The 55,254-nt window shown below is 69.0% G+C and carries 54 protein-coding genes and 1 pseudogene (1 of these 55 cut by a window edge); 26 read left to right on the forward strand and 29 right to left on the reverse strand.

Going from position 1 to position 55,254, the window contains the following annotated elements:
• Positions 1-475, forward strand: partial view of an aspartate aminotransferase family protein gene (locus DL991_RS09180; protein WP_125782943.1) — the end only. The gene continues 890 nt to the left of window position 1, outside the view; only the last 475 of its 1,365 coding nucleotides appear in the window; its start codon lies off the left edge, out of view; the stop codon is at positions 473-475.
• Between the two features lie 70 nt (positions 476-545).
• Entirely contained in the window at positions 546-1,535 is a 990-nt protein-coding gene (locus DL991_RS09185) for a phosphotransacetylase (RefSeq protein WP_125782945.1), read from the forward strand.
• Here the strand turns inward: DL991_RS09185 and DL991_RS09190 are convergent.
• Positions 1,532-2,527 (reverse strand): YeiH family protein, encoded by a 996-nt coding sequence (locus DL991_RS09190; RefSeq protein ID WP_125782947.1) that lies wholly within the window; start codon positions 2,525-2,527, stop codon positions 1,532-1,534. The two genes, DL991_RS09185 and DL991_RS09190, sit on opposite strands and share 4 nt — an antisense overlap.
• Positions 2,528-2,599: 72 nt before the next feature.
• Between DL991_RS09190 and DL991_RS09195 the strand changes: the two genes are divergently transcribed.
• The 4 genes from DL991_RS09195 to DL991_RS09210 all read left to right on the forward strand — a co-directional run bounded on the left by DL991_RS09195 (position 2,600) and on the right by DL991_RS09210 (position 8,582).
• The gene (locus DL991_RS09195; protein WP_125782949.1) at positions 2,600-3,487 is read left to right on the forward strand and encodes a LysR family transcriptional regulator; all 888 of its coding nucleotides are present in this window, start codon (positions 2,600-2,602) and stop codon (positions 3,485-3,487) included.
• A gap of 194 nt (positions 3,488-3,681) precedes the next feature.
• The gene (locus DL991_RS09200; RefSeq protein ID WP_125783113.1) at positions 3,682-5,070 is read left to right on the forward strand and encodes an amino acid permease; all 1,389 of its coding nucleotides are present in this window, start codon (positions 3,682-3,684) and stop codon (positions 5,068-5,070) included.
• Between the two features lie 196 nt (positions 5,071-5,266).
• Complete coding sequence (locus DL991_RS09205) at positions 5,267-6,007, forward strand: ABC transporter ATP-binding protein (RefSeq protein WP_125782951.1); 741 nt, start codon at positions 5,267-5,269, stop codon at positions 6,005-6,007.
• A gap of 4 nt (positions 6,008-6,011) precedes the next feature.
• The gene (locus tag DL991_RS09210) at positions 6,012-8,582 is read left to right on the forward strand and encodes an FtsX-like permease family protein (RefSeq protein ID WP_125782953.1); all 2,571 of its coding nucleotides are present in this window, start codon (positions 6,012-6,014) and stop codon (positions 8,580-8,582) included.
• Positions 8,583-8,600: 18 nt separating this feature from the next.
• Here DL991_RS09210 and DL991_RS09215 read toward each other — a convergent pair whose 3' ends face one another.
• Positions 8,601-9,950, reverse strand: a complete 1,350-nt coding sequence (locus tag DL991_RS09215; protein ID WP_125782955.1) for a DUF2252 domain-containing protein — start codon at positions 9,948-9,950, stop codon at positions 8,601-8,603.
• A 51-nt stretch (positions 9,951-10,001) separates the two neighbouring features.
• Positions 10,002-10,859: a DUF1206 domain-containing protein gene (locus DL991_RS09220; protein ID WP_125782957.1), complete on the reverse strand. Its 858-nt coding sequence runs from the start codon at positions 10,857-10,859 to the stop codon at positions 10,002-10,004.
• A gap of 50 nt (positions 10,860-10,909) precedes the next feature.
• Between DL991_RS09220 and DL991_RS09225 the strand changes: the two genes are divergently transcribed.
• On the forward strand, positions 10,910-11,263 hold the full coding sequence (locus DL991_RS09225) for an antibiotic biosynthesis monooxygenase (protein WP_125782959.1): 354 nt from the start codon (positions 10,910-10,912) through the stop codon (positions 11,261-11,263).
• Here the strand turns inward: DL991_RS09225 and DL991_RS09230 are convergent.
• The 5 genes from DL991_RS09230 to DL991_RS09250 all read right to left on the reverse strand — a co-directional run bounded on the left by DL991_RS09230 (position 11,221) and on the right by DL991_RS09250 (position 15,894).
• Positions 11,221-12,567: a DJ-1/PfpI family protein gene (locus tag DL991_RS09230; protein ID WP_125782961.1), complete on the reverse strand. Its 1,347-nt coding sequence runs from the start codon at positions 12,565-12,567 to the stop codon at positions 11,221-11,223. The two genes, DL991_RS09225 and DL991_RS09230, sit on opposite strands and share 43 nt — an antisense overlap.
• Before the next feature lie 2 nt (positions 12,568-12,569).
• The gene (locus DL991_RS09235; RefSeq protein ID WP_125782963.1) at positions 12,570-12,968 is read right to left on the reverse strand and encodes a hypothetical protein; all 399 of its coding nucleotides are present in this window, start codon (positions 12,966-12,968) and stop codon (positions 12,570-12,572) included.
• Positions 12,969-13,067: 99 nt separating this feature from the next.
• The gene (locus DL991_RS09240) at positions 13,068-13,715 is read right to left on the reverse strand and encodes a response regulator transcription factor (RefSeq protein WP_125782965.1); all 648 of its coding nucleotides are present in this window, start codon (positions 13,713-13,715) and stop codon (positions 13,068-13,070) included.
• Positions 13,712-14,815: a sensor histidine kinase gene (locus tag DL991_RS09245; protein WP_233598744.1), complete on the reverse strand. Its 1,104-nt coding sequence runs from the start codon at positions 14,813-14,815 to the stop codon at positions 13,712-13,714. Before DL991_RS09245 ends, DL991_RS09240 begins: the two co-directional genes overlap by 4 nt.
• Positions 14,816-14,895: 80 nt before the next feature.
• Positions 14,896-15,894 carry a LacI family DNA-binding transcriptional regulator gene (locus DL991_RS09250; RefSeq protein WP_125782969.1) on the reverse strand — a complete coding sequence of 333 codons (999 nt, stop codon included), beginning with the start codon at positions 15,892-15,894 and terminating at the stop codon, positions 14,896-14,898.
• Positions 15,895-16,055: 161 nt separating this feature from the next.
• On the opposite strand from DL991_RS09250, the gene DL991_RS09255 reads away from it, so the two are divergent.
• The 6 genes from DL991_RS09255 to DL991_RS09280 all read left to right on the forward strand — a co-directional run bounded on the left by DL991_RS09255 (position 16,056) and on the right by DL991_RS09280 (position 24,143).
• Positions 16,056-17,123 (forward strand): ABC transporter substrate-binding protein, encoded by a 1,068-nt coding sequence (locus DL991_RS09255; protein ID WP_125782971.1) that lies wholly within the window; start codon positions 16,056-16,058, stop codon positions 17,121-17,123.
• 2 nt (positions 17,124-17,125) lie between these two features.
• Positions 17,126-18,601, forward strand: a complete 1,476-nt coding sequence (locus DL991_RS09260) for a sugar ABC transporter ATP-binding protein (protein WP_125782973.1) — start codon at positions 17,126-17,128, stop codon at positions 18,599-18,601.
• 38 nt (positions 18,602-18,639) lie between these two features.
• Positions 18,640-19,596, forward strand: coding sequence for an ABC transporter permease (locus tag DL991_RS09265; protein WP_125783117.1), 957 nt, complete (start codon positions 18,640-18,642; stop codon positions 19,594-19,596).
• A complete protein-coding gene (locus tag DL991_RS09270) occupies positions 19,593-20,585 on the forward strand; it encodes an ABC transporter permease (protein WP_199746791.1) in 993 nt (330 codons plus the stop codon). Before DL991_RS09265 ends, DL991_RS09270 begins: the two co-directional genes overlap by 4 nt.
• 9 nt (positions 20,586-20,594) lie before the next feature.
• Positions 20,595-23,318 (forward strand): AbfB domain-containing protein, encoded by a 2,724-nt coding sequence (locus tag DL991_RS09275; RefSeq protein WP_125782975.1) that lies wholly within the window; start codon positions 20,595-20,597, stop codon positions 23,316-23,318.
• A gap of 81 nt (positions 23,319-23,399) precedes the next feature.
• Positions 23,400-24,143, forward strand: coding sequence for a LysR family transcriptional regulator substrate-binding protein (locus tag DL991_RS09280; protein WP_125782977.1), 744 nt, complete (start codon positions 23,400-23,402; stop codon positions 24,141-24,143).
• Here the strand turns inward: DL991_RS09280 and DL991_RS09285 are convergent.
• Genes DL991_RS09285 through DL991_RS09295 form a run of 3 tightly spaced genes read right to left on the reverse strand, consistent with a single transcriptional unit; the run spans position 24,140 to position 25,958 of the window.
• Positions 24,140-24,517: a DUF5997 family protein gene (locus DL991_RS09285; protein ID WP_233598746.1), complete on the reverse strand. Its 378-nt coding sequence runs from the start codon at positions 24,515-24,517 to the stop codon at positions 24,140-24,142. The two genes, DL991_RS09280 and DL991_RS09285, sit on opposite strands and share 4 nt — an antisense overlap.
• A gap of 23 nt (positions 24,518-24,540) precedes the next feature.
• Positions 24,541-25,566 (reverse strand): DUF1648 domain-containing protein, encoded by a 1,026-nt coding sequence (locus DL991_RS09290; RefSeq protein ID WP_125782979.1) that lies wholly within the window; start codon positions 25,564-25,566, stop codon positions 24,541-24,543.
• Positions 25,563-25,958, reverse strand: coding sequence for a GntR family transcriptional regulator (locus tag DL991_RS09295; protein ID WP_125782981.1), 396 nt, complete (start codon positions 25,956-25,958; stop codon positions 25,563-25,565). Before DL991_RS09295 ends, DL991_RS09290 begins: the two co-directional genes overlap by 4 nt.
• 70 nt (positions 25,959-26,028) lie before the next feature.
• On the opposite strand from DL991_RS09295, the gene DL991_RS09300 reads away from it, so the two are divergent.
• Positions 26,029-26,391, forward strand: coding sequence for a hypothetical protein (locus tag DL991_RS09300; protein WP_125782983.1), 363 nt, complete (start codon positions 26,029-26,031; stop codon positions 26,389-26,391).
• On the opposite strand, the gene DL991_RS09305 is transcribed toward DL991_RS09300, so the two are convergent.
• A complete protein-coding gene (locus DL991_RS09305; protein ID WP_125782985.1) occupies positions 26,388-26,882 on the reverse strand; it encodes a hypothetical protein in 495 nt (164 codons plus the stop codon). The genes DL991_RS09300 and DL991_RS09305 overlap by 4 nt on opposite strands.
• Positions 26,883-27,103: 221 nt before the next feature.
• Between DL991_RS09305 and DL991_RS09310 the strand changes: the two genes are divergently transcribed.
• Entirely contained in the window at positions 27,104-28,240 is a 1,137-nt protein-coding gene (locus DL991_RS09310) for a serine hydrolase (protein ID WP_125782987.1), read from the forward strand.
• A 225-nt stretch (positions 28,241-28,465) separates the two neighbouring features.
• Here DL991_RS09310 and DL991_RS09315 read toward each other — a convergent pair whose 3' ends face one another.
• Entirely contained in the window at positions 28,466-29,209 is a 744-nt protein-coding gene (locus DL991_RS09315) for an isocitrate lyase/phosphoenolpyruvate mutase family protein (protein ID WP_125782989.1), read from the reverse strand.
• A 43-nt stretch (positions 29,210-29,252) separates the two neighbouring features.
• Entirely contained in the window at positions 29,253-30,272 is a 1,020-nt protein-coding gene (locus DL991_RS09320; protein WP_125782991.1) for a sigma-70 family RNA polymerase sigma factor, read from the reverse strand.
• A 382-nt stretch (positions 30,273-30,654) separates the two neighbouring features.
• On the opposite strand from DL991_RS09320, the gene fusA reads away from it, so the two are divergent.
• A complete protein-coding gene (gene fusA, locus DL991_RS09325; protein ID WP_125782993.1) occupies positions 30,655-32,694 on the forward strand; it encodes an elongation factor G in 2,040 nt (679 codons plus the stop codon).
• Positions 32,695-32,790: 96 nt separating this feature from the next.
• Here the strand turns inward: fusA and DL991_RS09330 are convergent, their stop codons facing one another.
• The 6 genes and pseudogenes from DL991_RS09330 to pdhA all read right to left on the reverse strand — a co-directional run bounded on the left by DL991_RS09330 (position 32,791) and on the right by pdhA (position 38,553).
• The gene (locus DL991_RS09330; RefSeq protein WP_125782995.1) at positions 32,791-33,564 is read right to left on the reverse strand and encodes a PE-PPE domain-containing protein; all 774 of its coding nucleotides are present in this window, start codon (positions 33,562-33,564) and stop codon (positions 32,791-32,793) included.
• 72 nt (positions 33,565-33,636) lie between these two features.
• Positions 33,637-33,915 (reverse strand): VOC family protein, encoded by a 279-nt coding sequence (locus tag DL991_RS09335; protein WP_370305939.1) that lies wholly within the window; start codon positions 33,913-33,915, stop codon positions 33,637-33,639.
• A pseudogene (locus tag DL991_RS09340) lies at positions 33,824-35,209 on the reverse strand (MFS transporter); the annotation flags it as partial. The gene DL991_RS09335 and the pseudogene DL991_RS09340, both read right to left, overlap by 92 nt.
• An 80-nt stretch (positions 35,210-35,289) precedes the next feature.
• The gene (locus DL991_RS09345) at positions 35,290-36,474 is read right to left on the reverse strand and encodes a dihydrolipoamide acetyltransferase family protein (protein ID WP_125782999.1); all 1,185 of its coding nucleotides are present in this window, start codon (positions 36,472-36,474) and stop codon (positions 35,290-35,292) included.
• A complete protein-coding gene (locus DL991_RS09350) occupies positions 36,467-37,465 on the reverse strand; it encodes an alpha-ketoacid dehydrogenase subunit beta (protein WP_125783001.1) in 999 nt (332 codons plus the stop codon). The genes DL991_RS09345 and DL991_RS09350 overlap by 8 nt, the downstream gene beginning before the upstream one ends.
• On the reverse strand, positions 37,465-38,553 hold the full coding sequence (gene pdhA, locus DL991_RS09355) for a pyruvate dehydrogenase (acetyl-transferring) E1 component subunit alpha (RefSeq protein WP_125783003.1): 1,089 nt from the start codon (positions 38,551-38,553) through the stop codon (positions 37,465-37,467). Before pdhA ends, DL991_RS09350 begins: the two co-directional genes overlap by 1 nt.
• A gap of 135 nt (positions 38,554-38,688) precedes the next feature.
• On the opposite strand from pdhA, the gene DL991_RS09360 reads away from it, so the two are divergent.
• Positions 38,689-39,171, forward strand: coding sequence for an Lrp/AsnC family transcriptional regulator (locus DL991_RS09360; RefSeq protein WP_125783005.1), 483 nt, complete (start codon positions 38,689-38,691; stop codon positions 39,169-39,171).
• A 769-nt stretch (positions 39,172-39,940) separates the two neighbouring features.
• Positions 39,941-40,402: a hypothetical protein gene (locus DL991_RS09365; RefSeq protein WP_125783007.1), complete on the forward strand. Its 462-nt coding sequence runs from the start codon at positions 39,941-39,943 to the stop codon at positions 40,400-40,402.
• On the opposite strand, the gene DL991_RS09370 is transcribed toward DL991_RS09365, so the two are convergent.
• Positions 40,359-41,534 carry an ROK family transcriptional regulator gene (locus DL991_RS09370; protein WP_125783009.1) on the reverse strand — a complete coding sequence of 392 codons (1,176 nt, stop codon included), beginning with the start codon at positions 41,532-41,534 and terminating at the stop codon, positions 40,359-40,361. The two genes, DL991_RS09365 and DL991_RS09370, sit on opposite strands and share 44 nt — an antisense overlap.
• A gap of 95 nt (positions 41,535-41,629) precedes the next feature.
• On the opposite strand from DL991_RS09370, the gene xylA reads away from it, so the two are divergent.
• Complete coding sequence (gene xylA, locus DL991_RS09375; protein WP_125783011.1) at positions 41,630-42,799, forward strand: xylose isomerase; 1,170 nt, start codon at positions 41,630-41,632, stop codon at positions 42,797-42,799.
• Between the two features lie 16 nt (positions 42,800-42,815).
• Here xylA and DL991_RS09380 read toward each other — a convergent pair whose 3' ends face one another.
• Positions 42,816-43,571 (reverse strand): thioesterase II family protein, encoded by a 756-nt coding sequence (locus DL991_RS09380; RefSeq protein ID WP_125783013.1) that lies wholly within the window; start codon positions 43,569-43,571, stop codon positions 42,816-42,818.
• A 162-nt stretch (positions 43,572-43,733) separates the two neighbouring features.
• On the opposite strand from DL991_RS09380, the gene DL991_RS09385 reads away from it, so the two are divergent.
• Positions 43,734-44,111: a hypothetical protein gene (locus DL991_RS09385; RefSeq protein WP_125783015.1), complete on the forward strand. Its 378-nt coding sequence runs from the start codon at positions 43,734-43,736 to the stop codon at positions 44,109-44,111.
• On the opposite strand, the gene DL991_RS09390 is transcribed toward DL991_RS09385, so the two are convergent.
• Positions 44,087-44,971, reverse strand: coding sequence for an alpha/beta fold hydrolase (locus DL991_RS09390; RefSeq protein ID WP_125783017.1), 885 nt, complete (start codon positions 44,969-44,971; stop codon positions 44,087-44,089). The genes DL991_RS09385 and DL991_RS09390 overlap by 25 nt on opposite strands.
• A 58-nt stretch (positions 44,972-45,029) precedes the next feature.
• Here DL991_RS09390 and DL991_RS09395 point away from each other — a divergent pair, with 58 nt between their 5' ends.
• Together DL991_RS09395 and DL991_RS09400 are read left to right on the forward strand one after the other, a co-directional pair.
• Entirely contained in the window at positions 45,030-45,866 is an 837-nt protein-coding gene (locus DL991_RS09395) for an AraC family transcriptional regulator (RefSeq protein WP_125783019.1), read from the forward strand.
• Between the two features lie 75 nt (positions 45,867-45,941).
• A complete protein-coding gene (locus tag DL991_RS09400; protein ID WP_125783021.1) occupies positions 45,942-46,799 on the forward strand; it encodes a fructosamine kinase family protein in 858 nt (285 codons plus the stop codon).
• A 36-nt stretch (positions 46,800-46,835) separates the two neighbouring features.
• Here DL991_RS09400 and DL991_RS09405 read toward each other — a convergent pair whose 3' ends face one another.
• On the reverse strand, positions 46,836-47,519 hold the full coding sequence (locus DL991_RS09405; RefSeq protein ID WP_125783023.1) for a TetR/AcrR family transcriptional regulator: 684 nt from the start codon (positions 47,517-47,519) through the stop codon (positions 46,836-46,838).
• Positions 47,520-47,610: 91 nt separating this feature from the next.
• Here DL991_RS09405 and DL991_RS09410 point away from each other — a divergent pair, with 91 nt between their 5' ends.
• Positions 47,611-48,336 (forward strand): SDR family oxidoreductase, encoded by a 726-nt coding sequence (locus tag DL991_RS09410; protein WP_125783025.1) that lies wholly within the window; start codon positions 47,611-47,613, stop codon positions 48,334-48,336.
• Positions 48,337-48,361: 25 nt separating this feature from the next.
• On the opposite strand, the gene DL991_RS09415 is transcribed toward DL991_RS09410, so the two are convergent.
• The 3 genes from DL991_RS09415 to DL991_RS09425 all read right to left on the reverse strand — a co-directional run bounded on the left by DL991_RS09415 (position 48,362) and on the right by DL991_RS09425 (position 49,744).
• Entirely contained in the window at positions 48,362-48,577 is a 216-nt protein-coding gene (locus DL991_RS09415) for a hypothetical protein (RefSeq protein WP_125783027.1), read from the reverse strand.
• 225 nt (positions 48,578-48,802) lie between these two features.
• Positions 48,803-49,066 carry an amphi-Trp domain-containing protein gene (locus tag DL991_RS09420; RefSeq protein WP_125677397.1) on the reverse strand — a complete coding sequence of 88 codons (264 nt, stop codon included), beginning with the start codon at positions 49,064-49,066 and terminating at the stop codon, positions 48,803-48,805.
• An 81-nt stretch (positions 49,067-49,147) separates the two neighbouring features.
• A complete protein-coding gene (locus DL991_RS09425; protein WP_125783121.1) occupies positions 49,148-49,744 on the reverse strand; it encodes an SUMF1/EgtB/PvdO family nonheme iron enzyme in 597 nt (198 codons plus the stop codon).
• 52 nt (positions 49,745-49,796) lie between these two features.
• On the opposite strand from DL991_RS09425, the gene DL991_RS09430 reads away from it, so the two are divergent.
• On the forward strand, positions 49,797-50,432 hold the full coding sequence (locus DL991_RS09430; protein ID WP_125783029.1) for a GNAT family N-acetyltransferase: 636 nt from the start codon (positions 49,797-49,799) through the stop codon (positions 50,430-50,432).
• Here DL991_RS09430 and DL991_RS09435 read toward each other — a convergent pair.
• A complete protein-coding gene (locus DL991_RS09435; RefSeq protein WP_125783031.1) occupies positions 50,365-51,510 on the reverse strand; it encodes a Cmx/CmrA family chloramphenicol efflux MFS transporter in 1,146 nt (381 codons plus the stop codon). The genes DL991_RS09430 and DL991_RS09435 overlap by 68 nt on opposite strands.
• A 381-nt stretch (positions 51,511-51,891) precedes the next feature.
• On the opposite strand from DL991_RS09435, the gene DL991_RS09440 reads away from it, so the two are divergent.
• Together DL991_RS09440 and DL991_RS09445 are read left to right on the forward strand one after the other, a co-directional pair.
• Complete coding sequence (locus DL991_RS09440) at positions 51,892-52,971, forward strand: dihydrodipicolinate reductase (protein WP_125783033.1); 1,080 nt, start codon at positions 51,892-51,894, stop codon at positions 52,969-52,971.
• Positions 52,968-53,447, forward strand: coding sequence for a carboxymuconolactone decarboxylase family protein (locus DL991_RS09445; RefSeq protein ID WP_125783035.1), 480 nt, complete (start codon positions 52,968-52,970; stop codon positions 53,445-53,447). Before DL991_RS09440 ends, DL991_RS09445 begins: the two co-directional genes overlap by 4 nt.
• 122 nt (positions 53,448-53,569) lie before the next feature.
• On the opposite strand, the gene DL991_RS09450 is transcribed toward DL991_RS09445, so the two are convergent.
• A complete protein-coding gene (locus DL991_RS09450; RefSeq protein WP_125783037.1) occupies positions 53,570-55,111 on the reverse strand; it encodes a GMC oxidoreductase in 1,542 nt (513 codons plus the stop codon).
• Positions 55,112-55,254: the final 143 nt, after the last annotated feature.

The raw sequence follows: 55,254 nt of genomic DNA on the forward strand, positions 1-55,254 counted from the left end.
GGTCACCGAGCTGTACGACTCGCCGAAGGGCGGGGTCTTCACCCACGGCGCCACCTGGGGTGGGCACCCGGTCGCGACCGCCGTCGCCGTCGCGAACCTCACCGCGATGCGGGACGAGAAGGTGCTCGACAACGTGCTCGCCGAGGGCCCGGAACTGTTCGCCGCGCTGAACTCGCTGAAGTCGGCGCACCGGTGCGTCAAGGATGTCCGCGGGACCGGGTTCTTCTACGCCATCGAGCTGATGGCCGATCGCGACAGCGGTCGTGCGCTCACCGAGGCCGAATCGCTGAAGGTGCTCCGCGAGGTGCTCCCGGAGGCGTTCCGCCGCACGGGCGTCATCCTCCGCGGCGACGATCGCGGCGCGACGATGCTGATGATCTCGCCACCGCTCGTCGCCGATCGCGAGGTGTTGACCGAGCTGCTTCACGGCGTCGACGCGATGCTCAACGACGTCGAAAAGGCCATCCAGCCCTGAACCATTCCTTTCCGCCCGGTGGGGGTCGCCGTCTTCCGGCGGCCCCCGCTTCGTATGTGGAGGTACTTCGATGAGCCTGAGCACCGAGGCCACGCCGGACGCGACGCTCGGCAGATGGCGGAAGGCGTTGCGCGGCAGGAATCTCCGTGTCGCCCTGCCGGACGGCGGCGACGATCGCGCCGTCCGTGCCGCGTTGGCCCTCCGCGCGGAGGGTGTCGTGCGGCCGCTCCTGTTCGGCGTCGGGCCGCGTCTCCGTGCCGCCGGCGTCCCGGAAGACGTGATCATGGACGTCGCGGACGCCCTTGCCGACGGCCGGACCACGGATGCGTTGACGGCGGGATTCACCAGTCGCCCGGAAAAGCTCGCCGCCGCCCGGCGTGATCCGGTGTTCGTGGCGGCCGCCGCCTTGCGGGCGGGCCGGGTGGACGCCTGTGTCGCCGGGGCGACCCGGCCGACCGCCGACGTGTTGCGCGCGGGATTGCGGGTCGTTGGCCTGGCACCGGGAGTGTCCACTTTGAGCAGTTGCTTCCTGTTGCTGCTCCCGGACGGGCGGCGGCTGACCTTTTCGGACTGCGCGGTGGTGCCAGAGCCGGGGGCCGCGCAACTGGCGGACATCGCTCTCGCCGCCGCGGCCACCCACCGCGGTCTCACGGGCGAGGATCCCGCGGTCGCGATGCTGTCGTTCAGCACGCAGGGGAGTGCCGCCCACCAGCGCGTCGAGGTCGTCCGCGAGGCGACTTCCCTGGTGCGGCAACGGGAACCCGGCCTCCCCGTGGACGGCGAGTTGCAGTTCGACGCCGCGCTGGTGGCCTCCATCGCGGCGGCGAAGGCGCCCGGATCCGCGGTCGCCGGACGCGCGAACGTTCTGGTGTTCCCGAATCTGGACGCCGGCAACATCGGCTACAAGATCGCCGAACGGCTCGGGGGCGCCGTCGCGCTCGGCCCGATCCTCCAGGGCCTCGCGGCCCCGCTCAACGATCTTTCCCGCGGCTGCTCGGCCTCCGACATCGAGACGCTCGCGCTCCTGACCGCCGGTCAGGCCCTGGACGTTCCGTGCTAACCGAGCAGCGCCAGTGCGACGTAGGCGATGGTGCCGACCAGCAGCGTGGAGAGCAGGCCGAGCAGCAGCGCCCGGCCACCGGTGCGGACCAGCGTGCCGATCCGGACCGCGCAACCGAGTCCGAACAGCGCACCCGCCAGCAGCAGCGTGCAGACCACCTTGGCGACGTCGAGCGCCACGCCGGGCAGGATCCCGGTGCTCCGCACCACGACCATCGCCAGGAAACCGAGGACGAACAGCGGGACCAGCGGGGTGCGCTTCCCGGCCGCGGACGGGCGGCGACGGCCTTCGTGCACGCTGACCGCGGCGACCATGGGAGCCAGCAGGACGACGCGGCTCAGCTTCACCACCACGGCGACCGCGACGGCGGCGGTCCCGGCGGGGGTGGCGGCCGCGACCACCTGGGCGACCTCGTGCACGCTCAGTCCGGCCCAGCCGCCGATGCGCAGCGCGTCCATCCCGAGCCAGCCGCCGAGGAGCGGGACGGCCGCGATCGCCAGTCCGCCGTAGAAGGTGACCAGTGCGACGGCGGTCGCGACGTCGGAGTCTTCGCGTTCGACGACTCCTTCCATCGCCGCGATGGCCGACGCGCCGCAGATCGAGAACCCGGTCGCGACCAGCATCGCGAGTCCACGTGGAACACCGATCAGCCTGCCGAGGCCGATCGTGCCGAGGAACGTGAGGCCGACCGTCAGCACGACCGCGAGCAGCGTGCCGGGGCCGAGGGAGAGCACCGCCGGGAGCGCGAGTTGAAGGCCGAGCAGGACGACACCGGCGCGCAGCAGCTTCTTGGTCACCTTCGCGATCGCCTGCCGGGTGCCGTCCGAGAGCACCGGGAGCGAGCCGGCGAGCACTCCGAGCACGACCGCGAGGGTGAGCGCGCTGAGTACGGGGACGGCGGTGCTCAGCAGGTACGCGACAGCCACCCCGAGGGCGGTGACGGCCAGACCGGTCAGATGCGGCTTCGTTCGCCGCGCGGACGTGGTGCTCATGGTGACGAGCGTCGTCCGGTGACGGCCGCGTCGGTAGCCGGGAGAACACCGGGTAGGTCATGCAGTTTGGCTATGACAGCTCCGGAACTGGACGCCTTGCGCCTGCTCGTGCTCGTCGACGAACTGGGCAGCATCGGGCAGGCCGCGGCCACCCTCGGGATCGCGCAGCCGTCGGCGAGCAACCGACTGTCCTCAGTGGAACGACGGCTCGGGCTGGTGCTGGTCGACCGGACCCGCCGCGGTTCCGCGCTCACCCCGGACGGCCGTGTGATCGCCGGCTGGGCGTACCGCGTGCTCGCCGAACTCGACGGACTGCTCGACGGTGCCGAGGCCCTGCGGACCCGGCACGCGGGCGCACTTCGCGTCGCGGCCAGCATGACTCTGGCCGAGCACTTGGTCCCTGGCTGGATCGGCGAGCTCAACCGCGCGAACCCTCGCCTTCACCTCGGTCTCGAGGTCACGAATTCGGACCAGGTCGCCGAACTGGCGCGTGCGGGCAAGGTCGACATCGGCTTCGTCGAGTCGCCACGGACACCGGCCGGGCTCGCGTCACGGCAGGTCGCCGTGGACCATCTCGTGGTGGTCGTCCCCGGCGCGCATCCCTGGACACGGAAACGCCGTCCGCTGACGCCGTCGGAACTGGCGCAAACGCCGCTCGTGGTGCGGGAACACGGCTCCGGAACCAGGGATACCGTCGACGCCGCGTTGCGCAAGGCCGGGGTGGGGCCGGTGAAACCGTTGCTGGAACTGGGTTCCGCGTCCGCCGTCCGCAACGCGGTTGTCGCGGGCGCCGGCCCCGCGGTGATCAGCGCGCTGGACGTCACGGACCGCGAACTCGTGCCCGTCGCGGTGGAGGGCGTCGACTTCTCCCGGGTGCTGCGCGCGGTGTGGCCCGAAGGACGGCGGCTCACCGGACCGGCGGCGGAACTGCTGGCCTTGGCGGTGCGCCGACCGTCCTGAGTGGTATCTGGACCCCTTTCCCACATCGTAACTGGCACTCGCAAAGGGCCGGACTTGTTCCTACGGTGACCGGAACCACAATGGAGCTCCCAGCGCGACCGCTCCGGCGGTGCGTGCGAGAAGGAGGAGACGTGACTTCAGCGTCGGACCCGGCACAGACCAGCGGCCTGAAACCAGGGCTCAAGCAGCGACATATGAACTTGATCGCCCTCGGCGGCGTCATCGGAGCGGGGCTGTTCGTCGGCAGCGGCGTGGTCATCCAGTCGGCGGGACCGGCCGCGGTGGTCTCGTTCCTCATCGCGGGCCTGATCACCGTGCTCATCATGCGCATGCTCGCGGAGATGACGATCGCCAAACCCGCGCTCGGCTCGTTCTACGTCTACGCCAGGGAAGCGCTCGGCAACCGCGCCGGTTTCGCCGTCGGCTGGATGTACTGGTACTTCTTCGTCATCGTCGTGGCGGTCGAAGCCGTCGCGGGCGGCCGGATCCTGCAGCTGTGGGTACCGGATGTGCCACTGTGGGTGCTCAGTCTCGGCCTGCTCCTGATCCTGACCGGTACCAACATGGTCTCGGCGCGGTCCTACGGCGAGTTCGAGTACTGGTTCTCCTCGATCAAGGTCGTCGCGATCGTCGTGTTCCTCGTCGTCGGCGGCCTGTACCTGTTCGGCTTCTGGCCGGGCGCCCAAGGCGGCGTGACGAACCTGGTCTCCCACGGTGGATTCGCGCCACTCGGTATCGGCGCCGTGCTCGCGGCGGTGGTCCCGTGCATCGGTTTCTACACCGGCGCGGAGATCGTCACCATCGCCGCCGCCGAATCCGCGGAGCCGAAGCGGGCGGTCGCGAAGGCCATGCGGTCGATCATCCTGCGAGTGGTGCTGTTCTACGTCGGTTCCGTGTTCATCGTCGTCGCGATCAAGTCCTGGGACGATCCGGCGACGGCGGTCAGCCCGTACGCGGCCGTGCTGGAGGTGCTCGGCATCCCGGCGGTGGCGACGATCATGAACGCGATCGTCCTGACGGCGGTGCTGTCCTGCCTGAACTCGGCCCTGTACACCTCGTCGCGGATGCTGTTCGCGCTCACCAGCAAAGGCGACGCCCCGAAGGCGTTCACGCGGCTCTCCCGCAGCGGTGTGCCGAGGCGCGCGATCCTCGCCGGGACGGCCATCGGGTACGTGTCCGTCATCGCCGCCTACACGTCACCGGACCTGATCTTCCAGTTCCTGGTCAACTCCTACGGCGCCGTCGCGCTGTTCGTGTACCTCTCGATCGCGCTCGCGCAGGTACGGCTCCGCCGACGCCTGGAACGCGAGGACCCGGAGAAGCTCACGCTCAAGATGTGGCTGTTCCCTTGGCTGAGCTACGCGACCATCGCGCTGATGGGCGGGGTGATCCTGGCGATGGCTCTGCTGCCGTCGACCCGCTCGCAGTTCTGGCTCAGCGCGGTGACGCTCGTGCTGATCCTCCTCGGGTTCGAGATCCGCAGGCGGCGCGGCAAACCGGTCGCCCAGGTTCCGGCTGCCCCCGTCGACCCCGTGCCCGATGAGTCCAAACGGGACGCTGCCTCGGCCGCCGTCCGGGATTGACAAGCCCCGCAACGACTGTGTCGCGAAAGCCACTTTCAGGACGTCAGACGTCCTGAAAGTGGCTTTCGCGATACAGCGTCGGTCCGCCGCATGGTGGTGCCAGCGCTACCACGAGTCTTCCCTCACGCGGGATCGTTTCCGCCCCTTGACGCCCGTAGGTTCAGACGGGAGAGATCACCACCGTTAAGGGGAAACAATGAATGCAGGGGGCGCGTGCGCCTTGAAGCTGGAATCCGTGAGCAAGGTCTACGGATCCGGTGACGGCGCGGTCACGGCGTTGAACGGGGTGACCGTCGAGGTGCGCAGAGGCACGTTCACCGCGGTGATGGGGCCGTCGGGTTCGGGCAAGAGCACCTTCCTGCACTGCGCGGCAGGGCTGGACAAGCCGAGCTCGGGCCGGGTCCTGCTGGGGGACACGGAGCTGAGCCGGATGCGTGAGAAAGCGCTCACCGAGCTGCGGAGGACCCGCGTCGGGTTCATCTTCCAGGCCTACAACCTGTTGCCGTCGCTGAACGTGCTGCAGAACATCACCCTGCCGACCAGGCTGGCCGGGCAGAAGCCCGACCCGCAGTGGCTGCGTCAGATCGTCGAGAGTGTCGGCATCGCGAAGAAGCTCGAACACCGCCCGTCGGAACTGTCCGGCGGCCAGCAGCAGCGGGTGGCGATCGCCCGCGCGCTGATCACCCGGCCCGAGGTCGTTCTCGCCGACGAACCGACCGGGGCGCTGGACACGCGTACCGCGCGCCAGGTGCTCGACCTGCTCCGGTCCATTGTGGACGAAATGGGGCAGACCGTGCTGATGGTCACCCACGATCCGGTGGCGGCGTCGGCCGCGCACGGTGTGCTGTTCCTGGCCGACGGCAAGCTGGCGGGCCACCTCCAGGGGCCGACGCCGGAGCGGGTCGCCGAGCGCATGACCCACCTCGGGGAGTGGTGACGGCATGTGGGATTTGGCATGGCAGACGACGAAGACCCGGCTGAGCGGTTTCATCGGCGCGTTCATCGCGATCCTCTGCGGGACGGCGCTGGTCGCCGGATGCGGCATCCTGATGGAATCCGGTCTGCGGGCCGGTGTCCCGACCCAGCGGTACGCCGACGCGGCGGTCGTCGTCGGAGGTCAGCAGACGGTCGACCCGCCCGGGGCGGGCCCGCTCGAAAGGAACCAGGTCGCCGAGCAGGCTTCGGTGCCGGTGACGCTCGCTGGGGCGATCACCGCGGTGCCAGGGGTCCGCGGTGTGGTGGCGGAGCAGAGCTTCCCGGCCAACGTGGTGACGGCCGACGGCCGGGCGCTGAACGGTCCCGAAGGTGGCCAGTCCTTGGGGCACAACTGGGACGCCGCCGTGCTGGCCCCGTTCTCGCTGCGTGACGGCCACGCGCCCGCCGGCGCCGACGAAGTGGTCCTGGACGCGGAACTGGCGTCACGGAGCGGCGCGGCGGTCGGTCAGCGGGTGAAGATCGCCATCCGCTCGACCCCGGTGGAGTTCCGGGTCTCCGGTATCGCCGCCCCGAAGTCGGGTGACGGCCTCACCCGGCAGTCCGCGGTGTTCTTCTCGCAGGAGAAGGCCGCAGAACTCGCCGGGGCACCCGGTCAGGCGCACGCGATCGGCGTGCTGGCGGACCCGGGCGTCGCACCGGGCGACCTCGCCGACCGGATCCGCGACGCGGCCGGCACCGACAAGGTGACGGTGACGACCGGGGTCGAGCGCAGCACGGTCGAGTTCCTCGACGTCAGCCAGACCCGGATGCTGCTGATGGCGCTCGCGGGTTCGTTCGGCGGCTTCGCGCTCCTCATCGCGGTGTTCGTCGTGGCCAGCACCCTCGCGCTGGTCATCAACCAGCGACGCCGGGAGTTCGCGTTGCTGCGGGCGATCGCGGCGACACCGCAGCAGATCCGCAAGCTCATCGGCGCCGAGACGATGCTCGTCGCGGTGGTCGCCGGGGTGCTGGGCAGCGGCCTCGGCGTGGCGGTCGGGTTCGGGCTGAGGAACGCGTTCGGGGCCGTCGGGGTGATCCCGCCGGACTTCGAACTGGCGATCAGCCCGATCCCGCTCGTCGCCGCGCTGGCGCTCGGTCTCGGCACGGCGCGGCTGGCCGCCTGGTCGGCCTCGCGGCGTCCGTCGTCGATCCGCCCGGTGGAGGCGCTCGGCGAGGCCGCGGTGGAGCGGCGTGAACTCGGGCGCGTGCGCGTCATCATCGGCTGCGCGCTGGTGGTGGCCGGTCTCGGTGGATCGATGGTCCCGATCTTCCTCCGCGGTGACGCGGGGCTCGCGGCCTCGGGGAGTTCGTCGCTGATCATCGTGATCGGACTGGCCGTGGTCAGCCCGAAGGTGGTCGCCGTCATGACGCGGCTGATCGCCCCGGTGCTCAACCGGACGTCGCGGGTCAGCGGCTACCTGGCCGCCGCGAACAGCCAGGCCAACTCGCGCCGCCTCGCCGCCGCGGTGACGCCGGTGATGCTGGCGGTCTCGTTCGCGCTGACGATGTTCTACAGCCAGACCTCCGCGGCCGCCGCGCGGCAGGAGGAGACCGTCGAGTCGACCGCCGCGGACCACGTGCTCGCCAGTGGCACGGGCGGGCTCTCGCCGGAGGTCGCCGAGGCGGCACGGCGGATCCCCGGCGTCGCCGCCGCGACCCCGGTCGTCCGCACCGAGGTGATCAACACGGTGCAGGAGCAGGACAGCGTCCGGGTCGAGCGGTACGCGGCGCAAGGACTGGACGGCGCGCAGGTCCGCGGGAACCTCGAACTGGGCGTCGTGTCGGGCAAGATCACCGACCTGACCGGGAACACCGTGGCGATGAGCGAATCGGAAGCCGACTGGTACGAGAAGAAGATCGGCGACGAGGTCGAGTTCTACTTCGGTGACGGTGCTCCGGCGAAGCTGCGGCTGGTCGCCACCTACACCCGCGACCAGGCTTTCGGCCGCTATGTGCTGCCCGCGGAGCTGGCCAGGGCGCACACCGGCGACCGGATGGACGATTCGGTGCTGGTGCGGGAGCAGCCCGACGCGGATTCCGCGACCGTGACGGCCGCCCTGAACGACCTCGCGAGCCGCTATCCGGGTCTGGCCGTGACGCCGGGATCGGCGGTGGCCGCGCCCGCCGTCGGGCAGCAGCAGGCCCAGTTCTACGTGAACCTGGTCGCGGTCGGCGTGATCCTCGGCTACGTCGTGATCTCGGTGGCCAACACGCTGGTGATGAGCACGGCGCAGCGCTCGCGGGAGTTCGCGCTCCTGCGCCTCATCGGCACCACGAAGCGACAGGTCATCCGGATGATGCGGTTCGAGGCACTGGCGACGGTGGGGGTCGCGACACTTCTGGGGACCGTGGTGGCGGGGGTTCCCTTGGTGCTGTTGAACCTCGGCCTGCGCGGGACACCGCTGCCGTCCGGGACGGCGACCGTCTTCGGCGGGGTCGTCGCCGGGGCGATCCTGCTCGGCCTGGTCTCGCTCGGCCTCGCCACCCGCGTGACGCTGCGGTCGAAGCCGATCGAGGCGATCGGCCTTCGCGAATAACGGGTCCTCGCCGTCCGGTCAGCCCTCCGCGGCGGGCCGGACGGCGGGGATCTTCCCGCCGCGGAAGGCGTTCACGAACAACCGGTGGTCCTCTCGCGACTGCTCGGCGTAGGCCATCCCGAATTCGGTCAGCGCGCGGACGAACTCGTCCTCGCGGTCGCCGATGACCCCGGCGATGGCCTCTTCGCTCTGGAAGCCGACCAGCGTCTGCTCGGAGTCCGAATCGGAGACACAGTGCATCTTCGCGGTGGCCCTGCCGAGATAGTCGAGCACCGGCCCCATCTCCGACGGTTCGGTCAGATCCGACCAGTCGAGGTCATTGACGTAGGGCGACAACTCCGAGACGACGAATCCGGTCCCGTCGATCTCCGTGTACCCGAGCCAAGGATCGGCGTGCGCCTGCAACGCGCGCTGGGACACGGCAGTGCGGTGACCCTCGTTGGTGAAGTAGTCGCGGATGCTCTCCTCGGCCACGATCCGGCTCGGCGCCGCCACGTTCCCTTGTTTCATCGACAGGACGACGTCGTTCTCGAGTGCCTGTGTCCGGCCCTCGACGAGGATGTTGTACGCGGGCAGCCCGGCCGAGCCGATGCCGAAACCGGTCCGGCCGACGATGTCCTTGACCCGGTAGGTGATGCTGCCGAACCGCTTGTTCTCCGGGATCGTGTCCAAGTAGGACTCGAAGGCCTTGGTCGCGATCTCGCGTTCGGCCTTCTCCAGCACCCGGACCCCCGGCCCGTGCCGGAACCTGCGGTCGAAGTCCTCCACCATGGTCAGCTCGTCGAGCAGGTCGATCCGCGTCTTGAGGCGCGCCCGGAGCAGGATGTCGTGAAGGACGCCTTCGGTGCTGTCCAGCTCGAGCCGGACGAGTTCGTCGCCGGGACGCTCGGCGTACTCCCGGACCTGCTTGACGTAGGCGCGCAGATAGGTGCCGATCAGCATCTCGATGTCGTCGTCGGAGATCGCCTTGCTCCACGCCAGCAGCGCGACACTGGCGGCCAGCCGTTTGAGGTCCCAGGTGAAGCATCCGAGGTACGCCTCGTCGAAATCGTTGACGTCGAACACCAGCGTCCCGGACGAATCCATGTAGCTGCCGAAGTTCTCGGCGTGCAGGTCGCCCTGGATCCACACCCGGCTGGTCTTCTCGTTCGCCCACGGATCGTTCTCGTGCGCCATGTCCGCGTAGAACAGGCACGCCGAACCCCGGTAGAAGGCGAACGGAGCGGCGGCCATCTTGCGGAACTTGCGGCGGAACGCGTCGGCGTCCGCGCGCATGAGGTCTTCGAAGGCCTCCACCAGCACTTCGACGATCCGCACCTGCCGATCGTCCTCGCCGCGCTCGCGGATCCGCTCGACCACACCTGTCATCACGACCTCCAGACGTCTGTCACGGTGCCACAGGTCGGTTCGCCGGGCAGATCAGATCTTGCGGAAACGAGCGTCCAGCAGCGCGAAGGCGCCGAACGCGGCGATCCCGGCCGCGAGCACGAGGAGCATCGGACCGCCGTACGGCTGGGCGGAGAGGGTCTTCAGCGCGGCGTCGAGGCCGCTGGCCTTGGCCGGGTCGAAGGTGACCGCGGCGACGACCGTCAGCACGCCGATCGTGCCGTACGCGGCGGAGAGCGCGATCCAGCCGATCTGCCCGAGCCGGATCGTCGTGGTCCGGGCGCGCCCGGAGGCGCCGCCGAAGTCGAGCTCCCGTACAAAGGTCTTCCGGAATCCGCGCTGGGCGAGGAAAACCGCCACCGCGACCACGGTGACCCCGGCGGCGGTGACCAGAACCTGTCCGTACGACTTCGCGAGGATCCCGGCGACGAAAGACCCTTGCCCGTCGTCGGCGCCCGCGATGGCGATCTTCACCGCGCTGTAGGACACGAGCCCGTACAGCACGACTTCGATCCCGCTGACGATCCGGCGCACCGTCCGCCGCCGCGTCTTCACCTGCCGATGGCCCGTGATCGCCTCGCTGAGCTGCCACAACGCCAGCACGGCCAGCCCGGCCGCGATCAGCCAGAGCAGCCACGCGCCGCCCTCGGCGACCACCATCTGCAGGGCGCCCGCCTTGTCCGCCTTCGCCTTGTCGCCGAGCGCGACCTGTGCCGCGAGCCACGCGACGAGCAGGTGCACGATCGCGTAGCAGACGAGCCCGCCTCGGGCGAGCAGGCCGAACGTCTTGCTGTCGCGCATCGGGCGATCCTTGCCGAGCCGTCCGCTTTCCACCAGGTCCGGCCGGAGCAATATGTCCGTCGTGTCGGGCAGGTCACTCTTGATCTCCACCGAGGTCGAGGGTGAATCCTGGGTTTCACCGACAGTTTCGAGGAGTGAACATGAACGAGGACAAGGGTTTCTACTCGATCATCGAGTACGCCGTGGACGGACCGGAGACCCAGGCGGCGCTGGTGGAGGCCTTCGCCGGGATCCAGGACCGCTGGGTCCGGTTCTACCCGGGCTACGTCTCGGCGCGGTTCCACGCGAGCGTGGACGGGACCCGGGTCGTCAACGTCGTCAGCTGGGCGAGCGAGGCGGACTACCGGCATTTCGAGGAGACCTCGGACACCGCGGGCAGACTCGCGGCCATCCAAGCGGCACTCGACGGCCTACCCGGCGAGGTCGAGTCACTGGTGACCGCGAATCCACGCTACCGCGTCGTCCGGGAGACCGGCCCCGGTCCGCGGCGATAGAGGGCGCGGATCCCGAAGGCGGCGAGCAGCCCGAGGACGGCCAGCCCGATCGGCCGGAACGCGACCGTCCAAGGCCATGCCGGGCCACCGAGCGCGAGGTGCTCGGTCCGGTACTCCAACGTCCTGGCCGTCCACCGCGTGGTCGCGGTGTCCGTGGTGCGCGCCAGGTCTTCGAGCACGGCGTCGAACGGGAACCCGGGCCCGGCGTGCAGGTACACCGGTGAGAGCCCGGCGTACCGATCGGCCGCGTGCGTCGCCGCCGCGTCGGCGCCGGGCACGATCAGCCGGTCGAAGTCGCCCGCCATCGGCGTGCCGCGCGGGGCGAAGGTCAGTCCGTGCCGGGACCGGATCGGCGCCCCGCCGAGACCGACCGCCGTCGTCTCGACCGCCAGGGACTGGCCGTAGGTGTCGAACACGGCGGCGAGCTCCAGTTCCCGGATCCCACTGGTCAGCAGGACACCCAGCGTCGGCTTGTCCCAGCGGAAGGCGGTGTTGAACCCGACGACGGTGTCCGCCGCTTCGAAGGTGTTCTGTGCCATCGGCGGGCTGGAGCCGGGGGAGTAGTGGGGCCAGCCGACGGCTCGGGCCGTCTTCCGCGCGGTTTCGGTGCCGGCGAACCGCTCGGCGATCCGCAGCGCCCCGTCGATCCCGGAGAGGATCCCGGCCGTGGTCACGATGTTCCCGTCGTCGACGTAGCGGGTGCCGCGAATCCAGCCCACGGCGGGGAATTCGTCGTCGAAGCCGCCGATGCGGAGCCAATGCGCGGTAGCCTTCCGCCCGTCGAGGAGCCCGGCCGAGGCGAGGACGCCCGAACCGTTGCAGACGCTCATGAGCAGCGCGCCCCGCGACGACTGCCGCTTCAGCCAGTCGGTCACCGGTCGCGTGGTCGGCTCGCCGAGGTCCGGCAACGCGGGCACCACCACGACGTCCGGGGCGGCAGGGAGCAGCTTGTCGAGCTCGGCGAAACCCAGGTCGGGGATCAGGTCGAGGCCGCCGGTCAGGGTGACCGGCCTGGCCACCGGCGCGACGGTGTAGACGTTGAACGCGCCGGTCGCGGCCAAGATCTCGTACGGGACGAGCGTGTCGGAGACGACCGCGCCTTCGTTCCCGACGACGACCACCGCGGTGGGTTTGGCGGGATCGTGTGCCCGGCGTACCGGCTGCGGCGAGATCCCGTCGGTTCTCTGTGCGTAGCGGTTTTCGAAGCTGGCGCCGAGTGTGACGGCGCCGAGGGTGAGCGGCAGGGCCAGCGCGGCGACGGTGAACGCCAGCACGGTCAGCGTGACACGGACGACGGTGCGCATGGTCAGGCTCCGTACTCGGCGCGACGGCGGACCATGGCGGCGAGCATCGCGGGCACCATCAGCACGTGCCCGGCCGTCATCATCGTCGACCCGGACACCAGGCCGGTCCAGTAGAACGGCATGAACAGCAGGTACGGCACATACATCGCGGCCGACATCTCCGCGATCGAGGCCCAGCGGTGGCGCCGGATCCGCATCCAGAGCGCCATGCCGAGCGACATGTTCGTCGCCATCACCAGCGCGCTCGCGGTCACGTTCCCGGCGAGGCCGGGCCACAGGAACGACCAGACCGGTTCGAGGACGATCATCCCGGCCACCATCGCGAGAAGCATCTCCACCGCGTGGCGGGTGAAGTGCAGGATGGTCTGCTTGCGGGTCTTGGGTTCTGTCGTGTGGTTCATTTCCGGCTCCCTCGATCGGTGCGACGGGAGCAATGTTCGGCCGGGGCGGGGCACGAGGGCAGGTGCCGGAAGTCATGCGCGAGGTCATGTGACCCGCGCTCAGAACAGGCCGAGTTCCCTCGCGCGCAGGGCGGCCTGGGTCCGGTCCCGCACCTGGAGCTTGGACAGGACACTCGTCACGAGGTTCTTCACCGTTCCCTCGGCGAGGAACAGCGTCTTGGCGATCTCCCGGTTGCTGCGGCCGTCGGCGAGGAGCCGGACCACCTCCAGCTCCCGTTCGGAAAGCGGGGTCGCCAACGGCTGAGCCCGCGGTGTTTCGGCGGGCAGCCGCGCGACCCTGGCGACGAGTTTCGCCGCGACCGACGGCTGCAGCACCGACTCGCCCCGTTCGGCCGCGACCAGTGCTTCGACCAGCCGCGTCGACGAGACGTCCTTGAGCAGATAGCCGACGGCGCCTGCTCGGAGCGCGGCGAACACGTCCTCGTCGTCATCGAAGGTGGTCAGCGCCAGAACACGGACGCCGGGCTGCTCGGCCCGAAGCCGGGCGGTGGCCGCGATCCCGTCCAGGACCGGCATCCGCAGATCCATCAGCGCGACGTCGGGGTGGAGTTCGGCGCACAGCCGGACAGCCTGCTCGCCGTCGGCCGCCTCGCCGACGACCTCGATTCCCGGCTGGACTTCCAGCAGGGTCGCCAACGCCTCGCGGAACAACGCCTGGTCGTCGACGATCAGTACGCGGACGCTCATCCCGGCACCTCCACGGTGAGCGTCAGGCCATGGCCTTCCGCGGAGTCGACCGAGACCCGGCCGCCGAGCCCGGCGACCCGCTCGCGGAGTCCCATGAGCCCAAATCCCTTGTCCGGCGGGGAATCCCCGGCGAATCCGAGACCGTCGTCGCGGACCTCGAGCCGGACTCGATCGGCCTCGGTGTAGTCGAGCACCACGTTCGCGGCCTTGGCGCGCGCGTGCTTGTGCACGTTGGTCAATCCCTCCTGGGCCGCCCGGAACAGCGATTCCTCCACCTCGGCACGGGTTTCCCGCGCCGTGCCCTTGACTTCGAACCCGGTCGGCACGCCGGCCGCGGAAGCCTCGTCCGTCAAGGCCCGCAACACTTCCGCGAGCGGCTCGGAGCGCGGTTCCCGCAGCGCGGAGACCGACCGGCGGACCTCCGCCAACGCCTCCCGCGACTGGTCCTGTGCCTTGGCGAGCATCCCGTCGACCCGTTCGGTGTCGCCGGTGCCGATCACCGCCCGGGCGGCCTGCAGCATCATCTGCACGACCGTGAGGTGATGGCCGAGCCCGTCGTGGATGTCGCGCGCGAGCCGGTTGCGTTCCTGGATCGTGGCGAGCTGCTCGGCCTGCGCGGCGTGGTCACGAAGACGTTCGTGCGCCTCGGCCAGCTCCTCTCGCGCCCGCTTCTCCCGGACGACGAGTTCGGTGACCACGGCCGCGAAGATCATGACCGCCAGCGTCCCGAGCCCTTCACGGAGCCCGTCCATCGGCGCCATCGGCAGATGGATCAGCGGGATCAGCACCGCGACCCCGAAGGCCACGGGCAGCGGCAGCAGCAACACGGTGTGGCTGACAAGGACCACGAGAAGCAGGACGGACCCGACAGCGGCACCCGAAAGCGAGAACAGGGTGAAGCCGAGCGGTAACTGAACGCAGACATACGCGATCGCCCACGCACGTCCGTGCTTCTGGACCCAGGGAAAGCCGATGACCGCGATCGCCGTGTAGACCAGCCCGGCGACGAGCGTCGGGAGCACGAGCGTCTCGTACTTGGCCGAGCCGAGGGGCAACGTCACGTATGCGACGAGAGTCAGCACGGCCAGGGCCCGGTTCACGGACACACAATGCCACGTACGGGGGCGAGATAGGCGAACTCGCGTGCGACGCCCCCGCAATTGGTCACCTACTTGCGGGGTCAGGTGATCGTGCTGTTCCGGATCTCCAGCGAGAACGGCGTCTGGACGTCTTCCGGTTCGAGGTCGGTCCCGCCCGCGATACGCCGCCGCAGCAGATCGACCGCCGCCCGCGCGATCGCCGCTTTGTCCGGCGCGATCGTCGTGAGCGAGGGCAGGCTGTACGCGCTTTCCTCGTTGTTGTCGAAGCCGACGATCGCCATGTCCGACGGCACCTGGACGCCGCGTTCGGCCGCGGCGCGAAGGGCGCCGATGGCGAGAAGGTCGTTGAAGCAGAAGACGGCGTCGGGCGGTTCGGGCAGGGCGAGGAGATGGGCCATCGCCTCGGCGCCGTTGGCACGGTGGTAGCGCAGAGCGGGCAGGACCAGTTCCGGAATCGGCGCGAGCCCGGCTTCTTCGAGCGCGGAGTGGTAGCCCTCCAGTCGTTGCGCGGCCGTGTGACGCTGCGGATGCGCGCCGATCGCGGCGATCCGGCGGCGGCCGAGCGAGATCAGGTGCCGCACGGCGATCCGGGCGGCCTGGACGTTGTCGATGCCGACGTGGTCTATCGGGACGTCGACGACATGCTCGCCGAGCATCACCAGCGGGACGCCGGGCGCCAGGTCTTCGAAGTCGTTGGTGTGCAACGCTTCCGGGCTGATGATCGCGCCGTCGATCAGATGCGGTCCCAGCGCGGAGAGGGCGTTGCGCTCCCGGTCCCTGGTGCCGAGGGTCTGTTCGATGAGGACGTTCCACTCGTGTTCCTGCGCCGCCTGCAGCACCAGCCCCGCCAGTTCGCCGAAGTACGGGATGCTCAACTCGGGCAGCATCAGCCCGAGGAATCCGGTGCGGCCGCGACGGAGGTTGCGGGCACCGAGGTTGGGCCGGTAGCCGGTCGACGCCAGTGCCTCCTCGACCCGTTTGCGGTTCTCCGGCTTTACGAAGTCGTAGCCGTTGACCACGTTCGACACGGTCTTGACCGAGACGCCCGCCAGCTTGGCGACGTCCTTGAGCGTGGCCACTCTCGCTCCCCTCTGAAGTGCTCCGGCACAGATCCGGCACAGCCTAGCCGCGCGAACGGCGGATTTACAACGTTGTACCAACGATGTAAATCTGGCATCGTCCTAATGAGTGACATGGGTCACCGCAGACCCTTGTGCTCGACTTCCCCGAGGAGCGATCGATGTCCCTGCCCATCCGCCGCACCCTGCTCCTGGTGACCGGCCTCGCGCTCGCGCTGACGGCCTGCACCAGCCGCGAGATCCAGCAATCCGCCCCGTCGGGGGCGGGACCGGCCGCTTCGGCGGCGCCGAACCAGGCCGCGGGGCCGGGATGCGCCCGCGAGAAGATCGGCTATCCGCAGGTGGACGTGAAGAACGCGGTCATCGGCTTCTCCCAGTCGGAGAAGGAGGCGAACCCGTTCCGCATCGCCGAGACGCAGTCCATCAAGGACGAAGCGACGAAACTCGGTGTCCCGGCGGACAAACTCCTGGTCACCAACGCGCAGAGCGATCTCAACAAACAGGTCAGCGACATCAAGTCGTTGCTGGACCGGGGCGCGCAGCTGCTCATCGTCGCCCCGCTGAACTCCGACGGCCTACAGCCCGCCCTCGACGCGGCGAAGGCCAAGAAGGTCCCGGTCATCACGATCGACCGCAAGGTGACCTCGCAGCCGTGCTCCGACTACCTGACCTTCATCGGCTCCAACTTCGTCGAACAGGGCAAGCGCGCGGCGCAGGAGATGGTGAAGGCGACCGGCGGCACCGGCAAGGTCGCGATCCTGCTCGGCGCGTCCGGGAACAACGTGACCACCGACCGCACCAAGGGTTTCAAGGACGAGATCGCCTCGACCACGGGCATCCAGATCGTCGCCGAGCAGACCGGCGAGTTCGACCGCTCCAAGGGCCAGGCGGTCATGGAGCAGCTCATCCAGAGCAACCCCGAGATCACCGCCGTCTACGCCGAGAACGACGAGATGGGCATCGGCGCGGTCACCGCGCTCAAGGCCGCGGGCAAGACGCCGGGCAAGGACGTCAAGATCGTCTCGATCGACGGCACCCGCAACGCCGTCCAGCTCATCGCCGACGGCAGCTACAACGCGGTGATCGAGTCCAACCCGCGCTTCGGCCCGCTCGCTTTCTCGACGCTGCAGGACTTCGCCGCGGGCAAGGAGATCCCGCCGACCGTGGTGATCTCCGACGACCAGTACGACTCGGCGAACGCCGCGCAGAAGCTCGGGAACGCGTACTGACGATGGAACCGGTTCTCGAGGTCGAAGGCGTGACGAAGACGTTCGCCGGGGTGCGCGCGCTCGACGACGTGTCGTTCGCGCTGCGGCCGGGCGAGGTGCACGCGCTGGTGGGCGAGAACGGCGCCGGCAAATCCACGCTGATCAAGGTGCTCACCGGCGTGCACCGGCCGGACTCCGGCACGATCCACGCGCGGGGCGCGATCTCCACGATCTACCAGGAGGTCAACCTCATCCCGCTGATGAGCGTGGCGAGCAACGTGTATCTCGGCCGCGAGCCGAGGAAGCGGTTCGGGCTGGTGGACTGGGCGCGGATGAACGCGGACGCGGCGGCACTGCTGAAGGACTACGGCATCGACGCGGACGTCCGCCGTCCACTCGGGACACTCGGCGTCGGTGCCCAGCAGATGGTCGCGCTGGCCCGTGCGGTGTCGGTCGACGCCGACGTCGTGATCATGGACGAGCCGACATCTTCGCTGGAGCCGCGCGAGGTCGAGACGCTGTTCGAGGTCATCGGCAGGCTGCACGAACGCGGGATCGCGATCGTGTACGTCAGTCACCGGATGGACGAGCTCTACCGGATCTGCGACCGCGTCACGGTGCTGCGGGACGGCAAGCGGGTCCACACCGGACCGCTCGCGGAGCTGCCGCGACTGGAACTGGTGTCGATGATGCTCGGCCGCAGTGTCGGCGACATCCGCTCGCACGGTGCGACGGCCTTCGAAGGCGACCACGAGGCGGGCCGGGAACCGGTGCTGCGCGCGGAGAACCTCACCAGCGGCAACCGGCTCGGCGGGGTCTCGGTGGAGATCAAACCCGGCGAGATCGTCGGCCTCGCCGGGCTGCTCGGCTCCGGAAGGACCGAGACCGCGCGGGCGATCGTCGGTGACCTGCCGTTGTCCGGTGGCACCGTCCTCGTCGGGGGAAAGCAGGTCCCGCTGGGGAGTGTGGCCGCCGCGATGCGCGCGGGTGTCAGCATGCTCGCCGAGGACCGCAAGACCGAGGGGATCATCCCGCATCTTTCGGTGCGGGAGAACATCGTGCTCGCCGCGTTGCCGAAGCTGTCCCGCTTCGGCATGGTCAGCCGTGCCCGGCAGGACAGGATCGTCGACACGTTCGTGAAACGCCTGCGGATCAAGGTGTCCAGCCCCGAGCAGAAGGTCGCCGAACTCTCCGGCGGCAATCAGCAGAAGGTGCTGCTGGCTCGCTGGCTGTGCACCGAACCGAAAGTGCTGCTGCTCGACGAGCCGACCCGGGGCATCGACGTCGGCGCGAAGGCCGAGGTGCAGGCGCTGATCGACGAACTCGCGAAGGACGGGCTCGCCGTCTTGCTGATCTCGTCGGAGATGGAGGAGCTCCTCGACGGCGCCGACCGGCTGATCGTGCTGAAGGACGGTGCGGTGGTCGGGGAACTGGCGGGGGACCGGCTGACCCAGGACCACGTGCTCGCCGCGATCGCTTCGGGCGGGGACACGGAATGACCAGCACCCAGCAGAGAACAGAGGATCCGGGAAGCACCATGACGGATACGGCGAAAACGGTGGACCGGACCCGGGTGGCGCGGTGGTTGCAGGAGTACGGCGTGTACGTCGCCGTCGTCGCGCTGGTGTTGTTCAACATCGCGTTCACGGCGAACTTCCTGACCGTCGGCAACTTCCGCACGCAGCTCATCCAGGCCGCGCCAGTGCTGGTGGTCGCGCTCGGGATGGCGCTGGTGATCGGCACCGAGGGCGTCGACCTGTCGGTGGGCGCGGTGATGGCGCTGTCGGCCGCGCTCGTCCCGCTGTACCTCGGGTACGGGACGTTGCCCGCCGTCGCCATCGCGCTGGCGGCGGGGTTGGCGGCCGGGGCGTTCAACGGCGTTCTGGTGGCCAGAGTCGGGATCCAGCCGATCGTGGCGACACTCGCCTTACTGGTCGGCGGGCGCGGTCTCGCGCTCGTGCTCGCCGACGGCCAGCTCATCCAGCTGCACGACGAGACGTTCCTCGCGCTCGGCAACGGCGAGGTGCTCGGGATCCCGGTGAGTGTGCTCATCGCGGCGGTCCTGGCGGTGCTGATGGCGGCGCTGGTCGGGAAAACGGCGTTCGGCAGGCGGCTGGTCGCGATCGGCGGCAACCGCCGGGCCAGCGTGCTTGCCGGGCTGCCGGTCACTCGGGTCCTCATCGGCGTCTACGCGATCTGCGGGCTGCTCGCGGCGCTGGCCGGGGTGCTCTCCACCGCCCGGCTCGGCGCGGGCGACCCCGCGGACGCCGGCCTGCTGATGGAACTGTCCGCGATCACCGCGGTCGTGGTCGGCGGTACCCCGCTGACCGGCGGCCGTGTCCGCATCCTCGGCACGGTGATGGGGGTGCTGCTCATGCAGCTCGTCCGCGCCACGCTCATCAAGCACAACCTGCCGGATTCGACCGCGCAGATGATCCAGGCCGCGATCATCGTCGGCGCGGTGTACGTCGCACGGGAACGGAGCAGCCGATGACCGCGGCGCCCACGATGGCCGCTCAGGACTCCACCCGGCGCGAGCTGATGACCGGAGTGCTGCAGAAACAAGGCGCGGCGATCGCGCTGGTGCTCATGGTCGCCGTCGCGTGGCTGCTGTTCCCGCGCTTCGGCAGCTTGGACAACCTGCGTGACATCGCGTTGCAGAGCTCGTTCCTCGCGATCATCGCGCTCGGCATGACGTTCGTGATCATCACCGGCGGGATCGACCTGTCGGTGGGCTCGGTCTACGCGCTCGGCGGGGTCCTCGCCGCCTACGGGTCGCAATGGGGTTTCCTCGTGGCGCTGCTGCTGCCGCTGGCGGTGTGCGGGCTGATCGGGTTGATCAACGGGCTGCTCGTCGCGAAGACCGGGATGGCGCCGTTCATCGTCACATTGGCGTCACTGCTGTTCGCCCGCGGGCTGCTGCTCGCGATCACCAGCGAGGGCGCGACGACGTACAAGATCCCGGAGGGCGAGGCGTTCGTCGAACTGGGCCGCGGCACGATGTTCGGCTTCGGCTACCCGGTGTTCATCGCGGCGGCGCTGTGCCTGATCGGCGGGCTCGTGCTGCGGCGGACCCGGTTCGGGCAGTCGGTGTTCGCCACCGGCGGCTCGGAGCAGTCCGCGAAGCTGATGGGACTGCCGGTGGCGCGCACCAAGGTCACCGTCTACGTGATGAGCGGCGTCCTGTCCGGGCTCGCGGGCGCGCTCACCGCGGCGTACCTGCAGTCCGGTGTCACGGTGATCGGGGTCGGCCTCGAACTGGACGCCATCTCCGTCGTCGTCATCGGGGGCACCCTGCTGACCGGCGGAATGGGCACGATTCTCGGAACTGTCATCGGCGTAGGCATCCGAACGGTCATCCAGAACGTAATCAACCAGATAGGAACTCTCGACAGCAACTACCAATCGGTGGTCAGCGGCGCGTTCCTGCTGGTGGTCGTTGTTCTGCAGCGGTCGCTGGCCCGCACGACCGCCCGGAGATAGGGAGATCGCATGCACCGAAGAACCGCGCGCGTCCTCAGCGTCGTGGCCGGTCTGCTGGCCGCCGCGACGACACTCGTGCCCGTCGCCCAAGCCGCCCCCGTCCCACTTCCCACCCCGTGGACGGATCAGGTCTCGCCGTCGAACGCGCTGCCCGAGTACCCGCGTCCGCAACTGGTGCGCTCCGAATGGCTCAACCTCAACGGGACCTGGGGTTTCACCGGCGCGCCGAATCTGAACTCGCCGCCGATCGGCAGGCCGCTGAGCGAGAACGTCCTGGTGCCCTACCCGATCGAGTCGATGCTTTCGGGGATCAAACGGCATGAGGACAACATGTTCTACCGCCGGACATTCACCGTTCCGTCCACTTGGGACGGCCGACGGGTGAAGCTCAACTTCGGCGCGGTCACCTGGGAGACCAGGGTCTGGGTCAACGGGACTTCGATCGGAAGCCACACCGGCGGTTTCGACGCGTTCTCGTTCGACATCACCCCGGCGCTCAGGGCGGGGGAGAACGAGATCGTCGTCGGCGTCGCGTCCCCTGTGGACGGTAGCCGGTACCCGATCGGGAAGCAGCGCAAGACCCCCGGCGGCATCTTCTACACGGCGGCGTCCGGCATCTGGCAGACCGTCTGGCTGGAACCGGTCCGGGCCGAGCACGTCACCCGGCTCGACACCACTCCCGACGTGCCCGGTGGCGCGCTCGACCTCGTCGTCCAGGGCACTCCCGGGCAGCAGGCGACCGCCGAAGTCCTTTCGGGCGGTCAAGTGGTCGGTACCGCGAGCGGGGCGGTGGGCTCGCACATCCGGGTCCCCGTGCCGAACGCGCGGTTGTGGTCACCGGACGACCCGTTCCTCTACGACCTGCGCGTGCGGCTGCCGGGAGGCGACGCCGTCACCGGGTACTTCGGGATGCGCTCGCTGGGCAAGGCGATGGTCGGCGGCGTGATGCGGCCCCTGCTCAACGGCAAGTTCGTCTTCCAGCTCGGCACGCTGGACCAGGGATACTGGCCGGACGGCATCTACACCGCGCCGACCGACGAGGCGCTGCGGTTCGACCTCGAACGCCAGAAGGCGCTGGGCTTCAACATGGTCCGCAAGCACATCAAGGTCGAACCCGCGCGGTGGTTCTACCACGCGGACCGGCTCGGGCTGATGGTCTGGCAGGACATGCCATCGCTCGACTCGATCGACGAAGTCCCGAACGGGCACACGAACTTCGAGTCCGAACTACGGCGCATGATCGAGCAGCACAAGAGCATCACCTCGATCGTGCAGTGGGTGCCGTTCAACGAAGGCTGGGGAGAATACGACGCCGGGCGCATCGTGGACCTGGTCCGCTCGATCGACGACACCCGGCTGATCAACCACAACTCCGGCTCGAACTGCTGCGTGTCCGATCCGGATCCTGGCAACGGTGACGTGATCGACGACCACGCGTACCAGATGTCGACCGGGACGAGACAGCCGGACGCGCGGCGGATAGCGGTGCTGGGGGAGTACGGCGGCCTCGGCAGACAGGTGGCCGGCCACGAATGGGAGCCGGGCAAGGGTTTCGCGTACGGCGCGCTGTACCCGGACGAGACGTCGCTGACGAACCGGTACGTGGAGATCACCAAGCAGGTCGGGCGGTTCGTACACGGCCGCGGGCTTTCCGCGTCGGTCTACACCGAACCGTACGATGTCGAGAACGAGGTCAACGGCTTCTACACCTACGACCGCCGCGTGCTGAAGATGACCGAGGCGCGGGTGCGCGAGATCAACCAGAAGGTGCTCGCCATCGCCAAGGGCACGGAGGTGGGCCGGGGCGAACTCGTGTCGTTGCGGGTCACCTCGGCCGGGTACACGGATCGCTATCTGCGGCACCAGGACGACTTCGTCCGGACCGATGTGCTGGGCGAGGGCAGCGCGGACCTGGCCAAGAAGGACGCGACGTTCTGGGCCCGGCCGGGGCTGGCCGACGCGTCGTGCCTGTCGTTCGAGTCGCGGAACTACCCCGGGCACTTCCTGCGGCATTCGGCTTCGCGGATCCGCAAGGACGCGAACGACGGCTCGGCCCTGTTCGCCGGGGACGCGACCTTCTGCGCGCGGGAAGGCGCAGGCGGCACGGCACTGGAGTCGTTCAATCAGCGTGGCGCGTACCTCCGGCACTACGCCGCGACCGTCTATCTCGCGCGCAGCGGCGGGGCGAACCCTTGGGACACGCCGTCGAGCTTCGCGGCGGACACGACGTGGGCGGCTTCGGTCCCGCTCTGGCGCAGCGGCGCGGATCTGCCGCTGGACCAGGCGCGATCGTTCAAGGTGACCACACCCGGCTACACCGACCGCTTCCTGCGGCACCGTGACGGTCTCGCCCGGACGGACGTGGTGAACGCGTCGAGTCCGGCACTGCTGAAGGCGGACGCGACATTCGTCGTGCGGCGCGGGCTCGCCGATCCGTCGTGCTACTCGCTGGAGGCGCGCAACTATCCGGGCCAGTTCCTGCGGCACGCGGACTTCCGGGTGCGGCTGGCCGGAAACGACAACACCGACCTGTTCGGGAAGGACGCGACGTTCTGCGCCCAGCCCGGGAGCGGTGGTGTCCGGCTGGCGTCGGTCAACGAACTCGGCACGAACATGCGGCACTACGCCGAGTACGTCTACGTCGCGGCCAGCGGCGGTGGCCACCCGTTCGACAACCCGGTCTCGTACGACCAGGACGTGAGCTGGGCGATCTCCGCGCCCTGGGCTCCGTAACAGACCTCGTGAGTGGCAAGGACGGTTAGAACCGTCCTTGCCACTCACGAGCGCGATGACCACTCCCGGTAACCTTGCCCCATGACCGGCCCGGAAACACCCGCCTCCTTCAAGCTCGCGTACGTCCCCGGCGTGACGCCCTCGAAGTGGGTCCGGATCTGGACCGAGCGGTCGCCCGGCGTGCCACTCGAACTCGTCCAGACGACCGCGGCCGAGGCCGCCGGACTGGTCCGGGAGCGCGAGGTGGACGCCGTCCTGCTGAGGCTCCCGATCGATCGCGAGGGTCTGCACGCGATCCAGCTCTACACCGAGACGACCGTCGTGATCGTCCCCAAGGACCACCTGGTCGCCGCCGCGGACGAGGTCTCCGTCGAAGACATCGCCGACGACGTCGTGCTGCACCCGCTCGACGACCCACTGGACTGGGAGCGGCCGCCGGGGAAACCCGCACTGGAACGCCCCGCCACCACGGCGGACGCCATCGAGCTGGTCGCCGCCGGTGTCGGGCTCCTGGTCGTCCCGCAGTCCGTCGCGCGGCTGCACCATCGGCGTGACCTGACCTACCGCCCGATCTCCGGCACGCCCGAATCCGGCGTCGCGTTGTCCTGGCCGGACGAAGAGACCTCCGACCTGATGGAACAGTTCATCGGGATCGTGCGCGGCCGGACCGTCAACAGCACTCGGGGGCGGCAGCAGGCCCCGGAAAAGCAGACGCCCGAGAAGAAGGCGCCGTCGAAGAGCAAACGCCCCCAGCCAGCCGGCCGGAAGCCGCAGCCTGGGCAACGCGGGGCTCCCAAGGGCGGGAAGCGCCGCCGCCGGGGCTAGCTCTCGCTACGGGCGGCCTTGACCCGCGCCTCTTCCTTGCGGACCTCGGCGTGGGTCTCGCGCTCCCGCGTCAGCCAATCCGGGGCGGCGGTCTTGATCTCCTCGATCTGCTCGGTGGTGAGGGCCTCGGTGATCCCGCCGCGCGCCAGGCCACTGATGGAGATGCCCAGCTTCGCCGCGATGACCGGACGCGGGTGCGGCCCGTTGCGGCGAAGCTCCCGCAGCCACTCGGGCGGTTCGGCCTGCAGCGCGTTCAGCTCGTCGCGGGAGACGACACCCTCCTGGAACTCCGCCGGGGTGGCCTCCAGGTACACACCCAGCTTCTTCGCCGCTGTCGCGGGCTTCATCGTTTGAGGGGTTTTCTGCGACGTCATTGCCTCAGGGTAACGCCCTGTGATCAGGCGCCCTTCTCGGGCAGCGTGACGATGCCGAGCCCGGCGAGCACTCCGAGCAAGGCGACCGCGGCGAGGACGATCCAGGCGATCGGATGCCCGAGGTTGAGCGTCCAGTAGGTGCCGACCCGCCGGTGCACCAAAAGCGCGGGGTCGTTCCGGTTCAGGTACACCATTCCGGCGGCGTGCCAGTAGCGGTCGTCGTCGCGTTGTTCGTACCGGGTCTCCGGATCGTCGCCGGTGGGTGACAACCGGTGCCCGGCGTCGCCCGCCCGGACGGAGAAGACGACCCAGGCGATGAAGGCGGCGGCGAGCGGCAGGTAGCCCACGATCGTCGTCGGCACCGTCGTCTCGACGATCTCCCAGAGTTGGAGCGAAACGACGAGCATCGTCGCATTGACGCAGCCCGCGGAGAGCAGCAGCAGGCTGAGCACCCCGTGCAGGTACTCCCGGTAGCGCGACGCCGATGCCGACGGCTGTACGGCGTCGATTTCGGGCCGGGCTCGTGAGATCGCGATGGTCAGGGGCGGGATCAGCACCACGACCAGGATCTGCGTGAGGACCGTCGAGAAGTTCGTCGCGCCCTCGAACAGGCCGATGACCGCCGTGACGACGAGCAGCAGCAGCGCCGGTGCCAGCAAAATCCACTGTGGACGGACCGGGTCCGAGCGCAGCGAGGTGTCGGCGGTGACTGCCTGCCGTGTCCCGGCGTACCAGCCCTCCTCGCGTTTCGCGGCGACGATCGAACGACTGGCCAGGCCGCCGAGCAGCGAATAGGCCACGACGAGACCGACAAGGACGACCTCGGGTGCGAGCCCGTCGATGAGGACGACGGCGCAGGCGACAACCGCACCCGCCGCGATTCCCCGGTTGTAGCGGCGCCGCGCGAGGAGGATGACGGCCTCTCCGGTGCGCCGGGTCGGGACCCGGACGCCGAAGGGGAGGGTCGGCCGCGCCAGCGCGGGTGCCGAGGCGAAGGCGGCCGCGGTGAACGCGACGAGGGCCAGGTTCAGCCAGAGCGGTCCGGTCATCGCCGGGCGCTCACGGCGAAGGAGTCCAGCACGGACCCGCACCGGCTGGTCACCTCGCGCGGGCCCAGGCCAAGAGCGACGGCTTCGGCGAGCAAGGTGCGCAGGCGTTCCTGCCATTCGTCCGCGTAGCCGTCGTCCGCCGGCCCGGAGGACGCGTCCCGCCGGACGACCGCGCCGGTCTTGCGGTTGATGCGGATGAAGCCCTGCGTCCGCAGCAGGTCATAGGCCTTATTGACGGTGTGGAAGTTGATCCCGAGATCGGCGCCGAGGTGCCGGGTGGAGGGCAGGGCGCTGCCTTCGGCCAGTACGCCGTCGGCGACGGCTTCGACGATCCGGTCGCGGATCTGCTGGTAGATCGGAACCTCGCTGTCGAGGTCGAGAGTCAGCAACACCTCGCAAGGATATCTGCTATACACTTGCTATAACAACTACATCAGATGGCTATGGAGAAAGGCGGTCACGATGGCGACGATGGACATCACCGAGGGTGGAGTACGGGTGAGGTTCTCGGGTTGGGAGCGGCTGGCCGTATGGCGCGACGAAGTGGTCGTTCCGCGGGCGGCGATCAAGGTCGTCGAGCACGTCGACGCACCCCTGCGGCGGACGCGCGGGGGACGGGTCGGGGCGCTGATCAGCGGCGTGCTGAAAGTGGGTTACTGGGGGTTGGGCACAGGGATTCGTCAGCTGGTGTCGGTCCGCAGGGGTGTGCCGGGGCTGCGGATCGAGATCGATCGCGGGGTTGCCGGCCTCTCGTTCGACGAGGTGCTCGTCAGCGTGCCGAACGCGGCGGAACTCGCCGACGCGCTCGCGCCGAGCAACGCCTAGAGGTAATCGAAGAACCGGTCCCACCACGACGGCGGCCGGTCCGGGGGATAGAGGGCGTCGAATCCGCTGATCCCGGTGTACTTGGTCCACAGCGGGTGTTCGGAGACGGGCAGGTAGCCGAGCGCTTCCAGCTCGTCTTCGACCCGTCTTCGGACCGGTGCCGGGAAGAACTCCCGTTCCTCGTCTTCGTCGTAGCTGCCCGGATTTCCCAGTGTCACCGCGACGAGGCCGCCGAAATTGCTGACCGTGACGGTCACCCGGTCCCGTGCGGAGGTCGCGCTCGCCGGGATCGCGATCCTGCCGAGGTGGCTGGCGTCCTGGACGTGGCGGTCGACTTCGCAGGCGCAGCCGAAACGGTGGCCGAGCCGTTCGGCCAGTCGCTCGAATCGAGCCCGTTCGGCCGGTCCGTCGAAGTCGTGCGGCACCTCCCAGTGGCCGGGTTCGTCCAGCTCTCGCAGCATTGCCCAGGTCTGCTGTTCGTCGAGGGGCATCGTCGCCTCCCGGCCTCGGGTGGTCTAGTCCACTTACCGAACTGACCTTAGCCAGCTACATCACGCGCCGACAATGGTGGGACGAATTCTGGTCAGAAAATATTCGCGGGAGACGATGGGTAGCGCCAGCGCTACCCGTGATTCGGCAGCCTGCACTCCTGATCTTCGCGTCCGATCGGGCCAGAGTCAGAGGCATCGATCCGTTCGAGCAAGGAGTGCGAATGACAGTACGCAAGGGTGTCGTCGTCCTGACGGTGGCAGGGCTGATGGGCGCCGTGTGGACCACGGCGGCGGACGCGGCCCCGGCCAAGGGGTCTGAGCTGCAGAAGGGCCTCGACTCGTTGGTGCGCCAGGAGAAGTTCCCGGCCGCGCTCGCCTACGTGGCCGAAGGAAGGCGCACGGCGTCGCTGGTCGCGGGGTCCTCGCGGATCGATCGCCAGGTTCCGGTTCCCCGGGACGGCATGGTCCGGGCCGGCAGTAACACCAAGACGTTCACAGCGGTCGTGGTCCTGCAGCTGGTGGCCGAGGGCAAGGTGGAACTGGACGCGCCGATCGAGAAGTACCTGCCTGGGATCGTGCGCGGCGAAGGCATCGACGCCACCAAGATCACCGTCCGGCACCTGCTGCAGCACACCAGCGGGCTGCCGAACTACACCGAGTACCTCGGGCTGGAGAACTTCGAGCAGCTGCAGCACCGATACTTCCCGAACCACGAACTGCTCGCCGCGGCCTTGAGTCACCCGGCGAAGTTCGCGCCCGGCACCAAGTGGGAGTACAGCAACACCGGCTATCTGCTGGCGGGCATGCTGATCGAGAAGGTGACCGGACGCCCGATCCAGGAGCAGATCACCGACCGCGTGATCAACAAGGCGGGCTTGAAGCACACCTACTGGCCGCAGGTCGGTGATCAGACCATCCAGGGACGGCATCCGCAGGGTTACGCCATCGGCAACGCCGCCACCGGCAAGGTGATCGACGCGACCGAGCTGGACCCGTCCTGGGGCGGCGCCGCCGGACAGCTGATCTCGACGCCTCGCGACCTCGGCGAGTTCTTCCGGGTACTGCTCGAAGGCAGGCTGCTGCCCGCCGCGCAGCTGGCCGAAATGCGGAAGACGGTCGACGCGCCCCTGTTCCCGGGAACGAAATACGGCCTCGGCCTGATGAGCAATCCGCTCAGCTGCGGTGGCGTGTACTGGGGACACGGCGGGGACATCCACGGATTCGAAACGCGTGGTGGAGCCACGGAAGACGGCCGCACCGTCGGGCTCGCGGTGACCGCGCTGCCGGGCACCTTCGGCGACGGGGGGAAGGGCAGCAAGGCGGTCATGGCCACTGTGGACACCGCGTTCTGCAAGTGACGGGTGCAGTGGGTCGTGAGTGGCGATTCGGGTTATTGAGGGGTAAGGCGAAGGTGGCAGGTTGCGAAAGCCACTTTGGCAACGTTCAACGTTGTGAAAGTGGCTTTCGCAACACCTGGGTACCCCACGACCGCGAGCGAGTCCCCGCCACCCGCGACACCTTTGCCTTACCCCTCGATAGAACCCGAATCGCCACTCACGACCACCCCGGCCGTGCGCTCAGGGCTACAGCTTCTCGATGGCCGTCCGGAAACCCGCCAGCGCCGCGCGGTAGAAGCGCGGGCCGTACGACACTCGTGCCACGCCGAGTTCCCGGAGCGCGGCCAGATCCAGTTCCTCGCCGACGTTGCCGTTCACCGGACACGCGAGTTCGGTGACCAGCGCGGCGATGTCGTCACGGCGTCGCACCCCGATCGGGTACACGCAGTCGGCGCCGGCGTCCCGGTAAAGCCTGCCCCGCCGGATGGCCTCGGCAAGCCTTTCCGGCTCCGGGATCCCTCGGTCACCGAGGAACGCGTCGACCCGGGCGTTGACGACGATCGGGACGCCCGCCTCGGTCGCGGCCGAGCGGATGTCCGCGAGCCGCTGGGCGTGCTCGGCGGCGTCGGTCAGCTTGCCGGTCCGGTGATCGGTGTCCTCCAGGTTGCAGCCGACGGCGCCGGTCTCCAGCAGCCGGTCCACGAACTCCCGCGGCGGCAGGCCGTAACCCGCTTCCGCGTCCACGGTGACCGGCAACGACACCGCGTGGGCGACCCGGCCCGCCGCCGCGAACATCTCTTGCCACGGCGCGCCTTCGCCGTCGGGGTAGCCGAGCATCGCCGAGACGGCGGCACTGGCGGTGGCGATCGCGGGGAAATCCGCTTCCGCCACGACTTCGGCGCTCGCCGCGTCCCAAACGTTCGGCAGGACGAGCATTTCCCCGCTGTGCAGGGCGCGGAGTGTTTCGGCGAGTGCGTTCAGGTCGGTCATCGGTTTCTCCTCGATCGGTACGGGGTCATGGAAGAGCGCGGGATCAGCCGCGCAGCGAGCGGGGAAGCCCGAAGGCGGCGAGCAGTGAGTTGTCGAGGAACCGCGTCACCGCGGTGATCCGGTCGCCGGCCAGTTCCAGCACGAGCACGCCGTGCGCGTGCCCGATCGGCGTCCTCGGGTCACGGAGGTAGCAGCCGAAGGCGGGTTGACCGTTCGCGCGGGTCGGGATCAGCGAGTACCGGCGGCCGTCGGAGAGGGCGACGGTCGCCAGGAAGTGCCCGACGGCGTCCGGACCCTGGTACTCCAGGGGAAGCGGGGGCATGGTCAGCCACGCGTCGTCGGTCAGCAGCGACACGATGGCCTCGACGTCGCCGGTCTCGAAGGCGTGGGCGAACTCGTCGACGATCTGGCGTTCCCGTGGCGAATCCGGCAGGGGAGCGGTCTCGCGTCCGCCGCCCGGCATCTCCTTGGCCAGCGCCGAACGCGCCCGGTTCAACGCGCTGGTCACGGCGTTCTCCGTGGTGCCGAGGATCCCCGCCGCCTCGGCGGCGCGGAACCCGAGGACGTCCCGCAGCACCAGCACGGCCCGCTGCCTCGGCGGAAGTTCCTGGAGCGCCGCCAGGAACGCGAGCGAGATCGACTCCCTGGCTTCGTAGCGTGCCTCCGGGCCGGGCATCTGATCGGCGATCCCGTCGAGCAGGACGTCGGGGTAGGGCTCCAGCCAGCTGGGTTCCGGGCGGCGGCGCGACGGCTCGGGCAACGGGACCTCCGGTCGGTAGGCCGCGTGGTCGTGCGGGCGGCGGCCGCCCGCACGCAGCGCGTTGAGGCAGCGGTTGGTCGCGATCCGGTACAGCCAGGTCCGCACGGACGCGCGTTCCTCGTACGCGTCGATCCCGCGCCACGCGGCCAGCAACGTCTCCTGCAGCAGATCCTCGGCGTCCTGCACGGAGCCCAGGATGCGGTAGCAGTGCACCTGCAGCTCACGGCGATACGGCGCGACGAGGTCTCGGAACGCCTCACCGTCGCCGGTCTTCGCCAAGCTCAGCAGCTCGTCCGCCCCCATGCCCGGTTCCTTTCTCCTGTGGTGTCCCTCGATAAGGATGGACACCGCCGTCGCCGGAAACTGGTCGGTCTCCGCCGAATCCGCGGAAATCGGTTTCCGGCCCGCGTCCGCGGTGGTTACACTCGCCGCGAATCATCCCGGCGAGGAAGGACAGGACCGTGCGTCATCACCACGCCGTCGTCGTCCCCTCGGCCCGCTACGAGGTGATCCTCGTGTCTCCGCGCACCCGGTGCCTGCCGCGCGGCTAGCACCGGCCCGTTGACGAACGCCTGACCTTTTCGCGCCCTCTTCCCGTCGCCCCGCGACGGCGAGGGCGCCTGCCCGCGTTCGCCCGAATCGCGCAGTCCGAGCTCCGGAGATCACTTTTCGAAAGGCCCGCGCCATGCGCACCGTCCCCCTGTCCGCCGTCCGCAATCTGGGCATCCTCGCCCATGTCGACGCGGGCAAGACCACGCTGACCGAACGGATCCTGTACGTCACCGGCACCACCTACAAACGCGGTGAGGTCCATGACGGCACGACCGTGACCGACTTCGATTCCCAGGAGCGAGACCGTGGCATCACCATTTTCGCCGCCGCCGTCAGCTGCTCGTGGGACGGCCATCTCGTCAACCTGATCGACACCCCCGGCCACGTCGACTTCTCCGACGAGGTCGAACGGTCGCTCCGGGTCCTCGACGGTGCCATCGCGGTGTTCGACGGGGTCGCCGGAGTCGAACCGCAGAGCGAATCGGTGTGGCGCCAGGCCGATCGGCACGGCGTACCGCGGATCGCGTTCGTCAACAAGCTCGACCGTGCGGGTGCCGACCTGGACGCGGCCGTGGAATCCATCCGGGAGCGGCTGCATCCGCGTCCGCTGGTGGTCCAGCTGCCGATCGGGGCGGAAGACGGTTTCGCGGGCGTCGTCGACCTGCTGCGGATGCGGTCGCTCGTCTGGGCCGACGGCGGCGAGAGGGCCGAGGAAGGTCCGGTTCCGGAGTCCCTTGTGGACGAAGCGAACCGGCGTCGCCGTGTGCTCGAAGAGACCGTGGCGGAACTCCATCCGGCCGCGCTGGACGAGTTCTGCGAGTCGTCCGCGGTTTCGACGGAGACGCTGGTCTCGGCGCTGCGCGAGCTGACCCGCACCGGGGACGGCGTCGTGGTGCTGTGCGGCTCGGCGTACCGCAACCGTGGTGTCGAGCCGCTGCTCGAAGCCGTCGTGGCGTATCTGCCCTCGCCGTCGGATGTCCCGCCGGTCAGGGGTGAGTACGAAGGGACGGCTCACGAACGGCCCGCCGATCCGTCGGCACCGTTCGCGGCGCTGGTGTTCAAGGTGACGTCGACCGCCACCGGGCGGTTGACCTACCTGCGGGTGTATTCGGGCACGATCCGGACTTCGGAGGCGGTGATGGACGTGGGCAGCGGCCGGATCGAGCGTGTCGGCCGCATCCTGCGGGTCCAGGCGGACCGGCACACCAGGGTGGACAGTGCCGTCGCGGGCGACATCGTCGCGGTGGTCGGGCTGAAGACGGCGCGTGCCGGCGCGACGCTGTGCACGCCGTCGGCGCCGCTCCTGCTCGAGCCGCCCGTCGTGGCCGATCCGGTCGTGTCGGTCGCCGTCGAGGCACGCACGGGAACGGACACGGAACGGCTGATGTCGGCGCTGGGGCGGCTGGTCGAGGAGGACCCGTCGCTGGTCATCCGGACCGATCGCGAGACCGGTCAGACCCTGCTCTCGGGAATGGGCGAGCTGCATCTGGAGGTGGCGGTGGAGAAGATCCGGCGCGACCACGGGCTCGACGTCGGCGTCGGGCGGCCTCGCGTCGCCTACCGCGAGACTGTCGCGCGCGGCGTGTCCGGCTTCGTCTATCGGCACGTCAAACAGGACGGTGGCGCCGGGCAGTTCGCTCACGTCATCATCGACACGGAACCGTTGGAGGAAGGGGAATTCGAGTTCGAGTCCACTGTGGTCGGTGGCCGGGTGCCGCGGGAATACGTCCGCGCCGTCGAAGCGGGTTGCCGTGACGCGCTGGCGGAAGGCCCGCTCGGCGGGCATCCGGTGACGGGTGTCCGGGTCACGCTGACCGACGGGGCCACCCACTCGAAGGACTCGTCGGAGATGGCGTTCCGGACGGCTGGGCGGTTCGCGCTCCGGGAGGCGTTGCGCGCCGGTGCGATGACGCTGCTGGAGCCGGTCGCCGAAGTGACCGTCACCGTGCCCGAAAGCGCCGTCGGCGTGGTGCTCGGCGACCTCGCCGCCCGGCGCGGCCGGGTGCTGGGGTCGGCGGTGCGCGCGGGTACGACCGTGGTCACCGCGACCGTGCCGCTTGCCGAACTGTTCGGTTACGCGACACGGCTGCGCAGCCGGACCCAGGGCCGGGGCACCTTCACCGCCCGGCCGACCGGCCACGCCCCGGCACCGGAGGGGCAGCCGGTCCGGTAGAACGACGATGGCCCGCCCACGACACTGTGGGCGGGCCATCGCCCGAACCGCTGTCACCCGGCGATCGGGCGCCGGGCGGCAGCCGTCTTCAGCTGGTCACGCCGCCGGCCACGGCGGACGGCAGTTCTGCCGCGGCAACGCGTGCGAACCGTTGGTGTACACGCCGTCCGCGATCGTGTCCTCCATGATCGAGCGGTGATCGGCCGGCCGGGCCCACTGGTAACACAGATGCTGGGCGAAGTACCCGCCCGGCGCTTCGATGGTGTCGAAGTGGCAGACGCCGTCGGTCTCGATGCAGTAGCGGATGAACGGGATACCGCCGAAGTCGGTGCGGCCGGGCCCGAACGACACGTAGCCGCCGAACGGCGACGGCGCCCCGGTGCCCGGCGGGAGCACCGCGCTGATCCCGCGTCCCGGCGGACCGACGGGCTGCATCGGGTCGGCGAAGATCTTCGCCCTGAACCGCGACTTGTCCACGGCCAGCTTCCCGTCGGCGATGTCGTTCAGCACCAGGTTCGCGACCAGTGCGCCCTGCGAGTAGCCGACGACGGTGAATTCCGCGCCGGGGTTCTCGTCGAAGGAGCTCTGGACGACACGGCGGGCTTCTTCGTGCCCGCGCGCGACGCTCTGGTCCATCGGCGTCTGGTCGCAGTTCGGTGCTCCGGCGGCCCCTGCCGGGTAGTGGACCACCTTCCGGATCCCGCCTCGCAACCAGGCGTCGTTGTAGACGGTCGCGGCTCCGTCGCAGGTGCCGCCGATGAGGATGTAGTACCGCGCCTGGTCGGCTTGGGCAGCCGGCGCGGTGACGCCGATCAGCCCGGCTGCCAGCGCGGCCGCCGCCAGGACCCCCCTGAGTTTCTTCACATTCATCGTCCCTTCCGTTCGATTACGGTGCGTGTTCGAACGCTAGGGATGCGTCATGAAATTCTGATGAAACAGCCTTCAGCGATGCGACAGCACGTTGACCACGTGACCGCCGGGGTCACGGACGAAGAACCGCCGGACACCCCACGGTTCGTCGGTCAGTTCGTGCACGATCTCGGCACCGGACGCCTTCGCCTCCTCGTACGCCGCGTCGACGTCGTCCACCTGGATCGAGACGGCCGGGACGACGGGCGCCGTCTCGTCGTGGGTCATGAGACTCAGCTGCACCTCCGGACGATCCGGATCGGCCAGGGTCACGATCCAGCCGTGATCCATCACCACTTCGAAGCCGAGCACCCGCTCGTAGAAGGCTTTCGCCTGCTCAAGTGACTTGGTCTCGAGGTCGGCTACCACTCTCGTGATCGACATGCGCCGATACTGGCACAGCCCTCCGACGGTTTCGGGGGAGCAGGAGCGGCGTCGCGAGCATGAGCACCCCGGCGATGCCGACCGCGGCACGCGGACCGGTGACCGCGGCGAGCAGCCCCCACAGCGCGGTCAAGGCCGCGGTGGTGAGTTTGCCGGCGATCGACCAGGCCGAAAGCGTGCGCGCCGCGCGGTCGAGGGGCACCATTTCGAGCCTGCTGGTGGCGAGCACCGGGTTGAACACGCCGATGCAGGTGATCAGGCAGAGTTCGACGACGATGACCAGGATCAGCCCGGGAACACCGGGCTGGATGAAGACGAGCCCGACGGGCCAGCAGATCCGCAGCCAGCCGGTGACGAAGAGAACCCTGTCCCGGCCATACCTCGCGACCATGGTCCGGGAGAGTCTCGAACCGACCAGCCCGCCGAGGCAGGGCACGGCGAAGGCCACCGCGTACTCCCAAGGAGCGAAACCGAGCTGCCCGAGCATCAGGACGGCCATCAGCGGGGCGGTCGCCATGATCAAGCCGTTGACCACGATCGTGTTGACGAACAGGGGTCGCAGCAGCGGATGGGTGAGGATGAATCGCCATCCTTCCCGCAGGTCGCGGCCGGTCAGCCGCGGACCTTCCGGCCTCGCGGGTGGCGGTTCCGAACCGTCGGCCGCACGGATGCCGAGTGCCGAGAGCAGATAGCTGACCGCGTCGGCGGCGATCGTGATCACCGGTCCGAACAGGCCGACGGCGAAACCGCCGAGCGGCGGGCCGAGCACGGTCGCCGTCCAGGTCGTCGATTCGAACCGGGCGTTCGCGACCAGCAGATCTTCCGGCGGCAGCAGGGTTTTCAGGAAAGCCCCACTGGCAGCCAGGAAGGTGATGTCCGCCGCGGCGACGACGACCGACACGGCGAGAAGCTGCGCGAAGCCGAGCAGCCCGAACGCGTACGCCACCGGCACGGTCAGCAGCGCCGCGCACCGGACGAGGTCCATCGCGATCATCACCGGCCGTTTCCGGCGGAACTCCACCCAGGGGCCGAGCGGCAGCGCGACCACGGCGCCGACGACGAGCCCGGCCGCCGCAAGGAACGAGACCTCGGTGGTGCCCGCGCCCAGCGCCACGATGGCGATCAGGCTGAACGCGTCGAACGCGAACCTGGTGCCGAAAGCGCTCGCCGCGTACGCCGCCCAAAGCCAGCCGAACCGTCGCCCCAGCGATCTCCCACCCACCGCGAGATCAAAGCAAGCCGGGACGCGCAAGTCGAACAACGGGTCGTTGCCGGGTCACAACCGGCGGTTGTGCGACCCGCTCAGAGCTCCCCGAGCGCGGTGACCGGCGATTCGACGCAGTCGGCGACGAACCGGAGGAAGCCGCCGGCGGTCCCGCCGTCGCACACCCGGTGGTCGAACGCCAGGGTCAGTTCGCAGACCTGCCTCGCCACCAGCGCGCCGTCGACGACCCAGGCACGGTCGATGATCCGGCCGATGCCGAGGATCGCCGCCTCCGGATGGTTGATGATCGCGGCGGAGCCGTCGACGCCGAACACGCCGTAGTTGTTGACTGTGAATGTGCCGCCCGCCGGGCCGGGTTTGCCATCCCGGGCCTGTGTGGTCCGTTCACGAATCGCCGCCGAAAGTTCCCTTGTGGACAGTGAACCCGCGTCGCGGACGACCGGGACGACGAGCCCGCGGTCGGTCTGCGCGGCGAAACCGAGGTTGATGTCCCGCAACTGGACGATCTCGTCGCCTTCGACGCGCGAGTTCAGCTCGGGATACTTCCGCAGGCCCGCGACGGCGAACCGGGCGACGAGACCGAGGAGGCTCACCGGGCGGTCCGGTGCCGAAGCGTTGAGCGACTTCCGCGCGGCGACGAGTTCGGTCGCGTCGACGTCGACCCAGACCGTCGCTTCGGGGATCTGGCGTCGAGAGGTCGTCAGCTTGTCGGCGACTGCCTTGCGGACCCCGGTCAGCGGGATCCGCGTCTCGCCGTCTCTCGATTCGGGGACGGTGAGCGCCGCTTCGACGTCGGCGCGCCGGATGATGCCGCCAGGGCCGCTGCCGGTCAGTTTCGTCAGGTCGATCTTGTTGTCCGCTGCCATCTTGCGGACGAACGGCGAGATCACGCCCGGGGCTTTCGACGGCTTCTCGGGAGTCGCGACGACGGTGCGCGTCCGGCGGCGCCTCGTCGTGGTGGTCGTGCCGTAGCCGATGAGGACGTTGCCACTGCCTTCACTCGCCGTCGTCACGCCGGGTTCGGTGAAGCCGGGACCGATGGTGAGCAGGGGAGCGCCGACCGGCAGCGATTGGCCGGGTTCGCCGTGGAGGCGGGTGACGACACCGGCGAACGGCACCGGCACCTCGACCGCGGCCTTCGCGGTCTCCACTTCGACGACGGGCTGGTCGACAGCGACGGTGTCGCCTTCCGCGACGAGCCAGTTCACGATCGACGCCTCGGTCAGCCCCTCACCGAGGTCCGGGAGCAGGAAGTCAGGCACCGGCCACCACCGGTTCGTCGTGCCACTGCAACCGGGCGACGGTGTCCAGGATCCGGTCGACGTCCGGAAGCTGATGGCGCTCCAGCTTCGGTGGCGGATAAGGGATGTCGAGTCCGGTCACCCGCAGGACGGGAGCGTGCAGCTGATGGAAGCACTGTTCGGTGACCCTGGCGACCACCTCGGCGCCGTAGCCGCCGAAGCCTGCCGCCTCGTGGACGACGACCGCGCGCCCGGTGCGGCGCACCGAAGCGGTGACGGTCTCGTCGTCGAACGGGCTCAGCGACCGGAGGTCGACCACCTCGACGTCCCAGCCCTCGGCGGTGGCCGCCTCCGCCGTCTCCAGCGCGGTGGCGACCATCGGGCCGTACGCGATCAGCGTGACGTCTTTGCCCTCGCGTCGGACGACCGCGCGGTCCATCGCCGCGCCGTCGCGGGTGAAGGACACGGGCTCCTTCGACCAGTAGCGGCATTTGGGCTCGAGGAAGATCACCGGATCCGGCGAGTCGATCGAGTCGCGCAGGAGGTCGTAGGCGTCCTGCGGAGTGCCAGGCGTGACGACGCGCAGGCCCGGCGTGTGCGTGTAATAGGCCTCGCTCGAATCGCAGTGGTGCTCGACGCCGCCGATCCCGCCCGCGTAAGGGATCCGGATGACCATCGGCAGCGACAGCGCGCCGCGGGTCCGGTTCCGCAGTTTCGCGACATGCGAGGTGATCTGCTCGAACGCGGGGTACGCGAAGGCGTCGAACTGCATTTCGACCACCGGACGGAATCCGCCCATCGCCATCCCGACCGCGAAGCCGACGATGCCGGATTCGGCAAGCGGCGTGTCGAAACAGCGTTCCTCGCCGAAGTCGGCGGTGATGCCGTCGGTCACCCGGAACACCCCGCCGAGCGGGCCGACGTCCTCGCCGAAGATCAGCACGCGGTCGTCGTCCTTGATCGCGTCACGCAAGGCGGCGTTGAGGGCTTGTGCCATCGAGATCTCGGTCATCAGGCCTCCAATTCGGCCGCGACCAGCGCCCGCTGGGCTGCCAGCTGACGGGTCGGAGCGGCGTACACGTGCTCGAACAGGGACAGGGGATCCGGCTCGACGTCGGCGTTGAGGGTGTCGCGCACTCCTGCGGCGAACGTCTCCGCCTCTACCCGGAATCGCTCGATGTCGTTGGCGGACAACAGGTCCTCATTGGTCAGGTAGGTTTCAAGACGGCGGATCGGGTCGGCCTCGCGCCACTTCTCGACCTCGGCCTGGTCGCGATAGCGGGTCGCGTCGTCGGCGTTGGTGTGCGCGTCGATCCGGTAGGTGTGCGCCTCGACCAGCACCGGCCCGCGACCGGACCGCGCGTGCGCGACGGCGTCGTCCAGCACCGAAAGGACCGCGACGGCGTCGTTGCCGTCGACCTGCTCGGAACGCACGCCGTAGCCGACACCCTTGTAGGCCAGCGCGGGGGCGGCGCTCTGCTTCTCGAACGGCACCGAAATCGCGAACCCGTTGTTCTGCACGAAGAACACCACGGGCGCCTTGAACACGGCCGCGAAGTTGAGCGCCTCGTGGAAGTCGCCTTCGCTGGTGGCGCCGTCCCCGATGAGCGCGAACGCGACGCTGTCCTCCCCGCGGCGCTGCATCGCGTGGGCGAGCCCGGCCGCGTGGAGGGTCTGGGTGGCCAGCGGGGTGCACTGCGGAGCGACACGGGTCTTGGCGGGGTCGTAGCCACAGTGCGCGTCGCCGCGAAGGAGCGTCAGGATCTCGCCCGGTTCGAGCCCGCGGGCGACGAGCGCGACGGAGTCGCGGTAGGTGGGAAAGAGCCAATCCGCGTCGGTGAGGGTCAGCGCACTCGCGACCTGGCAGGCCTCCTGGCCGGCACTCGACGGGTAGACCGCGAGGCGGCCCTGTTTGGTCAGCGCGGTCGCCTGCGCGTCGAACCGGCGGCCGAGCACCATCAGCCGGTAGGCCTCGACGAGCCGCTCGGACGGCGGCTCGGAGTAGTGACCGTGCTCGTCGACGCGTGTGCCGTCCTCGGCGAGGAACCGCACCGGGACTCCGGACGGCAGCAACGCGGCGGCGGGGGTCTCCCTCGACATGGCGCAGCACCACCTTTCGCAGACATATGATGCTGAGATGGTGGATTCAGGAGTCCCAGTGTTCAAGGCCCAGGCGAAATGAGCGACAAACTGTCCTCAGAATCGGTTCAGCAGAGCCAATCGTCCGGTAGTGGCGTGGCTCACGGCCGGGATCCAGGACGAACGGTCCTTGCCCTCGACGACATCGACCGCGCCATCCTCGCCGAGCTGTCCGCCGACGGCAGGCTCGCCGTCCGGGCACTGGCGGAACGACTGCACATCTCGCGCACCAACGCCTACGCGAGACTGGACCGCCTGATGTCCGAAGGCGTCATCACCGGCTTCGGCGCCCGGATCGACCCGCGGCGCGCCGGACTCGGAACGAGCGCGTACATCCTGATCACCGTCGAGCAGACCTCATGGCGCACGATGTCGGCCGAACTGCGGCAGATCCCGTTCGTCGAACACGTTTCGCTCGTCGGCGGCGACTTCGACATCCTGCTGCTGGTGCGGACGCCGGACAACGCTTCGCTGCGGGACGTCGTCCTGGAACGGTTGCAGGCACTGGATGGTGTGCGGTCCACGCGGACCTGGCTGATCTTCGAGGAGCAGTCGGGCGTCGCCCCACGCGAGTGGTGATCGGGTCCGAGCGCGTCACGGTCTGGATATCGCCGACTGCTCGAAGGGGTCAGAGTTCGAGTGGCGGTTCGGCTTGCTCAAGTGGTGGGCCAAGGCCTTGAATGTCCACAAAGGACGCTGTCCGACCGCCGAGTGTCCATTTGATGCTGATATGTCCGGCTTTCGACGGGGGTCGTGAGTGATTAGTAGGGTTCTAACCCTCCTAATCACTCACGACCCCTCTGTAAAACGCCCGAATCGGGCACTGCCACCTCGGTACTGTCCCCTGTGGACAGTCGAGGAGGTGTCAGGTCACTGTGACAAGCTCGCCTCCGCCCTCGCCGCCCACTTGACCAGCGGATATGCCACCTTTGTCGGGACCACTGCCCTCAGGGTGGGCAAGGAGGCCTTCATAGACCGGTGTGCGCGGCTGACCGATATGGCCTCGTCTGCCGTAGCCCTCGCTGACCGGCCGCTGTAACGCCCTCCGCTCGCCCGCCGAATACAGGCGGGTTCGATGGCGGAGGGTGGTGGGAACGTGGCGCGCGTCCTGTCGCCACGGTGACGGCGAGCGTCACTTCTCCGCCCACGACGACGGACTCGTTGAGCAGGAAAGTGACCACGAGGGTCGCCACCACCTGCCACAAGAATGGGGATCAGTGTTACGAGCCGGGGACGAACACCAGTGCCGGACAGGCCATTCGGGTGATAACGGTTCGGCATTCGATGTATCTGGTGTGCTCCCCATTGACACCTTCGTGCGATCGCGGCGACTGGGTGGAGGAATGCGGTGACGGTGGAGGACGCGGGTCAGGATTACCTGACGCGGCAGATCGGGGCTCTGCTCGAGGCGATTCGTGAGGAGGGCCCGGTCGGCGAGGGCCGGCGCAGTTTCCGGCTCGCCGGGCATCTCGCCGCGGAGGGCGGGTTCCACCTCGGTGACATCCTCGCGGCGACGGCGCACTTGCTGGCGGTCCACGCTTGGAACAACGGTTACCTCGGCGCGGCGGAACTGCTGACGCGCCGCATGCGGGACTTCGGCGCCGAGTCCGTGGAGCTGGTGCGGTACCTCGTGAGGCTGGAGACCGGAAGCGAGCAGGGCTGGCTTCCGCGAGACGACCGCGAAGCCCTCATCGACTACGCGCGGCGCGCCCAGCGGCCCGACATCGAGCGGCGGGCGCGGGCGATCGAGCCGTTGCTGCCCGGGGTCAGCGGCCCCGAGCGTCCTGATCGGATGGCCAGTGAGTCGTGAGATAGTTCTCCGGATCCGCGAGAACGCTTCGGATCACCGAGCCGGCGGCACCGCGTACGGCGGCTCCCGTGCCGAGCGACGATCGGATGACACGCACCGGCGACCAGGCCGTGCTGGGCACGCGGCGCTCCAGTTCGGCGAGGAGCGGCTCACGCAGCCATGGTTCGAGCCGCGCGTAGGTCCCGCCTAGCACCACCGCCGGGACGTCCATCAGATTGACCACAGTGGACAGTCCGATGCCGAGATGGCCGGCGGCGGTGGTGACCGCGGAAAGGGCCGCACCGTCGCCGGCTTCCAGTGCGGAGACCAGCTCCTCGACCGTCTCCGCGCCCGCGAGCCGCAGGATCTCCTCCTGACCTGCCATCCGTTCCAGGCAGCCGTTCGCGCCGCAGGAACACGGCGGGCCGTCGGGTGCCACGGGCAGATGTCCGATCTCGCCGCCCGCGCCGCGGACGCCTTCGAACAGGGCACGGTCCAGCACGATCCCCGCACCGATCCCGATCTCGCCGGACACGTGGACGAAATCCGGCAACGCCGAGCCGTGCCAGAGTTCGGCGAGCGCCGCGAAGTTGGCTTCGTTGGCGACGGTGAACGTCTCCCCGAGCCGGTCCGCGAGGTCGACGTCGCGCCAGCCCAGGTTGGGGGCCAGCCGCACGAGACCGGATTCGACCAGGCCCGGAACGGCGATACCGACGCCGCCGACGGGCACCCCCAGCGCGTCCGCCTGCTTCCGTGCCTTGCGCAGGAACGCCGACACGCGCTGGAAAACGCGGGGCGTCCGGTTGTCCGCGTATCGGACCTCTTCCGCCCGGACGGTGCCGTTCAGATCGACGAGGCAGGACGCCAGGTAGTCGACGCCGATCTCGATGCCGAGTCCGTGCGGGCCGGTGGGGGAGAGCGACACGACGGTGCCGCGCCTGCCGGGGCCGGTCCGGCGTTCCGGCTCGCCTTCGGCCACGAGATCCGCCGCGATCAAGCGATCGACCACGATCGACACGGTGGCCTTCGTGAGCCCGGTGGCGGCGGCGAGGCCCGCCCGTGAGGTGCCGGGGCCGTCCGCGATCGCGCCGAGGACGAGGGCGGCGTTGTGCTGCCGCACGGTGTGCTGTCCCGCCGGACGCGTACCGATCATCGCGCGAGTGTATTCGTTCGATGCCTGAACGAAAGCCTTGACCCGCCGGATCGTCGTCGATAAGTTCAGGCATCAAACTAATGGGTGGAGGCGAAATGGCTCAGGCTCCGACGCGTGAGGACAAGTTCAGCTTCGGGTTGTGGACCGTGGGCTGGCAGGCGAACGACATGTTCGGCCCGGCGAGCCGGGCCCCGCTCGACCCGGTGGAAGCCGTGCACCGTCTCTCGGACCTCGGCGCCTGGGGAATCACCTTCCACGACGACGACCTCATCCCGTTCGGCTCGGCCGACGCGGAGCGCGCGCGGCAGCTGAAGCGCTTCCAAGGCGCGCTCGACGAGACCGGTCTCGTCGTCCCGATGGTGACCACGAACCTGTTCAGCCATCCGGTCTTCAAGGACGGCGGGCTGACCAGCAACGATCGCGACGTCCGCCGGTACGCCCTGCGCAAGGTGCTGCGGAACCTCGACCTCGCCGCCGAATTGGGTGCGTCGACGTTCGTGCTCTGGGGTGGTCGTGAAGGCAGCGAGACCGACGCGTCGAAGGACGTCCACGCGGCGATGGACCGCTACCGCGAGGGCATCGACTTCCTCGCCCAGTACGTCATCGACCAGGGTTACGGCCTCCGGCTCGCGCTCGAACCGAAGCCGAACGAACCTCGCGGCGACATCCTGCTGCCGACCATCGGGCACGCGCTCGCGTTCATCTCCACACTCGACAACCACGAGATCGTCGGCGTGAACCCCGAGGTCGGGCACGAGCAGATGGCCGGGCTCAACATCGTCCACGGCATCGGGCAGGCCCTGTGGCAGGGCAAGCTGTTCCACATCGACCTCAACGGCCAGCGCGGCCCGCGGTTCGACCAGGACCTCGTGTTCGGCCACGGCGACGTGTTGTCGTCGTTCTTCCTGGTCGACCTGCTGGAGCACGGCGGCTACGACGGGCCGCGCCACTTCGACTACAAGCCGCTGCGCACGGAGAACATGGACGGCGTCTGGGCCAGCGCCGAGGCCAACATGGCCAGCTACCTGCTGTTCGCCGAACGTGCCCGTGCGTTCCGTGCCGATCCCGAGGTGCAGGCCGCGCTCGACGCCGCGCTCGTCCCGGAGCTGGCGACGCCGACTCTCGACGACGGCGAGACGGCGGCGGATCTGCTGGCGGACCGATCGGCGTTCGAGGACTTCGACCCGGACAAGGCGGCGGAGCGCGGTTACGGTTTCATCCGCCTGTCGCAGCTGGCCCTCGAACACCTCACCGGGGCGCGCTAGAACCGGTCGACGTCGCCTAGGCGACTTCCGGCTCGACGCCGAGGAAGGCCGCCCGCAGTCTGCGGATCCGGGCCCAGAACTCGGCCTCCCGACCGGGCTGGAGAACACCTAGATACCCGCCCGGGACGACGCGGCCGACGAATGGACCGGAAGTCCACACCCGCCAGCCGCCCGTCGCGTCGTCACCCGAGGCGGACGCGGGATCGTCGGTCCCGCGTATCGCCGCGATCGGGCATGAGAGCCGTGTTCTGGCCGGCCCGCGGTAGGCATTCAGCAATTGGAGGTCGCCCAGCAGTAGATCCAGGGCGTACTCCCAGCTTTCGGGCGAATCGCGATAGCCCGCGACAGGGGTGAGCCCGGTGCGGCCGAACACCCGGCCGATGGCGGACGCGCCCGCCTTGGCGGTCTTTTCCGGTGAGAGCCGTTGCGGGGCACACGCGTCCACGACGATCAGCGCGCCCGGGGAGACGCCCAGCCGTTGAGCGGTTTCCAAGGCGACGAAGGCGCCCATTCCGAAACCGATGATCACAGAGCGGGAAAACCAGGCCCTCGGTGTCGCGCCGGCCACGAGGGTGGCGAGTTCTTCGAGGGACGACGCAGGCGTGTCCGCGAGTCGATCCCCGTGGCCGGGATACTCGACGCCCCAGACGTCCGCGCCCGCCGCCCCGGCGAGCGGACCGAAGGTCTGAAGTGTGCCGCCGGCGGGCGGGAACAGCAGGTGGCCGGGGCCGCGACTGTCTGATGTGGACAGTGGAATGAATGCGGCCTTCATGATCCGAAAGATACGCGCCGTTAACCCGAATGGGGTAACGGTTCGGCTTCGACCAAGATCAATTCACCCACCAGGGGGAGCTTTCTTCGAGAAGGGCGCCCGGCTGTGTCGTATCTGGCGCTCCCCGTTCGACGTCTTGTTAAGAGCCGGAAGGAGAAAGCGATGAACACCACGACACTGGCCTCGACCACGCGGCTGAACCCGGTGGGCCGCACCCTGCCGGTTCTGCTGGCGATGGAGGACGACGCGGAGGACGTCGGCCGCCTGGCCCCGGACGACCGCCTGACCTGCCACGTGCACGGCCGCTGGATCCACCAGTGCGTCGCTTCGCCGCTGCACGTCAACCCGATCACCCGGCACCGCTGGTGTCGTTCGTGCGCGACCGCGTTGACCGTTTCCGTCGACGAACTCTCCGGCGACGTCACGATGTCCTGTCCTCGCTGCGGCCACGGCGAAAGCGCCGCCTCGGCCAAGCTGATCGCCGCGTGCCGGGCCAGCCTGGCCGCCGCTCGCCGTCACTCCGGCGCACGGGCCGCCTGACCGGCCCAGTCGAGGACACGCTTGATGACCAGTTCGCGATCGTCCGGGCGGAAATAGAGGTAGTGTCCGGCGTCCGGCAGGATTTCGACGTCGGCATGGGGGAGCAGGCTTTCGAGTCTCGCGGCGGCGGCGGCCGAATCGTGTACGGCGCTGCGGCCGCCGAACAGGGCGAGGGTGGGAATTTCGATGGACCGCAGCGCCTCCTCACTGGGGAGGACTTGGAACGGCACCCGCGCGCGGTAGCACCGGATTCCCGCCAGTACCAGTTGGGCGGCGGGCTGGTCGAGGATGTCCTCCCCGGCGGACCACGTCACGAAACGCCGCCACAGACGGTCGCTGTCGAGTAATGCCGCCGGCAAGCCGTAGCGGAACACTTTCCGGGCGAACGGTGCCGAAACGGTGGTCGCGTCCAGCAATGTGATGGACGCGAGCCTGCCGGGTGCGTGGATCGCCTGGTTGGCCGCGTGCCAGCCGCCGGTCGAACCGCCGACGAGATGCACCGAGGGCAGCTCAAGGCTTTCGAAAACGTCGTCGATAGCGCTCGCGCGGTCACGGACGTCCTTGAACGGTGCCCTTTGCACGCTTCGGCCCGCCTCGCCGAGCGTGTCGATCGCGTAGACCGCGTGCCGGTCCGCCAAAGCGGGAAGCAGCGCCGCGAAACAGGCGGAAGTCGCCAACAACCCCGGCAGGAGGGCGATCGGCGGGCCCTCACCGCCGTAGCGGTAGACCCGCGTGCTGCCATGCCGGGTCTCGACGTCGAAGACTTGGGCCGGCTCCGGGCACTCGGCCATGGCGCGGTCGTAGGCGGCGAAATAACGCTTCTCGGCCGCCGGATTTCTGAAACCTCCGATTTTCGTCATGCTCCGGACGTTAGAACGGAGCCGCGTTCCCGGTCTTGAACGAAAGTAAGCTGGCGGCATGGGCGGATGGGGTCTCGTGACACCGCGGCAGGACCTCCTTCGCGCACCCGGCGAGCGGATCCTCCGGTGGCCGCATCCCCGCCTCGCCGCTCACGTGTCGAGCTACGTCGCGCACGACCTTCCCGACGCCGGCGCGAACTCCTGGCAGGTCACCCCGCTGTCCGTGCTCACCTGGATGATCGATTTCGAAGCCCCGGATCGCGGTCCGGAGATCCCGGATTCACCCGTACTGGGATTGCGTGACGGGCCGCTGCGTCTCGAGCAATCCGGCGCTTCGCGCGGGATCCTCGTCACGCTGACCCCGCGCGGTTCGTACGCGTTGTTCGGGATCCCGTTGCGGGAGTTGACGAACGCGGCGGTCGCGGCGTCCGACCTGCTGCCGGCCGAGCTGTTGACCGAACAGTTGGCCGAGGCTCCGGACTGGCCGGAGCGCTTCCGGCTGCTGGACGAGTACCTGGCGGCGAGGCTCGCCCACGGTCCCGGACTGGCGGCCCCGGTCCGATACGCGTGGGACCGGCTGTCCGCCGGGCCGGTCCGGGTCGACGCCCTCGCCCGCGAGATCGGCTGGAGCAGGCAGCATCTCAACGCCCGGTTCCGTGAACAGATCGGGCTGAATCCCCGCACGGTCGGGCGGATCGCCCGGCTCAATCGCGTGCTGGCGCTGATGAACCGGGAGCCATCTCTTTCGTGGGCGGAGGTCGCGTACTCGGGCGGGTACAGCGATCAGGCGCATCTCGTCCGTGAGTTCCGGGCGTTGACCGCATGCAGCCCGACGGAGGCCGGGAAACCGGCGCTGTTCGTGTGGGCAGGACCGCTCTCCCCTCGAAAAAAGTGAAAGCGCCGTGGAATTCCCCGAACCGGCGCTCCAGACAACGAGCGTTCACTCGATCGGCGGAGGTAGGTTGCGGGCATGACCCTGGTTTCGACGCCTGCCGAGGCTGCCACGCGGATCACCGGACGAGCCGTCGCAGAGCAGAGGAGTCTCTCCAGCGGAGTGACCGAAATGGTGCTGGACAGCGGCGACACGGTGGTCGTCAAACGGGGGCATGCCCGGACCGCGACGGCCGCGGAGGCGGCGGGGCTGCGTTGGCTGGGTACGCCCGGCGCCGTGCGTGTGCCCGAGGTCCGTGGTCACGACGGCGAATGGCTGGTCACGGAACTGGTCGGTGGTGGTCGGCCGACACATCACGCGGCGGAGCGGCTGGGGAGGGGGCTCGCGGCGTTGCACGCGGCCGGAGCGCCCGCGTTCGGCGCCGCGCCGCCGGACGGGCCTGTCGACGCGTGGATCGGCTTGGCCCCGATGGTGAACACGCCGGGGGAGGACTGGCCGCGGTGGTATGCCGAGCACCGGGTCCTGCCCTATGTCCGCCGTGCGGTCGACGAAGGCACTTTGAACGCTGACGAAACCGCTGTCATCGAGCAAGCCTGCGCGCGGCTCCCGGAGGTCGCCGGTCCGGCCGAACCTCCGGCCCGCCTGCACGGCGATCTGTGGAACGGCAACGTGCTGTGGGGTGCGGTCGAGGCCTCGCTCATCGACCCGGCCGCGCATGGCGGCCATCGCGAGACCGATCTGGCCATGCTGCAGTTGTTCGGCTGCCCGCTGTTCGACCGGGTGCTGGCCGCCTACCAGGAAGTCGCCCCGCTCGCCGATGGCTGGACCGACCGGATCGGTGCGCACCAGCTGTTCCCGCTCCTCGTTCACACCGTCCTTTTCGGACGGTCCTATGCCGGGCAGGCGGTCGCGGCGGCGAAGGCTGTCGGCCGGTAGCGACGGCCGGCCGGTACGTCTCGAGCTCGTTTCGCCTCACTTGCTCGATCGCGCGAGCCGGTCGAGCCATTCGGCGAGCATCGCGTGCTCGGCCGGGGTCAGGACGTCTCCATGTTCCTTCTCCAGTGCGGCTTTGAGCGCGATCGCACGGCTCGGGACGGCTGAATCCACTTTCGCGCTGCCGGTGGTGATCGCGGCGATCACGTGTTCGCGCGCGGCGATGATCAGGTCCGGATCGCGGTGCCCCGGAGGGCTCGCGAGGAAGGAGAGGATCACGCCCATCCCGGTCGCGTGCACCAGTTGCGCGGCTTGTTCGACAGGGACGCGCAGCCTGCCGGCCTCGGCGATGCGTTCGACGATGCGGCGGAGCATCGCGTCCGCCTCCTGGCGTGCCTCGCGGACACGGGGCTCGCCGTACATGAGCAGGTAGAAAGCCGGCTGGTGCAGGCCGAACTCGACGTGCAGGTCCCAGCCTCGCCGGAGGTCGCGTACCGGGTCGTCGGTTTCGCCGAGGGCGTGTTTCCCCTCCAGGTAGCTCTTGAAGCCATACGTCGCGACCGCGTCGAGAAGGCCGTCCTTGTCGCCGAAGGTCCGGTAGAGCGTCGGCGCCTGAACTCCGGCGGCGGCGCTGACCGCACGCGTCGACAACGCGTCCCGTCCGCCTTCCCGCAGGAGTTCCGCCGCCGCGCGGACCAACCGGTCTTTCGTCGTCAACGTCATGTATCGACGATAACACCGATCCGGTAGCGATGGTTCGTTATCGATGATACTGTGATCGGGTTAGCAACGGAACGCTTGATGGGAGCACGTCATGACACGGGTAGCGATCGTCACCGGCGGGTCGCGGGGCATCGGCAGGCAGAGCGCCGAACGGCTGGCGTCCGACGGATTCGCGGTCGTCGTCGCATACGGCGGCAACAAGGACGAGGCGCAGGCCGCGGTGGAGGCGATCACCGACGGTGGAGGTCAGGCGATCGCGGCGCAGGCCGACGTCGCCGACGAGCAGGCTGTCGCCGCCGTGTTCGACACGGCGGAGAAGACCTTCGGCGGTGTCGACGTCGTGGTCCACGCCGCGGGCACCATGTATCTCGCGCCGGTGGCGGAACTGGATCTCGAGAGGCTGGACAGCTTGCACCGCACCAACATCCGCGGCACCTTCGTGGTCGATCAGCAGGCAGCCCGCCGCGTTCGTGACGGCGGCGCGATCATCAACTTCTCCACGTCGGTGCTCGGTCTCGCCCTCCCGGGGTACGCCGCCTATGCCGCCACGAAGGGCGCGGTCGAGGCGATCACCCTCGTCCTCGCCCGTGAACTGCGCGGCCGCGACATCACCGTGAACGCGGTCGCCCCCGGCCCGACCGCCACAGCACTGTTCCTGGACGGCAAGGACGAGGAGACCATCGCGAGGATGGCGGCGCAGCCCCCGCTCGAACGCCTTGGCACCCCGTCCGACATCGCCGAGGTCGTCTCGTTCCTCGCTGGCCCGGCCCGCTGGGTCAACGGCCAAGTGCTTCGCGCCAACGGCGGCATCGTGTGAGCTGATCCGCTACTGTGACGACCGCTCACGACTCCCGTGGTTCCGTGTCGTCCACCCCGATCCCGCGAAGGTCGGCCGAGGTGAACACCGCGTCCGACCGCTCTCCGAGCAGAATGCCGAGCACCAGCTTCATCGTGTCGACGTAGGAATCCCACAGCTTGTCGCACAGGTCGCGGCTCCGGCCCATCGATGCGAGCACAGGGCCGACCTGCCCGGCCCGCTCCAGGACTTTGAGGAGCAATCCGCCTTCGAGGAAAGTCTGGCGCCTTGATCTCCAGGTGGTTCCGGGCCGCGCTTGAGAACAGCATGAACACGGCGGAGCCGCCGGTCTTGTCGGAGATGCCGTCCCAGGTCAGCTCGAGTCCGAGGAGCGACTCCAGTCCCTTGAGCACCGGCGAACCGTAGTGACGAAGCGGGCGGGCCCGCCAACGAAATAGGGCCCGCCCAGTCCTTTATGGACAGAAGATCAGACGACGGTGCCTTCGGAGTCGTCGTCGGAGTCGGTCTCTTCGATCTTCCACTTCAGCTGGAACTCGACCTCTTCCTCGCCGTCACCGCGTTCGTGCTCGATCGAGAACTGCGCGCGGGCGGGGACACGGAACCGTTCCCCGGCGATCTGGATGCGGAACGAGGTCTCGGACTCGAGCGCGTCGGCGAGGCGGCGCAGTTTCGCGACGACGTCGGCGGTGGAGTAGACGCGTTCGACGTCTCGGGGAGCGGTTCCGGTCACGGTTTCCTCCAGGGTCCGACACCCTGGCCGGGTGTCCGTGGCGTCATTCAATCGTGTGATCATCGTGTCCGGTCGGCGGGGTCACAGTGACCGGGCGAGGCGGAAGCCGACGTCGTCGACACGGAAGGTCGGGTGACTGCGGCGCCGCACCGAAGCCCGGCAGCTCCAGTGCTCGTCGAACCAGCCGCCGCCCCGCAGGACCCGGTATTCGCCGTACACCTCGGCGTCGTACACGTCCCAGCACCATTCCCAGACATTGCCCAGCATGTCGTGCAGTCCCCACGCGTTGGGCGCCTTCCCGCCGACTTCGTGCGCGGACTCCGCCGAGTTCTCGCGGTACCAGGCGATCTCGTCGAGTGGTCCGTAGCGAGGGCCGGTCGTGCCGGCGCGGCAGGCGTGTTCCCATTCCGCCTCGGTGGGCAGGCGGTAGCCGTTCGCGGTCCGGTCCCAGGTCGACGAATCCAGCTCATAAGCGGGGGTGAGGCCTTCGCGCTGGGACAGGGTGTTACAGAGTCGGAGGGCGTCCGTCCACGAGATGTCGACGAGGGGAAGCCGGCCGGGCTCGCGGGTGACCGGAACCGGCGCGAGCAGGAACGACGCGACATCGACAGCCCAGCTCCGCTGCGTGCGCCGGTCCGAAAGCGTTACCTCGCCCGCCGGCACAGTGATCATCTCCATGGTCTGGCCGATGTTACCCAGGCCGAGGCCGCCGGTACGCCATGATGGGCGGGTGCCTCTGCTCATCGAGCCCGCCCTGCCCGCCGGTACGTTCCGGTCGATGCCGCAGCCGTGCCTGATCGTCGACGACAGGCTGGTGTTGCGACCTTGGTGCGCTGACGACGCGGAGGACGTCGAAGCCGCCTTCGCGTGTCCGGCCATCCAGCGCTGGCACGTCCGCCGTGTCGACGGAGCGGACGAGGCCCGCGAGTGGATCGCGGGCTGGGAACAGCGCTGGACGGACGAGACGGACGCGAGCTGGGCGGTGGTCGACGCGCGCGAAGACCGGCCGGTCGGGCAGGTCGGTCTCCGCGCCCTCTCGCTTTTCGAGGCTTCCGCACAGCTGTCCTACTGGGTTCTTCCCGCCGCCCGCGGCGCGGGGATCGCGGGCAGCGCGGTGGCGGCGTTGACGCGGTGGGCGTTCGAAACCGTCCGGTTGCACCGGTTGTTCCTTCTGCATTCCACCGCGAACGCCGCCTCCTGCAACGTCGCGGGCAAGGCCGGATACTGCCTCGAAGGCACCTTGCGTTCTTCGATGCTGCACGCGGACGGATGGCACGACGTCCACCTGCACGCGCGGCTCAGGAGCGGATCAGCACCTTCCTCCCCAGGACGAGCAGAAGCGGAACAAGGGCGATCGCCGCGCTGATCCAGATGGCGTGCCGATAGTCCCCGGTCGACTCCGTGACGAGACCGGCGAGCACCGGTCCCAGGAACGCGCCGGTGTTGAGCGCGACCGTCGCGAACGAACCACCGAGCGTCGGAGCTCCTGGAGCCACGTGCATCACCCGCGCCACGAGCGCGGAACCGCAACCGAACGACAGTCCACCTTGGACGATCGTCACGAGGAACAGGGCGACGGGCTGCGCGCTGGTCACCGCCAGCACCGCCCAGCCGACCGGAAGGACGCACAACGCGAGTACCAGGCCGCTCCGGAGTTCGCCGTCGCCCGTGCGGCCCGCCACCGTGACGCCGAGGAAAGCGCCGACACCGAAGGCCGCCAGCAACCCGGAAACCGCCCCGGCCGGAAGGCGGGCGACATCCGTCGCGATGACCGCGAGGAACGCGAACGTCGCGAAGGTCGCGCCATTGACCAGGGCGGCAAGGACCATCGCGTGTCGGACCGGAGGCGATTTCAGCTCCCGTGCTTCGCGCTTGATCGAGATTTCCCGCGGGCCTGCCGCGTCGGCGGGTGCGGAGCGGAACACCAGAACCAGCGCGGGAAGGCATAGCGCGGCGACCGCCCAGAACGCGGAACGCCAGCCCGCGAGCTCACCCAGCACGGCTCCGGCAGGTACACCGGCGACACACGACAGCGTGATCCCCGCCAACAGGACCGCGGTCGCCCGCGTCTGCTTTCCCTTTGGTGCCAAAGCGATCGCGACGGGCATGGCCACGGCGAGGAATCCCGCGTTGACGACCGCCGCGACGACCCGGGTGCCGAACAGCAGCGGGAAACTCGTCGTCACGGCGCCGATGACGTGCACCACGACGAAGGCGGTCAGAAACCCGGCCAAGGCCCGGCGGCGAGGCCAGCGCGCGCTGAGTACGGCCATGGCCGGGGCGCCGACGATCATTCCGACGGCGTAGGCCGAGGTCAGCGCGGCGGCCGCGCCCACCGGGACGGACAGTTCACCGGCGATTCCCGGCACGAGACCGGAAGCCATGAATTCGGAGGTGCCTTGCGCGAAGACGGCAAGGCCGAGGACATAGACGAACAGGGGCAACGGACGACTCCCATGGAGAAAGTGAGCAGGAGGAAGCCGTGCGCGAGACAGGGAGAAACCCGGCCGGACGCACGGAACAGCGCTCCGGTCACCGGGAAGCGAGAGGGCCGATGCCTAACGGCCGGATACGACGACTCGCCGCCGGTCGACCGGCGGCGGGGTTCTGTCCGACTCGGGGCTCGTCACGGGAGCGCACATTACACACGGTCGTCGGCGGGTCTCAACCCCGTTGCCGGTCACCGACGAAAACGAGGCCCGTTCCGCGCACCGGAACGCTTTCGTTGCCCACTCGAATGAACCCGAGTAATGCGTTCTGACCTGCGGTTTTCGTGATTGTTTCGGTACTGGGAACCGACCTTCGATTCGGTTAACCTCGACTTCATGATTCCCACAGTTGTCTGGGGTACAGGCAACATCGGCCGCGCCTCCATCCGGGCCGTCGACGCGCATCCGGCGCTGGAACTCACCGGTGTGCTCGTGCACGATCCCGCGAAGGTCGGTCGCGACGCGGCCGCACTCGCGGGAGTCGACGGCGATTCGGGTGTGGCGGCGACCGATGACGTCGAAGCGGTTCTGGCGGCCGGGCCGCGCGCGGTGGTGTACGCGGCGTCCGGCGACATCCGGCCCGCCGACGCGCTGGCCGACATCGTCCGCGCGATCCGGGCGGGAGCGGTGGTGGTGACCCCCGCGCTCTACGCGCTGTACGACCAGCGCAACGCGCCGGAGGAGCTGCGGGAGCCGATCCTCGCGGCGATCGCGGAAGGCGGCGGTTCGCTGTTCGTCTCCGGCGTGGATCCGGGATGGGGCAACGACATCCTGCCGTTGCTGATCAGCGGGCTCGGCACCACCGTGGACGCGGTCCGCTGCCAGGAGATCTTCGACTACTCCACCTACGACCAGCCGGATTCCGTCCGCTACCTGGTCGGGATGGGGCAGCCGATGGACTATCAGCCGCCGATGCTGGCCCCTTCGGTGCCCACGATGGTGTGGGGCGGGCAAGTGCGGCTGATCGCCCGCGGCCTCGGGGTCGAGCTGGACGAGATCCGCGAGACGCTCGACCGCCGTCCGCTCGAGGAAACCGTGACCACGCGGGCGATGGGCGAGTTCGAAGCGGGCACGCAGGGCGCGGTCCGGTTCGAGGTGCAGGGGATCGTGGACGGCGACCCCCGCATCGTCATCGAGCACGTCACCCGCATCCACGCGTCGTGCGCGCCGGACTGGCCGATGCCGCCCAGCGGCGACGGGGCGCACCGGGTGATCATCGAAGGCCGCCCCAGGATCGAAGTCTCGGTCGAGGCCACCGACGAGGGCGAGAACCGGTCCGCCGGCGGCAACGCGACCGCGGTCGGCAGGCTGGTCGGCGCCATCGACTGGCTCGTGGACGCCAAACCAGGCCTCTACGACGCATTGGACGTCCCCTTGCGACCGGCGACCGGCAAGCTCGGAAGGAGCGCGCGATGATCATCGACATTCCCGAGGGCAAGGACCCGATCGGCTACGTGTGGGGCGAGATGGTGCCCGGTATCGGCGTCGCGGCCTCGAATCTGTCCCTGGCGGTCTACTCGCACACCACGCTGGGGCTCCGCGAGTTCGAGGCGGCCCGGTTGCGGATCGCGCAGATCAACGGCTGCGTCTTCTGCCTGGACTGGCGGACCGAACGCGACGGGGTGAAGGTCGAGGAGGAGTTCGCCGACGCGGTGACCGAGTGGCGCACCACCGGCGCGTTCGACGAGCGGACCCGGCTGGCCGCCGAATACGCCGAACGCTACGCGCTCGATCATCACGGCATCGACGACGAATTCTGGAAGCGAATGGGCGAGCACTACAGCCAGAAGGAAATCGTCGAACTGAGCATGAGCATCGGTTCCTGGCTCGCATTCGGACGGCTGAATCGCGTTTTGGGAATCGACACCGTCTGTGTTCTGCCGAAGTTTTAGGCCGTGAGAAGTACATGAAGGACCCCTTCCTGTACCTAGGCGCAAGGATGGGGTCCTTCATGTACTAGGGAAGGGGCCCTTCACGGGCCTGCGATCCCGGCCCACTCACGGACCGGCCGGCGTCACAGATCGGTGGCGACGATCTTTTCGATATTCCGTTCCGCCAAGGCGGTGATGGTGACGAACGGGTTCACCGAGGTGTTGCCCGGGATCAGCGCGCCGTCGATCACGTACAGGCCCGGATATCCGTGGAGCCTGCCGTAGTTGTCGGTCGCCTTGCCGAGCACCGCGCCACCGAGCGGGTGGTAGGTGAGGTGGTCGCCCCAGATCTTGTACACGCCGAAGAGGTCGGTGCGGTAGATCGTGCCTTCCTTGGAATTGATCTTGTCGAAGATCGTCTTGGCCATGTTGATCGACGGTTGTTTCCAGGCGGTCTGCCAGTTGAGGTCGACCTTGTTCGCGGCCGCGTTCCACGAGAACGTCGCCCGGTTGGGGTTCTTGGTGATCGACAGATAGAACGACGCGTAGGTCTCGATGCCGGTCGGCAGGGGGGCGACCTCGGCGAAGGCGCCGCCCGCGGCCCAGTTGTCGATACCGGCGGTGGGGATGGACGACTGCAGTGCCCCGGTGGCGTCCCACATGTGGTTGGCCCGGCCGCACATGACGTTCCCGTTGTCGCCCCAGCCCTTTCCGACCTCGTTGTGGAGGTTGGGCAGCGCGCCGGTGGCCTTGAGTTTGACCAGGAGTTTGCTCGTGCCGACACTGCCGGCGGCGAAGAACACCTTGTCCGCTGTCACGGACTTGGTCGCGGTCACCGTGCCGCCGGTGTTCAGCTGCTCCATCACCACGGTGTATCCGCCGCCGGACGCGGGAGTGACCGAGGTGACGCGGTGCAGGGCCGAGATCGTCACGCGACCGGTGGCCTTGATCCGCGGGAGATAGGTCTGCTGCAACGATTTCTTGCCCGCGTTGTTGCCGTAGAGGATCTCCCCGGCCAACGCGGACCTCGGAACCGTGCCCGCCTGCTCCTTCTTCATGTAGTCCCAGTCGTAGACGTCCGGGACGAACAGGAACGGGAACCCGGAACGCTGCGCGTGTTTCCGGCCGACCCGCGCGTACTGGTAGCACTCGGCCGTTTCGAACCAGTTCGGATCGATGGTGGCGACGCCGAGGCCCGCGTTGGCGCGTGGGTAGTAGACGCCGTACATCTCGTCGGCGTTGACCGTGGGCAGGACCGCGCTGAAGTTCTCGCGCTTCGGCGTGACGGCCATCCCGCCGTTGACCAGCGAGCCCCCGCCGACGCCGCGGCCCTGGTAGACGGTGATACCGCTGAACTCCTCGGCGTCGAGGATGCCGGTGTGGCGCGGGACGTCCTTGTCCAGCGGGAAGCCGAGGAAGTTACTCAGCGGCTGCTTCGTCCGCGTGCGCAGCCAGAAGGACCGGTAGTCCGGGGTGGTGGTGTTGGCGAAGATCTTGCCGTCCGTACCCGGGGTGTCCCATGCCATGCCGAGTTCGACGAGGTGGACGTCGACGCCGGCTTCGGCCAGCCGGAGGGCGGCGACGCAGCCGCCGTAGCCGGACCCGATGACGAGCGCCGGGATGCGAGCGGCGTCGGCGATCGAGCTTTTCGCGTAAGCGGTCCCGCCGAGGGCCGCGGCTCCCAAGATAGAACCAGTTCCAGTGATAAAGATGCGGCGGGATAACTGTCCGGAAGCGCTTCTCCACATGGTTTCGTCGCTCACGTGATCTTCCTCACCGTTGAGGGATTTAGAACAAGTTATACCTGTGGCTATGTCGGGTGGCAATA

This window comes from Amycolatopsis sp. WAC 01375 (genome assembly GCF_003947325.1).
Taxonomy (GTDB): domain Bacteria; phylum Actinomycetota; class Actinomycetes; order Mycobacteriales; family Pseudonocardiaceae; genus Amycolatopsis.

What these genes read in the sequence shown, in the direction of transcription:
- DL991_RS09185 (WP_125782945.1), top strand. Translation starts at nt 546, where the DNA reads ATGAGCCTGAGCACCGAGGCCACGCCGGACGCGACGCTCGGCAGATGG.
- DL991_RS09190 (WP_125782947.1), bottom strand. Translation starts at nt 2,527, where the DNA reads ATGAGCACCACGTCCGCGCGGCGAACGAAGCCGCATCTGACCGGTCTG.
- DL991_RS09195 (WP_125782949.1), top strand. Translation starts at nt 2,600, where the DNA reads ATGACAGCTCCGGAACTGGACGCCTTGCGCCTGCTCGTGCTCGTCGAC.
- DL991_RS09200 (WP_125783113.1), top strand. Translation starts at nt 3,682, where the DNA reads ATGAACTTGATCGCCCTCGGCGGCGTCATCGGAGCGGGGCTGTTCGTC.
- DL991_RS09205 (WP_125782951.1), top strand. Translation starts at nt 5,267, where the DNA reads ATGAATGCAGGGGGCGCGTGCGCCTTGAAGCTGGAATCCGTGAGCAAG.
- DL991_RS09210 (WP_125782953.1), top strand. Translation starts at nt 6,012, where the DNA reads ATGTGGGATTTGGCATGGCAGACGACGAAGACCCGGCTGAGCGGTTTC.
- DL991_RS09215 (WP_125782955.1), bottom strand. Translation starts at nt 9,950, where the DNA reads ATGACAGGTGTGGTCGAGCGGATCCGCGAGCGCGGCGAGGACGATCGG.
- DL991_RS09225 (WP_125782959.1), top strand. Translation starts at nt 10,910, where the DNA reads ATGAACGAGGACAAGGGTTTCTACTCGATCATCGAGTACGCCGTGGAC.
- DL991_RS09230 (WP_125782961.1), bottom strand. Translation starts at nt 12,567, where the DNA reads ATGCGCACCGTCGTCCGTGTCACGCTGACCGTGCTGGCGTTCACCGTC.
- DL991_RS09235 (WP_125782963.1), bottom strand. Translation starts at nt 12,968, where the DNA reads ATGAACCACACGACAGAACCCAAGACCCGCAAGCAGACCATCCTGCAC.
- DL991_RS09240 (WP_125782965.1), bottom strand. Translation starts at nt 13,715, where the DNA reads ATGAGCGTCCGCGTACTGATCGTCGACGACCAGGCGTTGTTCCGCGAG.
- DL991_RS09255 (WP_125782971.1), top strand. Translation starts at nt 16,056, where the DNA reads ATGTCCCTGCCCATCCGCCGCACCCTGCTCCTGGTGACCGGCCTCGCG.
- DL991_RS09260 (WP_125782973.1), top strand. Translation starts at nt 17,126, where the DNA reads ATGGAACCGGTTCTCGAGGTCGAAGGCGTGACGAAGACGTTCGCCGGG.
- DL991_RS09265 (WP_125783117.1), top strand. Translation starts at nt 18,640, where the DNA reads ATGACGGATACGGCGAAAACGGTGGACCGGACCCGGGTGGCGCGGTGG.
- DL991_RS09270 (WP_199746791.1), top strand. Translation starts at nt 19,593, where the DNA reads ATGACCGCGGCGCCCACGATGGCCGCTCAGGACTCCACCCGGCGCGAG.
- DL991_RS09275 (WP_125782975.1), top strand. Translation starts at nt 20,595, where the DNA reads ATGCACCGAAGAACCGCGCGCGTCCTCAGCGTCGTGGCCGGTCTGCTG.
- DL991_RS09280 (WP_125782977.1), top strand. Translation starts at nt 23,400, where the DNA reads ATGACCGGCCCGGAAACACCCGCCTCCTTCAAGCTCGCGTACGTCCCC.
- DL991_RS09285 (WP_233598746.1), bottom strand. Translation starts at nt 24,517, where the DNA reads ATGACGTCGCAGAAAACCCCTCAAACGATGAAGCCCGCGACAGCGGCG.
- DL991_RS09290 (WP_125782979.1), bottom strand. Translation starts at nt 25,566, where the DNA reads ATGACCGGACCGCTCTGGCTGAACCTGGCCCTCGTCGCGTTCACCGCG.
- DL991_RS09300 (WP_125782983.1), top strand. Translation starts at nt 26,029, where the DNA reads ATGGCGACGATGGACATCACCGAGGGTGGAGTACGGGTGAGGTTCTCG.
- DL991_RS09305 (WP_125782985.1), bottom strand. Translation starts at nt 26,882, where the DNA reads ATGCCCCTCGACGAACAGCAGACCTGGGCAATGCTGCGAGAGCTGGAC.
- DL991_RS09310 (WP_125782987.1), top strand. Translation starts at nt 27,104, where the DNA reads ATGACAGTACGCAAGGGTGTCGTCGTCCTGACGGTGGCAGGGCTGATG.
- DL991_RS09315 (WP_125782989.1), bottom strand. Translation starts at nt 29,209, where the DNA reads ATGACCGACCTGAACGCACTCGCCGAAACACTCCGCGCCCTGCACAGC.
- DL991_RS09320 (WP_125782991.1), bottom strand. Translation starts at nt 30,272, where the DNA reads ATGGGGGCGGACGAGCTGCTGAGCTTGGCGAAGACCGGCGACGGTGAG.
- fusA (WP_125782993.1), top strand. Translation starts at nt 30,655, where the DNA reads ATGCGCACCGTCCCCCTGTCCGCCGTCCGCAATCTGGGCATCCTCGCC.
- DL991_RS09330 (WP_125782995.1), bottom strand. Translation starts at nt 33,564, where the DNA reads ATGAATGTGAAGAAACTCAGGGGGGTCCTGGCGGCGGCCGCGCTGGCA.
- DL991_RS09350 (WP_125783001.1), bottom strand. Translation starts at nt 37,465, where the DNA reads ATGACCGAGATCTCGATGGCACAAGCCCTCAACGCCGCCTTGCGTGAC.
- pdhA (WP_125783003.1), bottom strand. Translation starts at nt 38,553, where the DNA reads ATGTCGAGGGAGACCCCCGCCGCCGCGTTGCTGCCGTCCGGAGTCCCG.
- DL991_RS09370 (WP_125783009.1), bottom strand. Translation starts at nt 41,534, where the DNA reads ATGATCGGTACGCGTCCGGCGGGACAGCACACCGTGCGGCAGCACAAC.
- xylA (WP_125783011.1), top strand. Translation starts at nt 41,630, where the DNA reads ATGGCTCAGGCTCCGACGCGTGAGGACAAGTTCAGCTTCGGGTTGTGG.
- DL991_RS09380 (WP_125783013.1), bottom strand. Translation starts at nt 43,571, where the DNA reads ATGAAGGCCGCATTCATTCCACTGTCCACATCAGACAGTCGCGGCCCC.
- DL991_RS09385 (WP_125783015.1), top strand. Translation starts at nt 43,734, where the DNA reads ATGAACACCACGACACTGGCCTCGACCACGCGGCTGAACCCGGTGGGC.
- DL991_RS09390 (WP_125783017.1), bottom strand. Translation starts at nt 44,971, where the DNA reads ATGACGAAAATCGGAGGTTTCAGAAATCCGGCGGCCGAGAAGCGTTAT.
- DL991_RS09395 (WP_125783019.1), top strand. Translation starts at nt 45,030, where the DNA reads ATGGGCGGATGGGGTCTCGTGACACCGCGGCAGGACCTCCTTCGCGCA.
- DL991_RS09400 (WP_125783021.1), top strand. Translation starts at nt 45,942, where the DNA reads ATGACCCTGGTTTCGACGCCTGCCGAGGCTGCCACGCGGATCACCGGA.
- DL991_RS09405 (WP_125783023.1), bottom strand. Translation starts at nt 47,519, where the DNA reads ATGACGTTGACGACGAAAGACCGGTTGGTCCGCGCGGCGGCGGAACTC.
- DL991_RS09410 (WP_125783025.1), top strand. Translation starts at nt 47,611, where the DNA reads ATGACACGGGTAGCGATCGTCACCGGCGGGTCGCGGGGCATCGGCAGG.
- DL991_RS09425 (WP_125783121.1), bottom strand. Translation starts at nt 49,744, where the DNA reads ATGGAGATGATCACTGTGCCGGCGGGCGAGGTAACGCTTTCGGACCGG.
- DL991_RS09440 (WP_125783033.1), top strand. Translation starts at nt 51,892, where the DNA reads ATGATTCCCACAGTTGTCTGGGGTACAGGCAACATCGGCCGCGCCTCC.
- DL991_RS09445 (WP_125783035.1), top strand. Translation starts at nt 52,968, where the DNA reads ATGATCATCGACATTCCCGAGGGCAAGGACCCGATCGGCTACGTGTGG.